This is a genomic window from Anaerococcus sp. NML200574 (assembly GCF_026131665.1).
Lineage (GTDB): Bacteria > Bacillota > Clostridia > Tissierellales > Peptoniphilaceae > Anaerococcus > Anaerococcus kampingae.
In genome coordinates, this window is the sequence record NZ_JAMXSM010000004.1 from 111551 (window position 1) to 169221 (window position 57671).

A 57671-nucleotide genomic window follows, 5' to 3' on the forward strand; every position below is an offset into this window, starting at 1 on the left:
GATTTGCGTGGGCTGGTATATCTATTCCCCTCTTTTTAAGAGCAAGGATGGCTGTATTTGCTGTTTCATACTTCATTCCATCTTTTTCATAAAAGGAGAATAGGAAGTCAGATACTAAGTCATTATCTATAATTGTATCGACTACTTTTTCTATTGGCATTTCTTTTTGGCTAAAGTAATCTTTAAAGTCTTTATATTTGAAAGTATTTAATTTTATGTTGAAATCTTCTGTATAATTGACTCCATCTTCTTCAAGTATATCTACTAAATCTGATATGAGACTTTGCCTCTTATCAGCATCTACAGCCATTAGCTCATCTTTATATAGCTTTATGGTAAAAGATGGGATTGAGCTTGCTAGAAGCTTGCCATTTCTATCGTAGATATTTCCCCTACTTGCTAATTCATCGACTTCCTTTACCTTCCTATTATCAGATAGGTCTCTATAATAGTCCCCCTTTGAGACCATTACATTAAAAAGCCTAACTCCAATTATTAACATTAGGAGAACAACTATTACTTGAATAAAAATAAGTCTATTCTCTTTTTTATCGCGCATATTATCCTCTAAATCCTATAAGTTGGTATATACATTATTTTCTTTATCAAATAATAATAAATCAGATACACTAGGGAGTTTAGGATTGCTTCTACAAGTATCTCAATTCCTAAATAATCTGTTATTGATAAGATTGACTTGCCAAAGATATAATATATACCATTTACAAGTAAGAAATTAAATAATGTTGCTATTAAGCAAATAATAAAGCCTTTAGTCTTATCCTTTGATACCTTTACTATATGTCCTCCTGCAAACAGACCTATTAGGTAATAAGATAAGGCTCTTACACCTACTAACTGGGTAAATAGAAAATCTTCTATTATACCAACTACTAATCCTCCTGCTCGACCAGTCTTACCTGGCAAGACTTGGGATAGGGCTATTACTGCTGGGATTATAATATTTACATTTGCTCCTAATATATCAATTTTGGCAAATATAGATGTTTGCAAAATGAAGGTTATAAATAAAATCATAAAGCTTTTAAATTTATTCATGAATTTCTCCTTCCTTTTGCTTAGGTTGTTCACTTTTTGGCTTTTCATCTAAATTATAATTGTTTGAACTTTTTAGGACCAAAACCCTATAAAGATGTGAAAAATCAACTGGTGAATTTATTGTAATATTTTTTCTCAAAGAATCTTGTGTCATGGTAACTGTCGCTACCCTTCCTATATAGATTCCATAAGGATATATTCCACCTAAACCACTTGTTAGGAGTATATCTTTTTCTTCTATCTTGCTTTCTATATCTAACATATAGCCTTGAATGGTATTTTTATCAAACCTATCAATTACACCATAATCTCCCGAATTTGCATTTACGAAAGATACGTCATTTTGACTTGAGTTTATTGTTTCTACCCTGGCTGTTGTTTGATAAACTTCTGTTACCTTGCCTACAAGGCCCGTATAAAACTTGCTATCTCCTACAGCTTGAAGAATGATGTCATTTTTTTCAATCCCATCAACCTTGCCCTTATCTATAGTAAAGTGAGTGGTCATGGAATTTACATCTGTATTAATTAGCTTTGCTTTAATATACTTATTGTCTGTTCCCTTTGTGGCCGCTGCTTCATCTTTTAGGAATTCACTTCTATTTATGGCTGTTGCATATCTTGCATTTTCCATAACTAAAGCCCTATTTTCGGCTTCTAATCTTAGGACTTCTGCTCTAGTTTCTTTTGATCCAATTGTTCTTTCAAGCTGATCTATTATAGCAGATGAAATAGAATAAGTCACACTTTCTATTGGTTTTAGGAGAGTGTTAGCTATGTTTGAACCTGTTTTAGATAGCCCATCCACTTGACTTGAAATTAAAATCACTATTAATAAACTAACTATAGTTATTATAAAGGGTGTTTTTTCTTTTTTTACTCTTTTATATGCCATAAAAACCTACTTACGATATTTCAAATATTTTTCTGGATTTTCCAAAATCATACCTGCCCCTAGGATAGCATCTGTGCTTGGGTCTTCTGAGTGGTAAGATTTAAGTCCAATTTTCTTTTCAATGTATTCTGCCATACCTGATAGTTGTGATAGGGAACCTGATAAAGCAAAACCGTTTTTCTTTATGTCTGCCGAAATTTCTGGTGGTGTTTTTTCTAAAACTTCAAATACCATATCACATATCTCATCTGCAAATGGCAATATTGTTGAAACTAGCTCATTTGATTTAATAATCTCAGTTTTAGGCTTAGAATCTGTAAAATCTCTACCATCAACCGACATTTCCATATTGGCATCTTTTACCTTTAGGCTTGCTAGGGCTATTTTTACTTTTTCCGCTGTATTTTTACCTATTTCTAGATTTTTATTATCTCTAAAATATGAAACTATCTTTTCATCTAGGTAGTCTCCACCTTTATTTATGGTTTTTGATGTAACTATTCCATTTAGGGAAATTACAGCTACCTGGCTTGTACCAGCTCCCATATTTATCAGTAGAATCCCCTTAGATTCTTCAGGTGATAGGTTCATACCATACGCACAAGCTAAGGACTCATCTACAAGTATTATATCCCTGCTACCTGCATGGAGAGCTGCATCTTCCACCGCTCTTTTTTGTATATCTGTAATGCCAGAAGGTACCACTATTACAACCTTTGGCTGGATAAAGCTAAAACCTTCATTTACTTTTCCAAAAAAGTAATTAAGCATAGCTTCTGTAAGGTTAAAGTCTGTTATAACCCCGTTTTTGATTGGCTTTACTACCTGTATATTTTTGTGGGTCTTGCCTAGCATGTCTTTAGCCTCTTGGCCTACCGCTTCGACTTTTTGGTAGTTTTCGTCAAGCACTAAGCTTGATGGTTCGTTTATTATTAGACCCTCGCCTTTTTTATAAACTAAAATATTGCTAGTACCAAGGTCTATGGCAAAATCTGTAGCAATCAACTTTAATTTCATAATATTCTCCTATATATAATTATCTCTTTTTAAAGATACATAATCAGTATGACCAATTATAATGTGGTCAAGTACATTTATATCAAGTATTTCTCCAGCATCTATGAGTCTTCTAGTAACCATTATATCAGCCTTAGACGGGTCTGGATTACCTGATGGGTGGTTGTGAACTAATATTATTGACTTAGCACTCTTTTTGATTGCCTTCTTAAAAACTTCTCTAGGATTTACTATTGATGAATTTAAGTCACCTATAGATATTAATTCATTTGCTATAACCATATTTTTATTATTCAATAAAACTATGTAAAAATGTTCCCTATCTTCCATGGCAAGTTTATTTCTAAACATCTGGTAGACATCTTCATTAGATGTGATTTTGTCATATTTCTTGTTTAGATATTCTTCCTTAAGCCTCTTACCAAGCTGAAGGCTTGCTATTACCTTTGTAGCCTTAGCATCCTTTATCCCCTTAATCTTTCTAAGATCAGATACTCCTATTTCTAGAAGGTCTTCTGTTGAGAAAGAATCAAGGATTTCTTCAGCAAGTTCTATTGCGTTTTTCTCACTTGTCCCTGTTTGTAAAATTATGGCCAAAAGCTCTGTATTTGTCAGAGCTCCATAGCCATAGTTTATTAACTTCTCTCTGGGCCTATCAGATTCTTTCATCTGCTTTATAGTTTGTTTCACTTAAGCTTTTCTCCAATATCTAGTTTTTTCATATGCTTTATTATAAAATTGGATGAAAGGCCTACAAAAAATCCGGTGAAGGTACCAACAAATACAAGGAGTGGTAAATAATAAAACATCTTAATATTTTCCATCACTATAACAGATACTATTATCTGTCCAATATTGTGGGCAAAGGCACCTATTTCACTTACACCAATAAAAGAAAATAGCTTATCATGAAATTTAAGGGCAAGAACCATTGCAATTGATGCTAGAATGGCCCCGGCAGCTGAATAAAAGAAAGCAGAAACTGCTCCTGTTATTAAAACCAGCATAAAGGATTTTAGTAAGGATATTGTAAGGCTAGCCTTAAATCCATAAAAATAAAGACTTACTAGTATTATTATATTAGAAAGTCCAAGTTTTGCACCTGGAATAGGAACAGGCATCGGGATTTGTAATTCCACAACTGATATAACTAGGGCGAGGGCTAAGAGAAGAGCCATATTTGTTAACTTTTTGGTATTCATTATCTTACCACCTTATCTATTTTTTCTTCCTTTTGGCTTTTTTTATCGCTTTCTTCTACCTCAAGAAAGAGCCTGTGAGGTAGACAAATTATTGTCTCGCCTTCTTTTGAGATTGCATGCATATGGGTACAAATTTGATCAAGACAATCAGCCTCAACAACCTTAGCCTTGCCATCTTTTATCTCAATCTTATTATAATGGCCGCCATATCTTGCTATATACTCCCCATCCTTTTCTAAAGGAAGTCTTTCTATTATCTTTCCATCTTGTTCTACTACTAATATATCACCGTCATACTTTTGGCTTTCTTTATATATCAAAAAATTAAATCCTAAAGACAGGCACAGAAGTCCAACTATTACGATTATATCACCTTTTTTTATCTTCATATATATATTCCCTCTATTAAAATTTTAATTGTACTCAATTATAATATTATATACTTTTTAGCCTATAAAACTAGGAATTTATATGTAAAATTTAAGATAAAAAAAGAAGCCCAGGGCTTCCGATCTTGATAAAGTATAAGAATGCTTTGTAGTTATATAAATTAATGTTTTCCTATGTAGGAATTAACTTTATCAAAATAGTTGCCGCAGGCTTCGTTTTTATTCATTTATTGTTATACATTTATTTGGACATTTTTCACATGCTGTCTTTAATAGTTCCATATCAAAGTCATTACCGTGAACTTCTTTTGATAGGAAGTTATCCATTGCAAATGCTTCAGGGTAGGTTTTTGCACAAATTGTACAACCTATACATGAATTAGAGCAGTTTGCTCTTGCATCTTTGCCCTTGTCATGAGATGAACATAGGACTACTTGTTTTTGTGAAAATGGTATAAGCTCGATTATATTTTTTGGACATACGTCTACGCACTTGCCACAAGCTACACATTTTTCTCTATCAACTAAGGCTACTCCATCTACTATATGTATTGCATCAAATGGGCAGGTTTTTTCACAAGTGCCACATCCTATACATCCATAGTTACAAGCTTTTTTACCGCCAAATAAAGCAATTTGTGCCCTACAGTCCTCTAGACCTTGGTAAGCAAATTTATCCTTAGCAGCTTCTGTAGTACCATTACATTTTACTATAGCTACCTTTCTATCGTCTGATGCTGTAGCTTCTACACCCATTGCAGCTGCTACTGCTGCTGTAGTGTTTGGTCCGCCTATAGCACAGGCATTTACTTCTGCTTCGCCTTTTGCTATGGCTGCTGCAAGTCCATCACAGCCAGGATAACCGCATGCACCACAGTTAGCACCTGGTAGGGCATCCCTAACTGCTGCTTCTTTGACTGATTTTTCTACGTGGAATTTATCTGAGATAAATCCTAAAGCTATCGCAAATACAAAGCCCATTACGGCTAGTATTGCCATTGGTAATAATAAATTCATCGCTTCCTCCTATGCTAAACCTGCAAAGCCCATGAAGGCTATAGCCATTAGACCTAGGGTTATTAAAGAGAGTGGGGCTCCCTTAAATGACTCAGGAACGTTGTTATATTCTGTCTTTTCTCTTAGGTAAGCTAGGATCATGATTGCTAGCATAAATCCTATTGATGATGCAAAGGCATATACTGTTGCTTCTACTAAGTTATAAGATAAGTCTATTGTTTTGATTGCTACACCAAGAACCACACAGTTGGTTGTGATTAGTGGTAGATAAACACCCAAAGCTCCATAAAGGGCAGGCATTGATTTTTTCATTACTGTTTCTACTGATTGAACTAGAGTTGCTATAACCAAGATAAATACTACTGTTTGTAAGTATTGTACATTAAAGGCCTCTAATATGTAATATTGGATAAACCAAGTTATAATTGTTGCAAGTACTATTACAAATATTACCGCAAAACCCATTCCTCTAGCAGTCTCAACCTTACTTGTAACACCTAGGGTTGGACAAATACCTAAGAATTGTCCAAGTACGTAGTTTGATACAAATATAGTTGCTATTATGATTTTAAATAATTCTACTAGCATGATAACTCCTATTTAGCTTTCTTTCTATTTGTAATCGCATGGAAGGCTGCATAAATCATTCCAAGTACTATAAATGATGATGCTGGTTGAAGCATAAATCCTATAGTGTATTCTTCTGGTATGATTCCTATTCCAAAAAGTGTGCCTGCTCCTAGTAATTCTCTGAAGAAGGCAAGTATTGATATAGCTATAGTATAGCCTATACCTTGGCTGATACCATCTACTATTGATGCGATTGGGCCATTTTGTGATGCAAATCCTTCTGCACGAGCAAGGATGATACAGTTTACTACTATTAGTGGTATAAAGATACCCAAAGACTGATCAAGAGCTGGTGCATAGGCCTTTATTAGCATTTGAACAATAGTTACAAAGCCTGCTATTACTACGATGAAAGAAGGTATCCTTATTTCATCTGATATGAAGTTACGTAATAAGGATATAACTAAGTTACTCATTACAAGTACGAAGGTTACTGACACTCCCATACCTACAGCATTAGTTAAGGTTGAAGATATGGCTAGTACAGAACACATACCAACCATCTGTACAAGGACAGGGTTGTTTTTTATGATTCCATCGGTAAATATTTTACCAAAATTTACCTTTTCTTTTTTATTTTCTTTTGCCATGATAGCTCCTATTCTAATTTAGAGAGAACTTCTCTTGCATCGTTTATACCTCTAAGGATAGTATTAGTAGAAATTGTAGCTCCTGACAAGCCAACTATTTCATTTTCCCCACCTGAGGCTGATGCCTTAACTTCGCTGTCCATATTTACTCCGACCATTCCTTCTTTGAAGAAATCTTCTTCCATCTGTTTACCAAAGCCTGCTGACTCTGAATGGCTTAGTGGAGCAAATCCTGTTATATTATGGTCACTATCAACACCAATTAAGAATTGTATATCGCCGCCGTAACCGCCTGGAGATTGGATTTGGAATACATATCCATCGCCACTTTCTCCTTTTGCCTTGTATACTTCTTGGATGGTGTCTGGCTTATCTGCTACTTCTACTGGCTCATAGGAATCTGCTTTATAAACTATAGCAAGGGATTCTTTTAGCTCTTCTTGTTTACGAGCTTCTATGATTGGAGAAGTCATATTGTTTGTAAAAGCAAGGGCTAGGGCAGTTACTGATGTTATTAATAGTAATTTTATACCTAATTTAATACTCTTATTCATTTTCCCCTCCTTTTTTATCTTTCGCTTTACCAAAAATCCTATCTCTTGTGTATTTTTCAATAACAGGTACTAAGAGGTTCATTAGTAGGATTGAGTAAGAAACACCTTCTGGATATCCACCCCATAGTCTTATAACAGCTGTTAAGAAACCACAACCAAAGGCAAATACTATTTGTCCCTTAGGAGTTATTGGAGCTGTAGTATAATCTGTTGCCATAAAGAAGGCACCTAGGATTAGACCACCTGATAAGATTTGACTTAGTAAATAATTAAGATCAAAACCCTTACCAAATATTGCAAGTAGGACTGTTGTAGTCACTATATATGTAAGTGGGATTCTTATATGAATTACTTTTCTAAATAGTAAGTATCCTGCACCTATAAGTAGGGCTATAGCACTAATCTCACCAATACATCCTGGAATGTGTCCGATAAATAAATCCATTAGGCTGTAAGCTTTTGGATCTGATAATGGTGTTGCTTGAGAAACCATTGATACATCGCTTATAGTTTTTAGAGTTGCAACTCTTTCTGTTGGCACAAAGTTTGTCATTGTATCTGACCAAGAAGCCATTAGAAAGGCTCTTGCTGCAAGAGCTGGGTTTACAATGTTTTGGCCAATTCCGCCGTAGAACATCTTTGCAACGATTATAGCAAACATTGAACCTATCACTATTTGCCAAACTGGTAAGGTAAATGGCACATTGTAGGCTAATAAAATACCTGTTACAACTGCTGATAAATCTTTGATTGTATTTTTTCTTTTTGTTAATTTATTAAAGGCTGCTTCTGATAGAACACAGGCTATTACTGATGCTAGTATTAAAACTAGGGCCCTGTAACCAAAGTAGTAAATTCCGACAGCTCCTGCAGGAATAAGTGCAATAATAACATCAAGCATGTCATTTGCTACTGTCCTTTTACTTCTAAGGTGTGGAGAAGCAGTTACTAATAATTGTTTATTATTTTCCATAATTCCCCCTATTTTCCTGCCTGTCTTATTTGTCTCTTAGCAAATTTGATAGCTTCTACTAAAGGTCTTCTTGCAGGACACACAAATGAGCATGAACCGCATTCTATACAATCAAGAGCGCCCTCTTGGTCTGCTTTTTCAAATCTACCGTCTAGAGCGTGTTTGTGGATGTAGTTTGGTAGCAAGAATACTGGACATACGCTTACACATCTTCCACATCTTATACAAGGATCTGCTTCTTCGATGAAGGCTTCCTTGCTATCTAAAACTAGGATACAGTTAGTAGCTTTTTCCACTGGTTTTGTGAGGTCTGGTTGAGCTATACCACACATTGGTCCACCATTTATAACCTTAGCTACATCATCTGAACCGCCAGCTTCTTCTAGAAGCTCACCAAAGCTTACACCAAGTCTTACCTTCATGTTTGTTGGGTTTTTGACTGATGAGCCTGTAACAGTTAGGATTCTTTCATATAGAGGTTTACCCATGAAAAGCGCTTCATAAATTGCATTTACAGTAGAAATATTTGATACAATTGCTCCTACATCCATTGGAAGTCCACCTGATGGTACTTCCCTATCTAGGATTGCATTTATAAGTCTTTTTTCATCACCTTGTGGATATTTGGTCTTAAGCTTTACTACTTCAATAGTGCCTTCGAATTTGTTAGATTTCGCAAATTCTTCTAGGGCCTTTGTCATTGTTTCGTAAGCCTTTGGTTTATTATCTTCTATGGCTATAAAACCTTTTTTGGCATCCACTGCCTTAAGTAGTTGAATTAAACCCTTTATTATATGTAGGGGATAATTTTTCATTATGTAGTCATCACAGGTGATAAAAGGTTCACACTCTGCACCATTTACAATTACAGTATCTACTGGTTTGTTTGGTGAATATTTAATGTGGGCAGGAAAGGCTGCTCCACCCATACCAACTATTCCAGCTTCCTTAATCTTTGCTACGATCTCTTCCTTGCTTAAGTTTACGTTTTCAGATTCAAGGTAAGTTTTTTCTTGATCAAAGCCTTCAGTGTCAATTATTACTGCCTTGGTATTTTTACCTGAGGCTGATTGTATGTCGACTATGTCTTTTACAATGCCTGCCACTGAGGAATGTATGTTTGCTGAGAAGTTACCAACTGCACTAGCAATCAAATCTCCTACAGCAACTTCATCTTTCTTATTGACAATGCACTTACTAGGTGCGCCTATGTGTTGAGTTAGTGGAATTGTTACAAGCTTTGGAATAGCAGCTGTTTTAAGGCTGCTATTTTCTGTTAGCTCTTTATATTCCGCCATCTGAACACCATGAGCAAATGTCATAGTATTAGTTGCCATCTTTCTCTCCTTTTATTATTTTTTCTCTATACTTCTATTATAGAATAAAATCGAAAATTTCTCAATATTTATCTTACATTTGAGATAATATCTTCTAAAAATGTCATAAAGTTATCAAAGGCTAGCTGTTTTAGATTTGCAAGTCTCTCCTTGCTAGGCAAGCCATTTTTGTAAAACTTCTTGTAGACATCATAGTTTGCATCTATTTTTGTTACATATTGCCTTGTTTCTTCAAATGGTATATCTAAAGGATTTGGATTTGTCGCATCCACTATCCCTTCATTAATCCACTTATCGACATTACCCACCCCACCATTGTAGGCTGCTAGGGCCAAGTCTCTGTTGTTGTAATACCTATAAAGATAATCATAATAGGCAAGACCTAGGTCAAGATTATACTCAACTTCTGAAAGCTTTTCTGGGTGAAATTCCTTATTTGTAAGCTCAGCCGCATGGGAAGCAGTTTGATCAAGAAGTTGCATCAAGCCCTTAGCATCTTGGTGACTTTGCGCATCCTTGTTAAAGTCTGATTCTACCTTTATGATTGATGCTGTTAGAAGTGGGTCTACATTGTATTTTTCTGAATATTCATAGATTTCATCTTGATAATTAATCCTTGTCCTAGATGTCTGATAGGCTATTATGCCATATATTATGACAAATAGAAGCAAGATTGCAAGTAGGATAAAACCTATAAATTTACCTATAGCTTTGAGTGCTTTCATAAAATATTTTCCGTCCTTAAAATTTCTATTATTTTTGCCCTGAGCTCCTCTATAGAACCATCATTGTCTATGATTATTTTACCATCATCCTTAGCATTGATAGATTTTTCTTGAGTGGCTATTTTGCTTTTGGCATAAAGTTCGTTTATCCCATCACGCTCAGTCAACCTTTTAATCTGGATTTCCTCACTTGCCCTTACAAATAAGATAAGGTCAGGGTCAAATTTAGCTTCCATTTGATAAAAAAGAGGTATTTCTACAAAGACATTTTTTTCATCAAGACTTCCTATCTGCCTTTCAATCTCTGCCATAATATTGGGATGGGTAAGCTTATTTAGCCTTGCCATAAGGTCAGGACTCCTAAAAATCATTTTAGCTAGCTTATTTTTATCAAGGTCCTCATTTTCAAAAGCCTTCCTAAAAAATGGATCTTTTTTGATGGCCTCATAATTTGCTTGACCTTTTTCTAATAGCTTTTTATTTACCTGGTCGCTGTCAATAACCACAAAGCCCAATTCCCTAATTATGGAGCTTAGAGCTGACTTTCCCGATCCAATTGTCCCTGTTATTACAATCTTATTTGGACTCATACATACTATCTCCAAAACCTATGTCTACCACAAGCTTTACCTTAAGCTCTGCCGCATCTTCCATGCACTTTTGTAGGATTTCCTTAGCCCTATCCTTATCTTCTAGAGAAGATTCTATAATTATTTCATCGTGGATTTGTAAAATTATCCTTGCATCGAGGCCTTCATCTAAGAGGGTCTGGTGAGTATTTATCATGGCAATTTTGATTATATCTGCCGCAGTGCCTTGGATTGGGGTATTTAGGGCAATCCTTTCACCAAAGCTTCTGACATTAAAGTTTCTTGACGAAATCTCTGGTATATAGCGTCTTCTGTGGAAGAGGGTTTCTATATAGCCTTGATCCTTGGCAAGTTTTACGACATTATCCATATAGGCCTTAATTTGAGGATATGAAGCCTTATATGAATCTATATAATCTTTGGCTTGTTTTCTAGGTATATTTAGGTTTTGAGATAGGCCATAATCGCTTATGCCATAGATTATTCCAAAATTTACTGCCTTTGCTTCAGACCTTTGAAGCTTTGTAACCTTATCAAGGGGTGTATTAAAGACCTCAGATGCGGTCTGGGTGTGGATGTCTATGTTGTGGTTGAAGGCATCTTGCATATTTTTATCATCTGCTAGGCTTGCCAAAATTCTTAGCTCAATTTGTGAATAGTCGGCATCTATTAAAATATTGCCTTCAGCTGCCTTAAAGGCCTTTCTAATGGCCCTTCCTTCGTCAGTTTTAATTGGCAAGTTTTGTAGGTTTGGCTCTTGGCTTGATAATCTACCGGTTGAAGCAATATTTTGCCTAAAGGTTGATCTGATTCTTCCATCTTCATCTATAGCATTTTCTAGGCCTTCGATGTAGGTTGAGCGAAGCTTGTAGGTTTCCCTGTATTTTTCAATCTTTTCAATGATTGGGTGCTTGTCCCTAAGTTTTTCTAGGACTGATTGGTCTGTCGAAAATCCAGTCTTGGTCTTCTTGATAACTGGCAAGTCCAAATCTTTAAAGAGAACTTCTCCAAGCTGCTTGGTGGAGTTTATATTAAACTCGCTTCCTGCGTAGTCATATATGTCTTTGGTTAGGTCTTCTATTTGACTATCAAGTCCTTCTTTTAACTCTTCTAAGACTTCGCTATCTGTAGCAAAGCCAACTATTTCCATAGCTGCAAGGACTCCAGCAAGTTTCTTTTCTATATTGTCATATAGATCTAACATCTGGTATTCTTTGAGATTTTCTAAAAGCTTATCTTTAGAATATTCTATTGCATAGATTATAGATGCCAGGTAGGAATTGAGCTTATCAGACTCAATATCTTCATATTTTTTCTTCTTAGCTCCCTTGCCCAAAAGAGCCTCTTCGTTATCAACCTCAAAATTCGCATAGGACTGGCTTAGTACCTTTAAATCATAAGAGGACCTTGATGGGTCAATTAGATAGTGCATAAGCATCAAATCATCGTAAGGAGCCTTAAGCTTTATGCCTATCTTATCAAGAAGAACTATTTCTTCCTTGATATCAAAACTAGTCTTTCTAATGGATTCATCTGCAAAAATTTCCTTGAAGTTTTTAGTGAATTCATCGTCAGGCTTAATTATAAAGACCTTAGAGTTCTTAGTTTTAATAGCCAGGCTAAAGATTTCTGAATGGATATAATTATCTCCATTATATAAGGATTTGAAGAAAAATTCCTTATCTTCCTTTATAGATCCAATTAAATCTTTAAAATCATCTGTGATTTCATATTTAAATTCAATTTTAGGGGAATTCTTGCCATCAGAATCAAGCTCATCTAAAAACTTATTGAAATTAAGTTTAGCAAACTTCTCCCTAAGGCTTTCCTTGTCAATCTCTCCAAGGGCTAGGTCATCATAGTCAAATTCTACAGGAGCATCTGTGACAATTGTCCCAATTTTCTTGGATAAGTAGGCCATAGCTTCGCCATTTTCGATATTTTCCTTAGTCTTCTTGCCTGTGATATCGTCAATATTTTCATATAGGCCTTCTATAGATCCATATTTTTGGATATATTGGAGGGCACGCTTTTCGCCAATCCCATCCACTCCTGGGATATTATCAGACTTATCACCCATAAGTCCCTTAACATCTATAAGTTGCTTAGGGCTAATGCCATATTCTTCCTTGATTTTTTCGACATTATATTCAACAGTATCTGAAACACCCTTCCTGGTCAAATAGACAATTATTCCATCATCTACTAGTTGGAGGTAGTCCCTATCTCCTGTTATAAGGACTGCTTCATCTCCAGCTTCCTTGGCCATTTTTGCATAGGTTCCAACTATATCATCAGCCTCAAAACCATCTAGGTCTGTATATTTGACTCCCATAGATTCAAGGACATCCTTAAGTATTCCAAACTGGTAGGAAAGCTCGTTTGGAGTCTTATCCCTATTTGCCTTATAATCCTTAAATTCTTCATTTCTAAAAGTTCCACCCGACCTATCAAAGGCAACCAGGACATAGTCAGGCTTATATTTATCAAAGGCGTTCTTATACATGGTCAAAAATCCATAAACACCATTTGTCATAACTCCGTCATTGTTGGTCAAATTTGGAAGAGCAAAAAAGGCCCTATAGATCAAAGATGAACCATCAATTAACATTACAGTTTTTTTCATTATATCTCCTTAACAAAAAATATTTCTATTTTCTGCAACAAATCTTATCTCTACCTTATAGTATAACGTATTTTGGCAAATTTTTAAAGAAAAAAGGAAACATTCTCACAAATGCTTCCCTTTTTAATTAAATCTCATCATATTTCTTTTTTAACTTATCCATGTAGTCAAGGTCGATCCACTCCTCGCTATATCCACATCTAGTGCAAATATACCTAGCAACAGGAACTGCTGACTTAATTGTAAGACCTGTCATAATATTATTTCCAGCCCCATAAGCCCCAGCAGATCCCGGCACAAATAAAATATCACTAGCCCCACACTTTGGGCACTTTCTCGTATTTTTCATAAATTCTCCTTTTTTACATAACAGGGTCAATATAACCAAGCTCCATTGCCTTGTTATAGGCTTCTATAGCATTATTTACTCCTAACTTATCATAAATATTAGCCAGGTGATTGTAAAGAGTTCTCTCGCTGATAAAAAGTTTTTGGGCAATTTTCTTTTTATCAGCACCTTTTACCAGCTCCTTTAAAACTTCTATTTCTCTTTGGGTAAGAGGCTCAATAATCAAAGTCTTCCTAGATGGGCTTTTGCCTTGGTAAACATTTTTAAGTCTTACTAGCATTTCCTCAATTTCGATAGACTTATTTATAAAATCCTTTACTCCCAAGTCAAAAGCCATATCCTTGTAATTGTCTAAGTCATAAGATGTTAAGACTATTATATTTTGTTTGGGATTTTCAGCTAGCAAATCTTTAATTAAATCAAGGCCTGTCTTATCATCTTTTAAATTTATGTCAATTAAGAAAATATCATAGGGATCTTTTTCTGTCATTTTTAAAAACTCTTGGACTTTTGATACATAAGTACATGAAATTTCTTCTTGCTCTTCTAAAAGCATCTTAAGAGACTGACCAAATAATTTATGGTCATCAAGCAAAATAATTTTCATTTCCTTCCACCTCCAAGGAAACTTTAGTTGTAAGTATATCTTTATTTAAGCTATAAGAAATATTTCCTGAATTTGAATCTATCAAAAGTTTAAGAAGCAATACCCCTCTTTTGGATTCCTTAATTTTATTAAAATCAGAAAGGTTTGCACCATCACTTTCCATTTCTATATAAAGATAATTTTCTTTTTTATAAAGTTTGTAAGATAAATACTTGGCATCGGAATGCTTATATACATTATTTATAAGTTCCTTTGATATTATTGCAATCAACCTAATTAATCTTTTATCTTCTGTTAGATCCCTATCGATATATTTGCTAATTTCAATATTTTTATCTGGATATAGACTTCCTACATTATCAAATATAGCTAATAGAGATGTTTCCAAATTCGCTTTTTCAAATAAAGAAGATTGGTAGAATTTCATTATATTTCGTGCTTTTTTCTCAAGTTCCCTTAGAATGTTTTTAGTATATTCTATATCTGGATTTTTTGAAGACAAATAATTTTTACTTGCAAATATATCTTGGATAATATCATCATGGATTATTCTTGCAAATTCATCTCTTTCACTAGCCATATAATCTGAAAGATAATAAAGTTTGAAAGTTTTATCATATGCTAATTCTTTTTCCTTTAAAAATAGGATAAAGAAAAATTCTGTAATAAGGAAAATTATCTGGGTAAAAATATTAATCATTACAGTTCCTATATCAAATAAATAAATCACTGCAAAAATAAAAAATACAAGTCCAATAGTAAATATTTGGGTGGATTTTCTTGATATTGGCAAGATATTTATATATTTTATATTCTCCAAGACCAAATATTTTTTAATAAATAGGCTTGTTGAGATTATGCTTATGAGGGCGAATAGAAACTTATAAGGCAAATCATTTATTAAAATCAAACTTAAGGGTAATAATGATGTGAAAATTACCAAAATAGAAAATCTCTGAGGTATTTTTTTATTTGTAATTTCTGTATATATAAGTCCATACAAGGTGAAAAATAAAATAAGTGAAACTGCATTTAAAATCGGGCCCTCTTTTGCTAACAAATTGTTTTTAAAAAGAAGACCCCAAAATAAAATTATCATTAAATGGATGCTTACAATTTTTTCTAATTTCTTATACATATCTCAATAGTAGCTGACTACAATCCTTTCTTTATTTGTATTTATACCCAAAAATACGCTTAATGATCCTAAAATCAAAAGCTTAGTAAGTAAATAAAACGCCAAGGAATTTGTAAAATTATATACTAGGATCGATAGAGTCATGACTAATAAAGATAGTCCTATCAAGCGAATTTGGAGAGAATTTACTTTATTCATGTTTCTAGTATTAAGAATTACAAAAACTATTATTAGAGTGTAAAGAAAACTTGATAAAAGCAAATTTAAAATAATAATTAAGCTAATTTCAAGTTTTATTAAATTTAATATTAAGCTTGGAAGGACTATAATTAATGTCCCTAAATAGATACTAAACAAATATTTAATTAGAATTTTTTTAATAGAAAGTCCATTCGCAAGTAAAAATTCAAGCTTTTTGCTAATCTTATCTGATACCAAGGTGTTTTTAGCGAGTTCTACTCCAAACATTAGGACAAGTATTAAAATCCCATCAATTTTAACTATATTCATGACCTTATTTATTTCATAACTTCCTCCATCGCTAAAAAACAAAGCCATAAAGGAGCAGATTAGTGCCATAAGAGACATTAATAAAGCATTTTTGTCTAAAAGTTTTCTTAAATCGTTAATGACTAACTTCATGACCATGACCCTTCTTTATTAATTACAGATTCATTGTTCATTTTAGACAAATCTTTTATAGAAAAAACTGCAAAGATTAAGGCTAATCCTATATTTATTCCCAAAATGATATAAATAAGGTTTAGGTTATATTTTTCTATTAATGATAGAATTTTTCCTGAAAATGTGCCTATCATGTAAATTAAAATTGTTGTTCCAAAGAAAACTATATTTTTAAAAAACTTAAAGTTTTTTTGAGATAAAGATATAAGGTTAAAAAATAGTATTTCAAAATATGTCATTCCTATCATTGTCACAAATATCCCCACAATCCACTTAAATTCAATTTTAAAGTCTACTATGACATAAGTTAGGAAAAATAATAAAAATGGAACAATAGAAGATAGTCTCCACATTTCTATTGCATAGGCTTTAATCACATCTTTTATATTAATTCCTGACCCTAGGATAAATTCAATACGTTTATTTAGTTTATCCTTGACTGTAAGATTTACAACCATAGAATTAGACATAAGAATTTCAATTCCAAGCATTAGTACATATAGCATTAATATAATATAATCATTTCCTCTTGAATCAAAGGTCCCATTATATAGTAAAAAAATAAAGCCTAAGGAAATCAAAGTAAATAACAATAAATTTAAAATAAAATCTTTATCTTTAGTTATATAGTATCGACAAGCCCTATTAATATTCATCTTATCATTCATTTCCTACCTTCCTCTATAAATAAATCTTCTAAGCTCTCTCCCTTAATTTCTCCGATATTCTTTGTAAAAAGTAACTCTCCTGATTTTATCATAGAAACCTTATCAGCGACCTTTTCAATTTCAGAAAGATCATGACTTGTAAGAACTATGGTCTTTGCTTCTCTTTTTAATAATTTTATGAGTTTTCTTATCTCAACTCTTGATATTGGATCAACCCCACTAGTTACTTCATCTAAAAATATTATCTCTCTATTCATCATTACAATTATTAACAAAGATAATTTTCTCTTCATACCCTTAGAATATGTAGAAACATTTCTACAAAGATCATTTGTAAGATCTAACAAGTCAGAATATTTTTGATAATAATCTAAACCATAGCCGAAATATAAACCGTATAATTTAATGTTTTCAAGTCCTGTCTTATCTTCATATAAGTAGTCATTTTCAAGTAACATTGCATGACTTCCCTTAAGTCTAACTTGACCACCATATTCTTCATAAAGACCAGTAAGTATCCTAAGTAAAGAAGTCTTACCAGAGCCATTAGGACCAACTAGAGCATGGACCGTATTTTCTTCAATTTCTAAAGAAAAATTATTAAAAAGCTTCTTATTTTCGAAGTTCTTACTCATATTCTTCACTTCTATCATATTCATAAAATCACCTCTTTATTATATTCTAAATAATTAGAGTAAATATTACATGAGTAAAAACTGCAAAGTTTTTTTGGTAAAACCTTATTTATAGACAATAAAAAAATCTATTGAAACTTGTTAGTAACAATAGATTCCTAAATTAATATAAAGTTTATTATTTAAATCACTTATAAAACATAATGGTGCCGGTGGTGGGACTCGAACCCACACGCCCGGTTGGACAACAGATTTTGAGTCTATCTCGTCTGCCAGTTCCGACACACCGGCCTAAATGCTTACTAATTTATTATATCACATTTTAGGCCCAATGTAAATTATATTTTTCTTTTATTTGCTTATATTTTTGACTTTCGTATATTTTTATGGCTAGGATTCCTATACCTATGCCTATTAGTGCTCCTGCTAGGACGTCTGTTGGGAAATGGACGTATAGATAGAGTCTTGAGAAGGCTATTAGGACTGCTAGGATATTTGTGTAGGTTTTTAGGAGTCTTGACTTATTTAGAAGGCTTATTATTGTCGCAAAGGTGAAGGCGTAGGATGTGTGACCTGATGGGAAGGAATTGTCTGATAGCTTGTGGACTAAGAGATCACTAAAGCCTGTCACTTCGTAGGGTCTTGGCCTTGCTACGATATTTTTAACTAAGATATTAACTATTAAAAGATTTAGGATAAAGGCAAGGATCATTATCTTGCCTTGTTTTTTTAAATCCCTTGCTGCCAAAAATATTATTATAAAGCTTATCCAAATAAGTGATAAATTTCCCAAAGATGAGACGGTGACCATAAATTTGTCTATGGGATTGTTTCTCAAACCCTGGATTAAATTTAGGATTCCTATTTCAAAATTTTCCATCATTCTACTCCTGTGTTTGCCGTCTCTAGGGTCATGTCGTAGGCTTGTTTTATCCTTGCTCTTTGGTTCTCATTTACATAATCGTAGTATTTTCCACCATCTAAGAAGTCTTCTGCTAGGTAGGTCTGTACGTTTCTTCCAAAATCATCATAGGTCGTTCCTACCCAAAGTGGGTGGAAGCTTAGGTCTGAGATTTTTTTATCACCGCTATTTAGATCCTTTTGAAGTTCTATTTCTAGAGCTAGGGCTTGTTCTACCCTGATGTCTTTGTTATTTTCCAGGCTTTGGAAGGAGATAAAATTACCTAGAGCGTAGGCTATTAGGCCTTCTCTGCCATCTTCTGCCTTGTAAAGCTCAACTGGCTCTACTACGTGTGGGTGGTTGCCTATTACTAAATCTGCTCCCCATTCTATCATGTTTCTGCCTAGCTTTATCTGAGTATCTACAGGATATGAATGATATTCCACTCCCCAGTGTGGATAGACTATTACAAAGTCGGCTCCCTGGGCCTTGGCCTTTTTGATATCTTCTTTTACCTGGGTCTCGTCTGTTAGGTAGTTTAAATTTTCTACTTCTTCCCTTGGTACTATAAGATTTTCCCTACCATTACAACCATAGGTGTAGGCAAGGATGGCAATTCTTATACCATTTATCTTCTTAGTTAGGATTTTTTCTGACTCATCCCTCATGCTTCCCACATAAGAAAGACCTGCATCTTCTACAGCATCCATGGTTGAAAATACTCCCTCAAGTTCTGTATCCATGGAATGATTGTTGGCAGTTGTAACTACATCAAAGCCAGCATCTTTAATAGCTGTAAGGAAGGATTCTGGTGAATTAAATCTAGGAAAGCCTGCATAAGGCTGGTTCGGATTTGTTGTTGTCTCGTAATTTCCTATTGCTAGGTCTGAATCTTTAATAAAATCAGATACATATTCAAAAGACTTAGAAAAATCATAAGATCCACCACCTCTGTTATAGGCATATTGGATTTGGGCAAGGTGGGCCATTATGTCACCCACCGCCTTGATTTTCACCTTTTTAATATCTTCTTGTTTTTTCTTTGAGCTTTTATCTTTCTCTACCTCTGATTTTTCAGCACTTTTTGAAGCGCCTATTTCTTTTTGAGCTAGCTTTTGTGCCTCTTCTTCTCTTTTCTGATTCTCTTCTACCTTTTCTAGGTTATTTATTAAATCAGCTATATTAGAGTTCTTATCTTCATTTGAATCGTTTTTTGATCCGCATCCTACAAAAACTACCAGGCTTAATAATGTTAAAATAAATGATAAATATTTCTTCTTCATAAACTCTCCTTATATACACTATACTATTTATTACTAGTATTAATCACTTATTATTTGTTGATGAAAGTTATTCTAATTACAATATAATTATAGGGTAGAATAAAGGAGTTTTTATGAGTTTTAGTGATTATTTTGATATGGAGAAAGAAATTATAGATGAAAGTTGTCTTATTTTAAGAATTCCCTTCAAGGAGGATTACTTAAATAATATAGGCGCAATCCATGGTGGGGTTATAATGACTCTTGCTGATAATGCCTCAGGGGATTTAGCCAATTCTTTTGGTATGGTGGCCCCTACTCTTTCAATGACCACTCACTTTTTAAGACCGATTATTGAAAGCAAGTATATTTATGCTAAGGCAGAAATTCTTAAAAAGGGCAAGAGGATTATAACTGTAGATTGTACAGTTTATGGAGATGATGAAAAAATTGTAGCCACGACTAGGACTGAATTTGCTGTGACTAAAAAGAGATAAAAAGGCTAGGCCAATGATAAAGTCTTATCAAAAGGCCTGGCCTTTAATTATACACTGCAATTTTTCCTTTTGCTGAATCTAAAACGCTTATGTCTGTATCAAATATTTCTGTTAAAACATCTGCTTTCATTATTTCATCAACGCTTCCGGATAAGACTAGCTTGCCATCCTTCATGGCTAGTATCCTATCTGAATAGGCTGCTGCAAAGTTTATATCGTGGATTACCAATAAGATTGTCCTGTTAAACTCATCGCAGGCTTTTCTTAGGTATTTCATCATTGATACACTTCTTGCAATATCCAAATTATTTAAAGGTTCATCTAGTAAGACATACTTGGTATCTTGAGCTAAAACCATAGCTACGTAGGCCCTTTGCCTTTGACCGCCTGATAGCTCATCAAGATACCTGTGTTCTAGGCCTTTTAGGTCTAAGAAATCTATATATTGATCGATTATCTCCATATCTTTAACGGTAAGCCTACCCTTTGAATATGGATACCTCCCAAAGGAGATTAGCTGACGTACGGTAAGTTTAGCTGTGAAGTGATTTTCTTGCCTTAGGATGGATAAAATCTTGGCAAGCTCGCCGCTATGACAAGTACAAACATCCATGCCGCCAATATTTATACTTCCTAGGTCCATGTCAAGGAGCCTTCCTATCATAAGAAGAGTTGTAGACTTACCAGCTCCATTTGGGCCTATTATAGAATTTAGGCCGCCTTCTTTTATCTTAAAATTAATAGGACCTATCTTAGTCTCACTTCCATATATTTTTTCTACATTTTTTACTTCAATCATTCGCTCCTCCTTCTAAAGATTACTAACAAGAAGAATAATCCACCTACTAGCTCTATAAGTATTGATACCACTCCATTTGCATTGAAAATATGATTCATTACAAAATATGCAAGAGTGATTATAAAATAGGCAAAGACCAGGGCCATAACTAACAAATATTTATGGTTATAGGACTTGCAAAACTCATAGGTTAAACTTACCACCAAAAAGCCAAAGAAATTCATTGGCCCAATTAGGGCTGTTGACACACTCATGAGGATTGATACTACTATCAAGGCTAGTATTGTTGACTTTTTATAATCAAGGCCTAAATTAGTTGAAACCGCCTCTCCTAGGCTTAAAACATCAAGCTTCTTAGCATTGGCAAAAATTATAAAAGCTACAATAAATACGATTATAGCTGAAACTAAAAAATATGATGAATCAGCATTATTTACGGAAGCAAAGAGCTTAGCTTGAAGAACATCAAACTCAGATGGGCTTAAGAGCCTTCTCATAAAAGCTGAAATAGACCTTAGGCCTTGGCCTAAAATAATTCCTACTAAGAGCAGAAAGTCAATATTTCTCTTAGAGCTTAAGATGCTTGAAAATAAGGCCACACTCACTATTACCATTATAAGTATCTGACTTATGTAGTAGGTCATACCTGTCATGGCTGTAAAAGCTGTAACTCCTAAAAAGTACATAGTAGAAGTATTTATTGTTGAGTAAATAGCCTCAAAGCCAAGAAGTGATGGAGTTATGATTTTATTATTGGTAACAGATTGAAAAATCAAGGTCGCTAAAGCTTGGCAAGTTGCTGCTATAAGCATAGCAATTATTGAATTTTGTCTTCTTTTTACAACTGGCAAAAATGATGGAGAATCAATTGGCACCGGGTTATTGTAAGTTAGCAGTCCATAAATGTTCAAAAGTGTAAGGCAAATTAAAAAAGCTAAGATAAGGAAATATCTTGTTTTATCCTTGCTTTGTCTAAAAGATATTTGATTCATATTTAACTACCAACTTTCTTTCTAAACAAGAGGATTAAAAATGAAATAGAACCCAAACTTCCCAGGATAAGGGAAACTGGTACTTCAAATGGTGCGATTATTGTCCTAGATATGAGATCTGCTATGATTATAACAAGCATGGAAATCAGGGCAATATATGGCAAATTCTCCCTAAGATTATCTCCCCTATAAATTGATACCAAGTTTGGAATTATTATCCCAAGGAAGGGAACATTTCCAACTACACTTGCCACAAGACCAGTAGCTAGGGATATTAAAACATTTCCAACAAGGATTATCCTCTTATAATTAAGGCCTAGATTGGTTGATACTGCCTCTCCAAGGCCTGCTAGGGTTAACTTGTCAGCATAAATGTAAATAATAACCGATATTATTATAATAAGGTATAAGTATTCATATCTACCCTTTTGCATTGGTGCAAAAGATCCAGCAAACCAGACTTCAAGAGATTGCATCATATCAAATTCTAGAGCTACAAAGGTTGAAATTGCAGATACAACCGCCCCCATCATAATGCCTATTATCGGAACGAACAATGACGATTTGAACTTAATATTTCTTAAAAGGAGAAAGAATACCATCGATCCGATAAAGGCAAATATGATTGAAAAGCTTGTTCTTATAAAAAGACTAGCTGAAGGGACTAAAATATAGGCAAGGATAAGGCCAAGGCCCGCCCACTCTATAGTGCCTGTTGTAGTTGGCTCTACTAGCTTGTTTTGACTTATAAGCTGCATAACTACTCCTGCCATACTCATGGCAAGGCCTGTTAGCATAAGGCTAAGGGTCCTTGGTATCCTTGTTATAAATATCATCTTCCACCCTTCAGGGTTTTCCCTAATATTATAGGCCCCTGTAAAAATGGATAAAATTGCCAGTCCAAAAACCAAAAGTAAGAGAAAAATTAAATTCTTATCTATTAATTTTTTATGACTAGTTTTTTGACTTTTCATACTTATTTAGAAAATAATTCCTTAAGGCCTTCAAATATTTTTATGAAAGTTTGAGGAGATTCGTTTGTGTAGGTATCAGCAGGTGCATAGTATACCTTAGAATTTTTAATAGCATCTGTTGATTTTAAAGCCTCGCTTCCTTCTATAACATCCTTAGCAGGGGTTGATTCTTCACCTTCCTTAGTAACAGCAGCATCCCTATCTAGGACTAAGAGGTAAGCTGGGTTAGACTGAGCGATAGCCTCTACAGATATGTCATCTCCCTTGTGGTCTGTTGATGAATTTTCTACTTCTATAGCAGGTTTTAGGCCGAGAATTTCATATAGTGGACCCCAAACCCTACCAAAACCTGGAGCAGAGTATCCGATTTCTCCACCACTTACTACTACAGACATTACAGTGCCTTCCTTGTAGGCTTCCTTAGCTTCTGCTATAGATTTGTCTAGTTTTTCTATAAGGGCCTTTGCTTCATCTTCCTTATCAAATATTTTACCAAGGGATTCTAGAGAATCTTTAAGTCCATTAACTAAATTTTCGCCAGGATTTGCCGCCTTATCACTCACATCCCAGTTTAGATCGATAACATCAGCATTTGGGCAAAGCTTTTTAAGCTCTTCTGTATATTTACCAAATCTTTGGCCAACTATAATTAAATCTGGGTCAGCTGCAGCAATTACTTCAAGATTTGGCTCTTTGTGGTTTCCAATATCTTGGATTTCATCGTTTTTAACAAAGCCACTTGTAGCTGGCATAATTGGTTTTGGAGCAGCTACTGGTGTAATTCCCCATTCTTCAAGTGTTTCAAATGTTCTATTGTCAAGAGCTACTACCTTTTTAGGGTTTTTCTTTACTTCGACTTCGCCAGTCAAATCTTTTATTTTAACTGTAGCAGAATCTGAAGCTGTATCTTTAGCTTCTTCTTTGTTCTCATCCTTAGCAGCTTCTTCTGGCTGAGCTTGTTGTTCAGTTTGAGCTGCTTCTTCCTTTGGAGCTTCTTTCTCAGCTCCATTTCCACATGCCGAAAGGCTAATTGATGCTAATAGCATCGCAATAAGTAATTTGTTTTTCATTATATCTCCTTATGAAATTGATTATTGATATCATAATCTTAGCATAAGAAAATTTTAAAGTCAAATATATTTTGAAAATGATTCTTATTCGCATTATAAAATAGCTTTTATAATCTAAAATTATTAGTATAGTCATCTTAGGATTTATTATGAGAAAGATTTTATTTATTATTAACTCAAAGGCAGGTAAAACTGAATTTGACATAAAAAAAGAAGATATAGAAAATACCTTTAGGAGGGTCAAAAGGCTATCAGAAATTGAGGTTGTTAACACAAGATACAAGAACCACACCAAATATCTAATAGATGCCTTTGATAGCCTTGATTATGAGGAGAAAGTTGTCATAATTTGCGGTGGGGATGGGTCTCTTAATGAGCTAGTAAATGTAGCCTATGGCAAGAATATAGCTATCGGCCTTATTCCAATGGGTACTGGCAATGATTTTGCAAAAAATTTTGATTATGATTCCTTTAAGCTCACTGACCTCTTAGATTTTAGGATTAAGCCAATAGATTTGATTAAAGTGAATGACTTTTATTCCATAAATGTAACAAGCATTGGCTTTGATACCCAGGTTTTGGAAAAAGCTTATGAATATTTGGACAAGAAGCCAAAACTAGGAAAGAAAGCCTACCTAAAAGCTACACTTGCAAGTCTTATAGATCTAAACTACGAGAACTTAAGCTTTAAATTAAAATTAAAAGACGGTTCACATTTTGAAATATCTGGTGAGTATTTAATTTCTGCCCTATGCAATGGATCCTATTATGGTTCAGGTTTTAACCCTGCTCCTGAGGCTAAAATAGATGATGGTTACTTAAACCTTATCTTAGCTGATAAAATACCACTTCCAAAGCTTCCTAGCATGATTTTAAAGTATAAAAAAGGTCGCCACCAAGCTAGTAAATATCTCAGGGAAATTGAGGTTACAAAAGGTAAAATCATTTCTCCTAAGGAATTTATTGCCAATGCCGATGGCGAAATTTTTAGGGCCAAGGAAATTGACTTTGAAGTCCTACCAAAGGCCATTAATTGGGTTTATTTTAATTAAAAAAGCTTATCATCTCAAATTGAGATTGATAAGCTTTTTATTATTTAGCCTTTTTGCTTCTTAAAATATATATAAGTATAAGAATTATAAAGCCAAGACCTAAAAGCCAATACAAATTAGGCTCAAAACTAGATTTTGTTTTGAAATCTTCTGGCAGGCTTGATTCTTTGGAAAGTATTACCGTTCCCCCATTATCTCTTGAAGGAATTTTTAAGGTCACTTTATTTCCGCTTAGCTTAACTTTTTTCTGATTGTAAAGGTCGTATAAGTTTTCATCAGATTTTAGGTCAAAGCTAATAGTTTTTTCCTCATCACTAGTATTTAAGCCGATAATTAACTCACTATCTCCTAGGCTCCTAGCAAAAACAGATACAGTATCATCCATGTATAGGCTTTTCCTATCGCCTCTTGCAAAAATTTCTGGATAAGCCTTCCTTATTGCAATTAATTTCTGATAGTGATCTAGGATTGGGTTATTTTCTGTCTTTGACCAGTCAAAATCATACCTATTTTCGCTAAATACTCCCTTGTCAAAATTGTCCTTTTTGCCTGATTGGCCAATTTCTTCACCATAATATATGACAGGTTGGCCCTTGGCTGTAAGTTGTAAGGATGAAGCTACTAAAAATTTGCCTACATCCCCACCTAGTCTTACTTTTAAAAACCCATCTTCATCGTGGGATGATAAGAATTGGCCCATTTGCCTATCTTGGCTTATCTCTGAATTTCTTTTTGCAAGTCTATTTTCTGTTTCAGAAATTTTGCCACGGACAAAATCTTTTGATAGGTCTTTAAATTCAAAGTCTAAGAGGGAATCCATCATACTTGGGTCTAGATAGCCTCCATCCTTTAAAATAGAAGCCCCAAAATTTTCCCCTATCATTTTTATATCTGGCTTAGCTTTACGAGCCTCAGTCTTGAAGTCTTTCATGGTATCTTTATCAACATGCTTAACTGTATCGACCCTAAAATAGTCGATTCCATTTCCCTTAGCGGTCTTTATATTTTTAAGCCAATCTACTTGCCAGGCAATTATCTTATCTCTAACGCTCTTATCTTCTGTTTTAAAATCTGGCAGACCAGCAAGTTCTGTTTCTATATCACCAGCCCCGCTTTTTTCCCTGTGCATACCAGTAAATGGCCCTTGGTTTTTAGTTCCATAACCTGAATGATTGATTACTACATCTACCATTAGCTTTATACCATTATCATGGAGGGCATCGATTAAGTTTTTAAAATCATCTTCACTACCCAAATGTGGGTCAAGCTTGGTAAAATCTTCTGCCCAATAGCCGTGGTAAGCAAATTGCTTGCCACCCCTATCTGCCATCATGTTTGAATCGATATTTTTTACAATCGGTGTGATCCACAAGGTCGTAATTCCAAGATCTTTTAGATAGGGAATTTTTTCTATTATTCCTTTAAAATCACCACCATGATAGGCTTCTAAGTGCTCTTTATCAAAGGACCCTTCTACATTAGCTGGATTGTTATTAGATTCATCTCCATCAAAAAACCTATCGGTCATTATCATATAGATAATTTCTTCATCCCAGTCTGAATTTTTCTTATTTTCTTCTGCAAAAGACTTAGGTGCTAATATTAAAATTAAGGCTAAAAATATACTCAATAGCCTAAAAAATATTTTTTTCACTGCCCCTCCTAGAATGAAATATGATATCTTATTGCAATGAAGCATAGGATAATTGCAAGTGGAACATATAAAAATCTTCCAAGATTGTACCAAATATTTCCATATTTATTTGGATAATTTTTGTTTACTTCTGCCAAAAGTTCATCTTTTTTGATTACCCAAAACCATGTTATGGCTCCAATTATCCCGCTTATTGGCAGGATGTATATTGTTATGACATCCATCCATGGACCCCATTTGCTTATTGGATGGAGGAAGATTCCTCCTAAGTAGATTATTACTATCAAAGCAATTAGGACTAGGTTTCTCTTTAATTTTGGAAAGGAGAAGACAATCGCCTCTGCCACTGTTTCTATCATTGACTGGATAGAAGAAATTCCTGCAAAGACTATAGCCACAAATAAAATTAAGGCAAAGATTCTGCCAAGAGGCATCTGTCTTAGGGCTTCAGGTAATACTATAAATAAAAGCTTTGGACCTGCTTCTGGTGAAAGTCCATAGGCAAAGGATGCTGGTATCATAACAAAAGCACTTAGCATAGCAGCTAGGGTATCAAAAGCTGATGTAGTTGTTGATGCTTTTACTACATCTTCCCTATCTGGAAGATATGATCCATAAACAACCATTACAGTTCCAACAAGGGATAGGGAAAAGAAAGCTTGACCCATTGCTGCCACCCAGGTTTTAACTTCAAAAAGCTTTGCCTTATCCAAAGTAAATATAAACTTATAACCATCGCTTGCCCCATCAAGGAAGGCCACCCTAAGAACCAAAACTAAAAATAAAACAAAGAATAATGGCATCATCAACTTGTTAGTCTTCTCTATTCCCTTTGTCTCATAAGCTAGAGTGAAATAAACCATTATTAATAGAATCAAGTGGACACCTACAAGTCTAAAGTCACTTGTAGATATGCTTTCAAACCAGGCCTGGCTATCTGTAGCGAAAAGATTGCCGCTAATTGTATCTATAAGGGCCTTTAGGACATAGGTTATTACTACCGCATAACCTACTGCAAGGAGGGTTACACCAATCATTGGTAACCATCTGATGATTTTACCAAAGCCTTCCATATTTCTTTCCTTGAAGGCTTCTTTGTAAACAACCATTGGCCCTGACTTATATTTTCTTCCTATAGCATTTTCTGCTGCGAGGCCTACCCTACCAAATAAAAATATGAATATCAAATAAGGTATTAAAAATGCTAGGCCACCATTTGCTCCAAGTTGATAGGGAAAGGCCCAAACATTGGCAAGGCCTACAGCAGAGCCCACGCAGGCCATGACAAAGCCCCAGGAATTTGTAAATTCGTTTCTTTTTTCCATAATCACTCCATAATTTTTAAAAAAAGTGCCGACAAAGCGGCACCTTTCATATTAATATATTTTTGCTCCAGCTGGTATTGATGGGTCAAGCATTATAAGATTTAATAATTCCTCGCCATCGTATTCACATACTGCTGATAAAAGCATACCACAAGACTCCTCACCCATCATTTTTCTAGGTGGAAGGTTGGTTATAGCAAGTAGGGTCTTGCCTACTAATTCTTCTGCGCTATAGTTATTTTTAATTCCTGATAGGGATTACCCTATCTTCACCCGTTCCATCATTTAGGGTGAATTTTAGAAGTTTTTTAGACTTTGGAACTTCTTCACAAGACTTAACCTTTACAACCCTAAAGTCTGATTTAGAAAATGTTTCAAAATCAACATCTTCTTCAAATAATGGCTCAACTTTTACCTTTGATAGGTCAAGTTTAATCTTAGGAGCTTCTTGGCTTGTTTTATTTTCTGACTTTTCAAGACCAAGTGGCTTCATTGTTGGGAAAATCCCCTCTACCTTAGATAATTGTCTAAATCTCTATAAAAGTCTATTTTATGGTACTTCTCCATTTACGACAATTTGCTAACTCTCTATAAGTGCCTATAGATTTCTAGCAAATTGTCGTAAATTTGTCGTAAGCTGTCGTAAATTCTAAAATATAAATTTCATTGCTTTTTCAAATTCTCCCATCTGTTCTATCTTAAAGTCCTCTGTAGCATCTACATATATATCCATTGTTGTACTAATATCAGAATGACCTAGAATAGACTGCATTGCTTTTGTATTTATATTTTGTTCATTAAGCCTTGTAGTAAAGGTGTGTCTGAAAATGTGATTGCTTAAATGTGGAACTAATAGAATATCATTAGAGTTCGATTTATTTTTATCCATTATACTTAAATTACAATCTCTAACAATTCTTCTTAAAGCTTTATTAAGTGTTCCATTATTGTGAACCTTTCCGAATCTATTTAAAAATACAAAGTCTTTAAATCCATCGATTGAATCACAACATTCGATTCCAAAAGTTTTTTGTAACTCTCTTTCCATAAGAAAAGCATCTTTTACTTTTTGAACCATAGGAATACTTCGCTTACCTGATTCTGTCTTCGGTGTATTAATAGCATATCTATTGTTTAATCCTTTACCTTTACTATAATATACCAAAGTCCTATTTACATTTATAAGACCATTATCAAAATCTAGATCGTCCCATTGCAATCCTGTGACTTCTCCAACTCTCATGCCTGTCCAAAGCATAACAATGAATATTGGATACCATTTTTTATATTCATCACTATTAGATAAATATTCTTCAAATAGCACCTGTTCTTCTATTGTCATGGCTTTATTCTTCGGAGATTCATTTCGATAAGCTACTTTCAGTTCCTTTAAAGCATTGTCAGACGGATTAAACCTTATATATTCGTCATCCACTGCTAATTCTAAAACCTGATGTAAGACAGTATGAACACAATCTATGGTAGAAACCATCAATCCCTGATCTTCCTTTAATCTGTTATAAAAACTTCTAACATCAGATCTTTTAATATCAGATAGTTTAATGCGACCAAAAGTCGGTTCTACAAATTGTTGATACATATAGATGTAATTTTTAAAGGTATTATCCTTTAAACCTCTTTTTACCTTTGTCCATAGCTTAAAAGTATCATTTACAGACAAGCTACTTCCTTCGTTGTTGATTCCATCTATAGTATTGCGTAAAATATCTAATTCTTTTTCTCTTAATTCTTTTAGAGTTTTCGCATAGATAGATTTTCTACGACCTATTTTGTCTTGCCACTTAAATTCATAAGTGCCATTTGACCTTTGATATTCACCGTCTTTTAAAACAACCCCTTTACTATCTTTGCGTCTTTTTACCATAAAAATTCTCCTTTTTTGATAAAAGACACGCTATAATTATTATACCGCATTAAGCGTGTTTTATATATAGTTTTAGATTAAATAGAGAACTGTCTATTTAAATATTCTTCCATTAACTTTTTCTTAATAAGACGCTTACTACCATTAAATAATACAAAATCGCAATCATCTTCATCCGTTAATTGTCTAACTTTATCTTGACCAATATTAAAATATTCAGATGCTTCTTTTAATGTTAGAAATGCTTTCTCAGAAACACGAACACCTTTTATATTTTCGTTAATCATAAATCCTCCAAATAATATATTTAAAATATTTATTTTAATATTTTTAAAGTTTTTTGACATTGACAAGTGCCTTGGATTAGCAACATAGGAATCTCACCTCCGCCTCTGTTCAGGATGAGCCGGCTTCAACCTTAGAAGTATCATTATCCTCATTTTCTCCATAGCGAATAGGGTATCCCTCCCTATATTCAAACTCTTACTTATCGCTCCCTTTCTTCTTCCCTTGCTTTTAGCTTAGCAGTACTTGTTTTGCCGAATTATTCGGCAGAAAGATCTTGGCGGATAGGTTATTACGCTCCAAAAATGATTAATGTCTTGTCTTGGTCTATTCAATTGTTAAGGTTCAAAGATTGTTTAGATTTCTTTTAAAATAGAGAGAGGACAAAATTCCCCTCACTTTATAAAGGAAAATTTGCCCTCTTTGGTAACCAGAAATTATATTTCTTCTATAAATTTCTTTAGTTTTTCTAAAATCTTATCTCGTCTTTTTATTAAAGCAGGATGAGATATATTTTGAGCCTTTGCTACTGCACGAAGTGTTTCATCATTGAAATATAATCTTTCAATTATTTCCCGTTCATCTTTATTTAACTTTGACATTGCATTTCTTAGTGCTTCAATCATCATTTGTGTAGCTACAACTTTTTCAACATCAACATTTTTATCTTCTAGATTATCTTCGAAATTCCCATCATGATTTAGGGACGAAAAAAAGAGCAAGTGGTTTTTCTTGTCCACCTGCTCTAAATACTTTTCGTGTTCTCTTTCTTGCCAGTAGACTTTGTATATCTGTTCGCTTACTTTGATTTTTTGCCCACCAACATAAAGGTAATATTCTTTTGTCATTTATGTTTCCTCCATTCTTTTTTTGTCTTTATGTTTTCAGACAAAAAAAGGAGGACTCCTGCTCTTGGGCATGGTTAGTCCTCTAAAATGAACGAAACTATTTTTAATATAGATTCTTTTTGGATTTGCTATATTATTTTTAACAGATATATTATATAAATATCGTCTTTCGATGTTTAAGTCTATTTTCTCCTTGTTTTAATATATGATAAGTTGAAATATTACATTTGCTCAATAAATTCAAATATTTTTTCTTCATTATTAAATAAGACAAACCTATCATAATTATTTTTATCTAGAGTTAAAGCAGAATTACAACACTTAAAAAGAAATTCCAAATCATGAGTTATAATAACTATTGAAATCTTTTTAGAATACTCATTTATAAGCTTAGCCATGATTTCCATATTCTTATAATCAAGTCCTGATGTTGGTTCATCTAATATGATTACTCGTCTATTTGATAGAAAAGCAGTAATTACAGCTAGCCTTTGTTTCTGACCTCCTGATAATTTTTGAGGATGTGATGTTCTTTTATCCCAGAGATTTATTTCCTTTAAAAGTTTTTTTATTTCTTCTTTATCAGATGATATAGACAGGAGTTCATTTTCAACTGTATCTAAAAATATTTGTGAATCTACATCCTGCTGAACTAGGTAAGAATTTTTTAGTCTTTCTTTTTCTCGTACACCTATACTTGTATCTTGATTTTTTCCAACAAGTCCAGTTATTATTCTTGATAGAGATGTCTTACCCGATCCATTTTTCCCAAGTATTCCTAAAACTTCTCCCTTCTTTAAATCAAAAGAAATGTTTTCTAAAATGCTTTTCTTACCAACACTTACATATATATTATTAAAAAATTCTACAGAATCTTTTTCAAAAAAATTTCTTTCAGTTTTTAAGTTTCTTTCTTCTAAAGTCCTAAGTCCTAATTCTTTGGCTAGATTATTATTAAAATTTTCTCTTGTAAAAATTTCATTGATTGTTGCACCTTTCATAAACACAATTCTATCAAATAAGTTTTTTAGATAATAAAGTCTATGCTCGGCTAATATTATGGTTTTACCCATAGATTTTAATTCTTTTAAAATCTCTTTAAAGCTTTCAATAGAATCATAATCTAGAGAAGAGGATGGTTCATCAAAAAATAAAATTTTACTATCTTGAATAAGAGCTGAAGCAATAGCTACTCTCTGTCTTTCTCCTCCTGATAGTGAAAAAATAGATTTATCAAGCAGTTTTTCTATTTTAAGCAATTTACTTATAGACTCTATCTTTTCTATAATCAAATCTCTTTTAATTCCCAAGTTTTCTGCCCCTAAGGCAATTTCATCATAAACATTTGTACAAAAAAACTGATCTTTGGGATTTTGAAAAACAATGGATACAATTTTTGAAAGTTCTCCTTTTTTATATTCATTTATATCTCTTCCTAAAATTTCAACCTCTCCATCTAATTTTCCTTCATAAAAGCTTGGAAAAAGACCCGTAATTATTCTTATTAGTGTGCTCTTCCCACAACCAGAATTGCCTGTTAATACAATAAACTCTCCATCTTTGATATTAAATTTAATATTTTTTAAATTCTCATTTTCTCCATAAGAAAAAGATTTAATATTAACACTAATCACATTTTCCATAAACTTGCTCCTAGCATAAAAACTGTGCTAATCCACATAAAATAATCAAATTTTGAAAATTGCAAATTATATATGGATGTTTTTTTACAATCTATTTCAATCCCCTTTAAAATAATTGAACAGGTTAATACATCGCTTATTTCAAGACATTTATAAAGTAAAGGCACAAAATAAAGCTCAAAAGTCTTTATTGGGTGAAATATACTAGTCTTAAATCCTCTTATCTTTTGTCCATCTTTTATTTCTTGGAGTCTTATTTTTATTTCAGGTATAAACCTAAAGAATAAAGCAATAGGAAGTCCAAAGCTTGTAGGCATTCCTCTATTAGTAAAAGAAGCTACAATAAAAGATGCCGAATATAGACTCATGACTCTTGCCATAATAAATATAGGAGCGTAAAGAAATATAATTCTAAGCATGAGATATATCGAGCCAATAAAGACACCACCCAAATAATTTTCTAAAATCCTTATTAAAATAAAAATTACAATCAAAAATAAAGTAAATTTAAAACTTAACTTTAGTGAATAAATGGATAATGATAATAAGCTTAATAGTAGACATGTAATATAAAAAGCTTCATCTCCTATTGTGAGTATTATAGAAAAGATTATAATTAGCCCAATTATAGTAATTGGGCTAATTACTTCCTTTTTCTCTTTTTTACTTTTAACCAAGAACACTTTTTTTATTCCTACCAGCAAAAAACTTATTATAGATATATGATCCAAATTTTGCACCAATGATTGATGCAATTATGGAAATAACAAAACAAATTCCAATATTTGCAGGTGTGTAAAAGTTTCTTAAAAAGTCAAAGTAGTCCGCTCCCATCATTTCAAGCATCGCCTTAGATTTTGAAAAGAAAAACACAATTATCATAGGATGAAGTGAATATACAAACATACCCGCTCCAAAAGCAAGACCAACCTTACTATTGCCTCTATCATAATTTTCACTACTTCCCACTACAAGTTCAGCTAATATTCCAGCAATGGTATTTATAATTATAATAGGCCACATCCCCATAAGAGTGTAGAATAGTCCTATCAAAAAGAAATATAAAAATGCGGTCCCCCTCACCTTTACACTCCTTGCCAAAATTACAAATACTGGTGCTACTACAATCGTAGCAAAGGCACAAGACAAATATAAACTAGGCATTACACCTAAAGCTCCTGTAGCATAACCAAGTCCCATTGTTAACACAAATCCTATAACTGAAAAAACAGCAATTTTTACAATATTTTTTAAATTCATCTTCTCCTCCTTATTTAATTTTCCAATTTTCAGCTTTTTCTCTGATTTTAATGAAATCAGAATATATACCTTCTTCTTTAATTAATTCATCATGTTCACCTTTTTGAACAATTTGACCCTTTTCTAAGACGATGATTTGATCAGCGTTTTTTATGGTATTTAATTTATGGGCTATCATAATCACCGTCTTCTCTTTCATTAATGAGTTAATCGCAATTTGTAATTTGTCCTCATTTTCTGGATCAACATTTGCAGTTGCCTCATCTAAAATTATAATTGGTGCATCTTTAATAATTGCTCTTGCTATTGATATTCTTTGTTTCTCACCTCCCGAAAGATTAGCACCCCCTTCTCCTATTACTGTGTCATATCCCTTTGGCAAAGCCATAATAAAATCATGACACGCAGCTTTTTTTGCAGCATTTATGACTTCCTCATGACTTGCATTAGGATTTCCAAATTTTATATTGTTTTCAATAGTATCATTAAATAGATATACTGATTGAAAGACTATGGAGATATTATCCATCAATTCTTCTAAACTAATATCTTTTATATTTACTCCACCTATTGTAATATCTCCACTATCTACATCCCAAAATCTAGCAATGAGCTTTGATAGGGTTGTTTTCCCAGCTCCTGATGGTCCTATAAATGCCACAGTAGTTTTTTCAGGAATTTTAAAAGATACCTTATCGATTATTTTTTTATTTCCATAGGAAAAAGAAACATTATTAAATTCAATATTTCTTTTACTTGTTAACTTTAGACCAGACTTCGATTTCATCTCACTAAGCGACATAATATCATCAACTTTATCAATATAACTTGCTACTATTCTTAGCTCTGACATTGAAGATCCTGCCTCCTGAATCTGAGAAAATATCATATAAGACATAATCAATGTCATCAAAGAGTTTGTTAAATTCATAGTTTGATCAAAATAAAATCTAATAGCCAAATACATCAATATAAATGATGCAATATTTAAAATTAGAGAAGAAAAAATTGTAAAAGGAGTAAATCTTCTCTCTACTTCTAAATTAGTTTTTTTACTCTCAAAAATAGCATCTCTTGTGTTTTTATCTCCCTTACCTGTTAAATTAAATGATTTAATAACAGGCATGGCTTGTATATGTTCTAAAACTCTATCAGATAAATTAATTTGGGCATTGGCTCTTTTGGGAGCAACTTTAGCTGAAACTTTTTGCATTCTATCACTAACATAAAGGTATATTAATGTTGCTATTGCAACTACAATCCCAATTCTAATATCAAAAATAAAAACCATGATAGTAAAAACAAAGGCTGTTAAAAATCCAGTAAGCATGGTTATGAGAATTGAAGGAACAGTGTTTTCTGTTTCGCTTAGCCCTGTTGTTAATATCCCTGAAATATTTTCCATTTTTGAATTATTTAGTAAACCCATTGGAATTTTTTTCAACTTATCTGTCATTTTAATTCTTGCATTTGCAACCATAAAATAACCTGCATGAGTTTGTCTTAACTGTGCGTAATAATTTGTTATCATTCGTCCAAATATAGATGCAAGAATAATAGCAAAAGACATTAAGGATGTTCTTAATTTTTCTCCATTATTTACAATACTTAACAAAATAAAATAAACGGCTCCCATTTGCAAAACATAAAAGAATGCATGAATTACTGATATAACTAAAGATTTATTTAAGTTTGACTTCTCCTTAGCTGAAAACCTCCAAATTTTACTTAAGGTTTCTAACATATTAATCCTCCTTTCCTATACTTGTTTTCCAAAGCTTCTTATAAGTCTCTGAAGAATTTAGAAGATCTTCATGCTTACCAGAGTCTTCAATTTTTCCATTATTTACTACAAAAATCTTATCCGAATCTTTTATTGTATATAATCTGTGTGCAATCACGATTACAGTTTTATTTTTAATTAATTCATTTAAAGAATTTTGAATTAAATATTCATTTTCTGGATCCATATAGGCCGTTGCTTCATCAAATATAACTATAGGGGCGTTTTTTAGCATTGCTCTAGCTATAACGATTCGCTGCCTTTCGCCTCCAGAAAGACTTTCTCCCTGTTTTCCAACCCTAGTTTCATATGCATTTTCCAAATGAGATATAAATTCATGACAGCCAGCTTTTTTTGATATCTCCTCAACTTCTTTATCGCTCGCCTTAGGGTCACCCATTCTTATATTTTCCCTTATAGTATCATCAAATAAAAAGTTGTCTTGGGACACAAAAGAAACCTGATCATAAAGTTCTTCTAAAGGAATGTTTTCATAAGGAATATCGCCCATCTTAATCACACCCTTCTTTACATCCCAAAATCCTGCAATTAATTTTGCAATAGTAGATTTTCCACCACCTGACAAACCTACAAAAGCATTTTTAGTTCCTTCTTTTATTTGTAAGGAAATATCTGATAAAATTTCTTGACCATCTTCGTACTCGAAACTCACATTATTAAGCTCTATATCATGATTTTTAATAACAATTTTTTCTTCACTGTGAATTTGCTCAGTCGCATTAAGAACAGACTCCACATTTTCTACTAAAGTGCCTACTTGAGCTCCTATAGTTGTAAATCTCATCATAGTATTTAGTAATCCTTGTAAGGAAAAGGATAAAATTATGGAAAGTAGATATCCTGTTAAGGATAAAGATCCATTCTTATAAAAGATATATCCCAATGGAAGTATAGCTAGAAGAGTAGTTGGGGTGATTGCTTTTGACATTGACATTCCAAATTGAGTTTTTGTCATCCAGTCATAATAATATTTAGCATTAGCATAAACTTTGTCGGTGATTTTTTTATAAGTTTTATCCGTCTGATTATATGACCTTATCACTTCTAACCCATTTACGTATTCTACAAGAGAAGAATTCATTTCTCCTCCGATTTTCATCGCACCAGCAAAATTATCTCCATAAGATTTAAAAACACTTGCCATAAAAAACATACCTATTGGAAATGATACGAGGGATAAGAGTCCCATTCTCCAGTCTACAAACAAAAGATATAAAAATACAAAAACAGGACCTAGTAAATTTGCTGTCATTTCAGGGAACATGTGAGCAAGTGGACTCTCCATACTTTCTACCTGATCAACTATTTTTTGCTTAAAAGCTCCACTTGGAGTTTCGCTTATTGTTCCAAGAGAAAGTTTAGGAAGTTTCTCTATCATTTTTATCCTAATATCAGCAAGTATAGAAAAAGTAGCCTTGTGGGAAATAGATAGAGACCATGCATATAATAAAGTTTTTAAAGCATAACCTAGTAGTCCAGTTAAACACCATAAGATATAGTAATTTTTATCAGTATCATTTGATATAAGTCCTTCAGCAATTTTTCCTCCACTTATAAAGGGAAGTATTCCAAAAATAACTCCAAGACTTGCGAGTAGCACTGACAGATTTAAACTTGACCTATGATTGTTCGCCAATTTCATTAGTTTTTTAAATTGATTTTCTTTTTTCAAAAATTCCACCTCCATAAAAAGATAACTTAGTTATCATATTTTTAAAAAAATTAAGGATTATAATCCCCTAATCTTTTTCCAACCATCATTAAAAAATCCCGCTATAATCTTTGCATTATGAACTGCTTCTTCCTTACTATTAGAATGTACTACTAATTCTGATAGTGCATAAATGTAAGCATGGTTTATAAGATGTAGTCCCTCATCAGTAATAACGCTCATATATCCATTCTTATAAATTAGATTTAAAATTTTTTTATGATTTTCATCTTCAAATCCTATAATTTCATCAATAAAGTTCTCGTATTTTGTACCATATGAAGAAAAAATCAAAAGCTCAAAAATATCTTTATTATCATAAAAGAAAGATACGGACTTTACAGATGCTTCTTCTTTCATTTTCAGTATTTCTAATAACTTATTTTTACTTAACTCTTCATCAGATTCATAAGTTTTAAGACTTTTGTCTTCATAATTTTTATAAATATCAAGAATCTGACTTGCAAAAGGTTCTACCAAATTTGTAAACAAATTTTCCTTATCATCAAAATGACGGTAAAAAGCTCCTGTAGTTACCCCAGCTTCTTTGCAAATCTTTCTTAAGTTAGATTTCTCATAACCATCTTTTAAAAAGTTTTTTATACCACTTTCTAAAATTTTGCTATGAGTAGCATCATACCCACTTAAACTCAACACTCATTCACCTTCTTCCTACTACAAAACCTAACCATGATAACTTAGTTATCATTATATATACTCATCTTCTTTTTGTCAATACGAACAGTAGAAAATCATACTTAAGTATGATATAATTATTAATAATTAAATATACGCTTAACGCTTATAACTTTAATAGCAAGCACAGTAAGTGAGTACCCACTTACGAAAAATTGATGAAGCAGAACCTTTATGGACTGCTTCTTTTTTTATCAATTTTACCTTGTTAGGGAGAACCCTAAGACCCCAATAATTTATGATAAGGAGATATACTATGGATAATAGAAAAAGAAATAATCAACTAAAAATATATTTAACAGATGAAGAGAAAGAAATCTTTGAAAAGAAAATGAAACTTGCTAATTGTAAAACTATGTCCCACTTTCTTAGAAAATGCGTATTAGAAAAAGAGATTTATGTAGTAGATTTAGAACCATTTAGAAACCTACAATGACTACTTTCGAATGCAACAAATAACATAAACCAGATTGCAAAAGCTACTAATACAACTGGTGTAATTTACAAGAATGAAATTGAATCGATGAATAAACAGATAGAAAAATTATCAAGAGAAATATGGCAGATTCATTCCCTACTTCTTAATAAATCAAAAGAAAGTTCTGGTGATTAGTATGGCAATTACAAAAATACATCCTATAAAATCAACTCTAAATTTGGCAATAGATTATATAACTAAGAGTGAAAAAACTGATGAAAAAGTCTTGGTATCTTCATTTAAATGTCATCCATCTACTGCCCATATTCAGTTTATGAAAACACGAGAAGATAACGATACTAAGGGTACAGTTTTGGCTAGACATTTAATTCAATCTTTTCTACCAGGAGAGGTTGATCCTATAAAAGCTCATGAAATTGGAATGGAATTATGTAAGAAAATTTTAAAAGAAGATTATGAATTTGTTCTTGCAACTCATATTGATAGAGGGCATATCCATAATCATATCATTTTTAATAATGTTAATTACAAGACTGGTAAATGCTACCAATCTAACAAAAAAAACTTACCATAAAATTAGGTATCAAAGTGACGAATTATGTAAAGAAAATAAGCTTTCAGTCATTGATGAATATTATGAAGCTTACAAAAGAAAATATAAAACTGCGGGTAAATCGTGGTACGAATATGACCAAAACAAGAAAGGAAATTCTTGGAAATCTAAACTACAATTTGATATAGATAGAATGATTAATAAATCTAAATCTTGGGAAGAGTTTTTAGATAATATGAAATCTATTGATTATGAAATTAAATTTGGTAAACACATTGCTTTTCGTCATAAAGATAAGCAAAGATTTACAAGATCGAAGACTATCGGAGAAGATTATACCGAAGAAAAAATTAAAGAAAGAATAGATTTAGCTATTAAAAACAAAGCTAATACTATTAAAAAACGTGTAGGAAATGTTATTGATATATCTACTACTAAAAAAGCTCAATCCTCTAAAGGTTACGAAGTCTGGGCAAGAAAACATAATATCAAAACAATGGCTGATTCAATAATTAAACTTAGAGACCAAGGAATTAATTCAATTACACAGCTCGATGATCTAATCAAAAAATCTGCTGATGATAGACAAGACTTGTTAGATAAAATAAAGAAAATTGAAACTGAGATGAAGAGTTTATCCCAAGATATGGAAAACATAAATACTATAAATAAGTATCGTGAAATCTATAAATACCACAAGAAAAATCCTGAAGATAAGCAATTTGCAGATGAATATTATAGTGAACTTTCCGTCTATAAAATAGCCGCAAAGGAAATCTTGAAGAACTATAAAAAACTACCCAATACAAAAGAAATATTAACGAGACTCGATAAACTACAAGAAAAAAAGAACACCCTTATGCAAGAGTATTCTTTGAATAAAGAACAATTTTCTGACCTTGTTCAGTATAGGAAAAACTATGAAAATTATTATGGGAAGGAAGTGGAAAGAACTTAATAAAACCTTCGAATATTTTCTATAAAGGTCTCTTGGAGTTGGTTAAATAAACGCCGTCTGTCAAGTTTCCTCTATATATTTCTTCCGCTAAATAAGATAGTAGTTCTTTTTGTGAATCCTTGTCGTCAGGAAAAATTATTTTATTTTCTTCATTAATATCAATTTTTAAGTTTAATTTTTTTGCAGACTTAATGATTTCATCTACAGAATTATTCTCAAGAACTCCAGAATCTAATATATATGCAATTTTTCTTCTAGTCCAGTTATTACAAGACTCAGCTACAGAATCTATATCATCTATAGAGAAGCACTCGTTAGAGCAAAATTTTTTTATATCATCGGTTGTTGCTTCTCTATAATATTTGTTTAGGTTAAATATTTGATTCGCCCAATAATACGATTTAAAATATAGATTACCATATTCGTAGTATGCGTCTATACAATCAGTTATAACAATACCTGGTTTATTTTCACATGAAAATGTATGTTTATTAAAAAAAAGTGTAAAATTATGGCTCTTCAGTATTTGTCTGTTAGGCAACCTTTGAAAGATTATTTTTTCGCAATCATCATAATCTGAAATAGGCACAAAGATAGCTTTAAGATCTAGCTCATTATCGGAGTTAACAGAAACTTGAGTCACTCCCAGAGGATTATTTATAGCTTCCGTTATTTCATTTGGCAGATCAAAATTTTTTATTACTAAACTCTCATCATTCTCAGGCTTATATGAACCATCAAATTCAATTGTGTTATCTTTGTACCCTTCTATACTTTTAGTAAGTGAATTTTTGATACTTGCATCGTCTTCTCTTTGGGTCTCTATCATTTTTACAGATGTTGAATCTCTACCTGCATTTTCCAAAACATAAATCAATATTCTACCTCCATTAATATATCTTCGAAAATACGTATTACTTTTCTAACGTCATTGCTTTTTCTAATATTTCTCTTGCTTAATAAAGTGAAATCTTTTCCTTGTTCCGTGCTAATTTTATATGAGTTATATCCTACTATCCTAAGTATTGGATTGTTTGTTGTTTTATTTCCTAATACCAATAAAATAGCTGCAATACCCATTAAAATCCAAGAATAATTATCTATTTCTTTTCTTAATAAATTTTTTATAAATGGAGAAAAATACGATAAAAAGCTTGCTATATACCAATTGTTTCCCTCATCATCAACATTAGTTACATTAACTTTAAATACTTGTAAATTATTTCTTAAATATTTAATAAATATTATTTGTGATATCGCTAATATAATGGATATCAATAAACATATCAATCCGACTATTGATTCCTTAGACATCAACGTGGACACTCCAATCGCAAGTATATAAGGAATAATAATTGATGAGTTGAAAAATACATGAGAAAACTTATTTAACATAAATACCTCTACTAATTAAACTTTAACAACTTTCTATTATCAAAAGCACAATCCATAACATCCACAAAATAAATCGAATGCTTTATATTTTCTAGTAGTCGCCTTTTGCTTCCTCATTTCTATATTCAATAATATCTCCAATATCACATTGAAAATACTCACAAATCTTTCCCAATGTTTCCAAACTTACATTTTCGTCTCTTCCCATTTTTGCTATTGTCTTGGGTGTTGTTGCTATTGCACATTGTAAGTCTGTCTTTTTCATATTTTTATCTATTAATAACTTCCATAATTTATTATATGAAAATCCCATATCATTCTCCAATTCTATATTTTACCTTTCTAAATGTATAGATTAACTACCTAATTATAGCATATAACACAGATTCCTTTCAATTATATGATTTACTGCGTTAAAACGAGCAAAAAAAGGCTGTGAGTTTAATACTCACAGCCTTTTTCTTATATACTCTTGAAAGTATTATCTGAGTTTTCATTTATTGTTTTAAGACCGCTTTTTATTGCAAGTAAGACACCTGCAATTATAAAGACAAATACTATTAATATAGGAGTATAGTTCATATTTATTAGCAGTTCTTTTATTCCAAAGCCTAATTCATAGTTACTCCTATAGGCTCTTAATACAATGCCTATAGAAAACATAAAGATATATGCTAAGAAAATATTTTTAAACAATATTTTTACTTCAGCAAATACCATCTTTTCCACTTGTTTTTCTGTCATTCCAGTAGTTGATAGAAGTTTAAAATCATTGGCTCTCGCTTTAAGGTTGCCTTTAAAACTATTATAGGCATTGGAAAGAGCGATGGTTATAAGAATTATTTGTATGCCAAGATTTAATAGTTTTTCATTTCTCGTTTGTTCTTTATCCATAGCCGCTCTTAAAATTTCTGTAGAAGTGCCATGATCTGATTTTGGAACATAGGTCGAAATCACTTTTTCGGCATCTTCAAATACTTTTTCTTTATTTTTATCGGCTTTGATTTTTACAAAATAATAATATACAGGATCAGCTTCATCTATTCCGTACTCATCTATAAAATTTCTTAGACTACTTTCGCTTGTGTAAATAGCTATTTCATTTGACTTATATGCCTCTAATCCATAAGGCATCTCTTCTATAGATTCGTCAATTCTTATTTTCATAGCCTTTGCCTTTTCATTATATTTTAAAGTAATATCTCCAGATTCCTTATCAGAAATTTTTATATAATCTCTAAAGGTATAAGGTGTATTATTATCTTTAGATACTTTATTCACTAAAACATAAGTCGCATTTGTAATATTATTTACTTCTAAAAGGTTTTTAAAATCTTTTTCTGTTAGTGCATAGATACTAGCATAAAGTTTATCACCGGATTTTTTACCACTATCTAGAGAATTTTTTAAATCTTTAGAAATAAAGTCCTCATTTTCACCAGTATAAAATTTTGTATCTACTCTTTGATAGATGTGTAATTGTTCTATACCTTTAACTTTTTCCATATCATTCACAAAATTTTTATTCAAAAATTCATCTGTATAAATACTAGAGTTAAAATTGTAAGGACTTTTATATGAATTATATTTTTCATTCAAAGTTCTATATGACTGGCTAACTAAAACTGTGGTAAGTACAAAGGCTGATAGAGCCATTGAAATTACAATAATTCGATAGGTTGAACGATAGGACCTATAATAATCTTTTGCTAAAGTCTTTTCTATAGGTCCATTTATTTTTGACTTACCAAACTTAATATTTTTTTCTGTAATGCCATTTAATCCCTCAATAACCTTTATCTTTGAGCTTTTCTTTGCAGGAATCAATGCTGAAAAATAAACTATTAATAAGGATAACAGAATAATTATTAAAATAGATCCAATACTTGGTATTACTAAATTAAAGTCTGGAGATTTTAGACTTTCGCCTAAAATATTTGACATTTTTTTGTAAGAGATAGAATTGTTAAACCACAACAAATATAGGAGTAGATTTGCAAAAGCCCAAGATAAGACTGTCCCTAAAGCTATTGGCAAGATTGAAAGTTTAGATGCCTTCTTTCGAATCATTTGTCTAACTTGCTTTTTAGTCATCCCAGTACTTTTTAAAAGAGCAATTTCTTTTAAATCTCTATTATTCCATACATTAAAAGCACCATATATAATAAAGGCAAAAAGTACGCAGAGAAAGAAAGCCATCCCATATTTTTCTATAGCTAAATTGATTACGCTTTTAGGTGGAATAATTCCTTTAGGATAAACCATACTGTGCTCTAAAATATCTTTGTTGTAAAATACTCTTCCAATATCTAAGGCTTGTTTCTCATCAATATTCATTTCAGACAAAATTTTTCGAGTTTTTGTGTAGGTATCCCTTATGCTTTTATACCAAATCCATGCTTCTATTCCAGTATTGTTGTCAAATAGATAATCCTTTTTATTACTATCTGCTAAACCTATAAACATAGTATCTTCAAAAGAATATCCATAATCATCGTAAACACCAACTATGGTATATGTCTTTTTATTTTCAATTATCTCAGAACCTAAATCATACTCCTTATTTTTTAATAAAAATCTCTCTGGCACTAAAAGTTCATTTGAATTTTCCGGTTTTCTACCATTTTTGATTTCATAGCCGAGAAGACTTTCAGAATCTCCATTTTCATATATAACCGCATTTAAGTCTGTATTAATAATTTTATTGAAAGAAACTTTTTCTATATCTGTATCGTTTTTTAATTTATCATAAAAACTTTCGTCAATTTCAGCTATATCTACATGATAATCTCCAATAGTTTTCTTTACATATTCATACTGTTCAGTGTTCATTGAGTCGAAAACAAAAATAACAGTTCCTAGTAAAATCACTGCCAAAAGTATGGAAATTTTAATGGCTAGGGTGTCTTTTTTATTATTTTTAACAGCTCCACTGGCAAGATCGTTAATAATTTTCATAAGACTCATCTCCCAAGAAACTTAACCTACCATCAATCATCTTATAAACTTTATCACATGCATTCGCAACCTTTTCATCGTGGGTGATAATCATAATCGTAGAGTTCAATCTCTTATTTACTAGTCTAAAAAGTCCTGTGATTTCTTCAGAATTTTTTCTATCAAGATTTCCTGTCGGCTCATCTGCTAAGATTATGGCAGGTCTTGTAATCAAACTTCTGGCAATGGCAACTCTTTGTTGCTCGCCACCTGATAATTGTTTTGGATACCTATCAAGCTTTCCTTCTATTCCTAGTATAGATAAAATTTCCTTTAAATATTCTTCATCTACCTTTTTATTGTCTAACAAAAGAGGAAGCAAAATATTTTTTCGAACGTTGATGTTTGGAATCAAATTAAAAAATTGATATACAACGCCTATATTCCTTCTACGAAAGATTGTCATCTCATCGTTGTTAAACTTGGTAATATTTTTATCTTGAATAAAAATATTACCACTTGTTGGTTTATCAACTCCTGCTAATAGGTGAAGCAAGGTAGACTTTCCTGACCCGCTATCTCCAATAATGGCGACAAGATCTCCTTTATCCATTTCAAAATTCACATTTGATAGAGCGTGTACTTCTACTCCGCTATTGTAAGTTTTTGTTAAATCTACTGTTTTTACAATATTCATATTTAGTCCTCCTTATCTTCCTTATATGATATTAGACTTAAGTGACTGGAAAGTGACTAGAAAAAAAGACTGTGCTTTATTTACACAGCCATAATTAAATCAGTTATAAAATCTTAGTTCGAAGGCATTTGATTTTTTCCCCTTATGATATAAAAGCTCTCCATTTTGCCTTTCCATGACAGATTTTGCCATAGGAAGTCCAATTCCATAACCTTTTGAATTTGGATCCATCTTGTAAAAACGTTTAAAAACTTTTTCTAACATTTCACGATCCAAACCTTTAGAAAAATCTTCCACAAAAATACTTTTATATAGATTTGTTTCTTTAAGTTGAATTTCTATCTGTCTACCTTCTGTAGCTTCTAGACCATTCTTCATAACATTGAAAAGTGCCTCATAAGTCCATTTCTTATCGCATATAAGATCAAAATCATTTCCATAAAGGGGAATTTCAATAGGATCATTGATAAAATAGTCCTTCAAGTTTCGTATGCTATCATCAATTAAATCTCGAGCCGAAACTCTGTCTCTTGTCATTTCAATTGTGCCAGAATCAATGGCAGCAAGTTTTAATAAAATATCGGATAGATTGTAAAGTCTAAGGAGATTGTCCCTAAGTCTAGATATATATTCTTTTACCGATTCATCTTCTTCGTCTTCTAATAAGTCAAGTAATAATAGAGATCCAGTTAGAGGAGTTTTTATTTGATGGGCAATATCTTCCGTATATTCCCTTAAAATTTCTTTATTTTTCTCAGCATTTTCAGCAATCCTCTTGTTTTCTAAAATAATTTTAATAATCTCATCTCTTAATTTTCCAAATTCATCATCTATAATTTCATAATTATCCGAGTTTAAATCCAATGAATGGAGAAGGTTAAATATATTATTAATCTTATCTTCTAGCTCTATTTCTTTTTTCTTTTCAAATTTTCTAATAATTAGAAACAGAATTATATTTATTAGTAGAAAGCCTAAAAGTGTTAGAATATCAAATCTTGGGTTTAGATAGACTACAAATAAAGACATCAATAAATTTAGGACTATGATAAGTAAAATTCTTTTATTTTTTCTCATTGTCCCACCTATAACCTATTCCTCTAACTGTTTTTATATGCTCTCCATACACGCCAAGTTTATTTCTAAGTCTTTTTACAGTTACAGTTAGAGTGTTATCGTTTACTTCATAAAAATCATAACCCCATACATAATCTAAAATTTTCTCCCTTAATAGATTTATATTTTGGTTTTCTAAAAGCATTTCCAATACAGCAAACTCTTTTAAGTTAAGGTCTAGATCTATTCCATCTATTGAAGCTTGTTTTGAAATGAAATCTAAAGATAAATTCTCAAAAGTCAGTTCGTCAACCTTTTTTATTTTTCTGCTAAATATATTGTCTATTCTCGCCTTTAAAACAGGGAGAGAAAAAGGTTTTGTAATGTAATCATCTGCTCCTTGAGAAAGACCTTTAATAACATACTCATCTTCGTCTTTTACAGTAAGCATTATTACAGGAAGGTTAGAAAATTCTCTCAGCCAATTTAAAAAATTAAAGCCTGATCCATCTGGGAGATTAGCATCAAGAAGAATTAAATCAAAATCATTAAAATTAAGATTCTCTGTCTGAGAAAGATTGTTATAAATAATAGTTTCAATATTATGCTTGTTTAAGTAAGTTTTAACAGCAAAAGCAATTGTGCTGTCATCTTCAATCATTAATATTTTCAATTCTATACTCCAGTACTTCTGAGATATCACATTTAAAATAACTACAAATTCTACCAAGTATTTCCATACTCACATTTTCATCTCGTCCCATTTTAGCTATGGTTCGTGGACTTGTATTTATCGCTTTTTGTAAGTCTAATTTATTCATCTTTTCATCTATTAATTTTTTCCATAATTTATCATAGGAAAACCCCATAACCTTCTCCAATTCTATATTTTACCTTTCTAAATGTATAGATTAACTACCTAATTATAGCATATAACACAGATTCCTTTCAATTATATGATTTACTGCATTAAACTGAGCAAAAAAATAAAGGCAGTCCGAAGACTGCCGATATTTATCTCTCTGCACCTTTGTTATGGTCTTTCTTAGTTGACTTAGTTTTGTCATCTGTCTTAAATCTTTTTATTTGCCCTAATATGGACTTTTTATCTTTATCTTGACTCTTTACTTGTTCTTTTGCTTTTAAGAGCTTAGAAGACAAAATACGGACATTTTTATGTTCCTTTCCATTGTTATCAATGCTTGTTTTTACTTGTCCGAAGATTTTAACAAAATCTCCTTGTTTTAAGTTCTTTAAATCTTTTGTCTTATCTCCATAGGCTGAACAATTTGTATATACCTTATTTCCATCGTCATCTTTTGAAACAATTGAAAAGTTGCTTACCTTGAACTTTTCTCCATTAGCATTTTCTCTTTCAAGATTTTCTACTTTTCCAGATATATTACCCACGAGATTTATAAGGTCATCTTTTTCTTCAAGTTCATTGGTATTTTCAACAATCTTACCTTGTTCTTTCATATCATCAATCATATAGTCAAAGTCATCACTTAGTAGACCTGTTGTGTCGTTGTTCATATATAAAACATAGACTTCTTCAAGTGCCTTTTCATCATTAACACCTTTTTCTATGCTCACAAGTGCTTTTATAAAATCCTTGTACTGGCATTGCATTAGCTGCTGGTAAATCTATCAAAAAAATAAATATCGTCCATAGAAAAAATCTGATTCTGTTATCATTATTATTTTGAAGTCAAATCTTTGTAAAAATATATATTTATTTTTATCTGTTTATATCGGTAAATTATCTATGTACAATTTATTAACATCATTACTCATTAAATATCCTTATTCTATTATTTTAAACTACAACTATAAAGACCCCTTAAATTCGTTTATCGAATCTAGGGGTCTATTCTTAGAATTTTGCAATTTTGCTTAATATCTAAGAAATGGAAATAGATGAACTTCGGTGAGACTTCTGACTCAATACAGTATTCCCTGGTCTTCTTAATACAACTTCTCTAATAGTTGGATTAAATCTCATGTTATCTCTCCTTTCTTCAAATTTATATTAAAGAAAAACTTTAATATCCTAAATTAAAATATATCTACGTCATAATATAATCTGCATGAATTAAAAAGCATTTCAAATATTACAAACCATAAGATATTTAAAATAATAAGTATAATAATCCAAATTAATTTTCTACTAACTAATAGGTCATATGGTATATAGCTCATTGCAAATATTGGTATTAAAAACGTAAAAATTTTACCTACTTCATCAGGAAAAACTTTTCTTGGTTTTTCCGCAAATTCTAATAAATTCACCACTAAGGATCCTATAGAATCTGTTCTAATTCTAAGCATTTTGAAATTGTAGATACTTAAAAATATATATTTTAAACATATAGCTGATAAAAACATAGATATATAGTAAATAAAAATATATATTGTTAAAAGATTATTTATATATACAAGTTTTATATTTATTATAAATAGTAAAGGACTTATCAATATTGCTGGTACATTTAGATTAAATAATTCAATAACCTTAATAATCTCTAACGGAGCAAGTAAATCGTAAATTATATCTCCATTTTCTAAGGAATTAGCGTAAGTAGATACTCCTTCTGAAAAAAATATCGCAAAAATATTATTTGACAACGTATATGTTGATACATACAATAAAACTTTATCTTTAGTCATTCCGAAGTATAAATTATTTTCATTTAGCAATATAGAATACGTAAAAAACACAGAAAAATATAACGATATATCAGCTATAAACCAGGATAATAAATTAGTCTTATACTTTAAGCTTTTTTTAAAATTAAAAATTATATACTCTTTTATCATTCTATAGTTCCTTCATATTTTGTTAAGCCATATTCCCAAATAATTCTATTAAAAATAAAAAATATAAATATCCATATTAATCCCATTATTAAAACATTTTTATAATCAAACTTCGTCATTCCCAAAGCCAAACTTGGGTAATAGCTAAGATAAGCAAATGGAAGTTTTTTCAAAACCACAAAAACACATTCAGGCAAAATATCTAAGGGAAATAAAGATCCAGTAAATACTGCCATAGTTAAACTTTTAATAGCACTTATACCCCACACTTCTACAAAGTTAAAAGATAAACAACCTATAAAAAATGATATTAAAAAACCTAATATTAAGGCTATGCTTATAAAAACTATAGACGGTATAATTGCACTTATTTTTATAGAACCAGACCTAAATACAATTATGGGTAATACTAAAAAAAATAAAGGCAGTGCTTTGGCTAACTTTACAGATAGGTCTGACAAAAAATAAATATAACTTGTTTTCATTGGTTGAATCTGTTTATATATAAATTTACCGGATTTTACATCAGCTTCCATATTAAATTCTAAATTAGATATCACAATCTTTAATATAATGTTAGATAGGATAACGTATAGGATCAAATCATAGCCTAAAGAAATATTTCTATAATCGACCATTGATTTGGAGAATAAATAGTTTATCAATATGGGTAAAACTAATAAAGTAAAATACTCTGTGACTAGGTTTATTTTGTACTTAAAGTTAATTATCAAATTCAGCTTTATATTCAGCCTTAAATATTTTAATATTCTCATCCAATAATTCTCTCAATCATATCTGCAAATTCTAAATTTTTAATATTAATATCATATACATCATATGATTTTATTATATATTTTAATATATCTTCTCTCTCTTTGTCGTCAGTATATAAAATTAGCCTATCATTTTTTTTATCATTTCTAATATTTCTATTATTTAAATCATTCCTAATCTCTTTATTACTAGATCTAGACTTAAAAGAAATTTGAATATAATCATCAAACTTCTTAGCTATATCTCTTGTATTACCGTAGTATATACTTATTCCTTTATTTATTACGAGTATTCTTGTACAAATGTTTTCAATATCTTCCATATCGTGACTGGTTAATATTATAGAAGCCTTATACTTCTTAACATAATTAATCAAAAAATTTCTTATTGATTTTTGACTTTTATAATCCAGGCCTATTGTTGGTTCATCAAGAAAACATATAATTGGTAAATTTAGAAAAGTAAGTATAAACTCAGCCTTGCACCTTTCTCCTAATGATAAATTACGTGTTGATTTATTAAGTTTTTCCTCGCTCAAATTTAACATATTAGCTAAACTTTTAATTCTTTCATTTATAGTTACCTTGTTAAGATTATACATAGTGCCATACAAGTAAGCATATTCCTTTAGGGAGGTATCAGGATTTAATCTATTTTTTCCTCCCATAAAAATACCAACAGACATCCTATAATTAAGGCATCTTTTATAAGGATCTGATCCCATAATGCTTACTGTTCCTTTGTCCCTTTTGATAATACCAGAAACCATCTTCACGATGGTGGATTTTCCTGAACCATTAGGGCCTACTATTGCTAAAATTTCAGATTCTTTAACCTCAAATGAAACATCCCTAACGGCCTCTTTAGTATGTTTATCTTTAAATATTAGCTTACGAGATGTGTAGTAGGTATACTTTTTGCTTATGTCTTTAACCTTGATGTTGCAGGCATTTCTCACAATCCTTACCCCTTCATTCTTCCATACATATAGGTTTCAATACACCACCTAAATGTTTTTTGTAAATTCCATCACAATATTCATTTAAATTACATCTTTTACATTCATAATTATCTAAATCTGCTTCAAAAGTTATTTCATCAATAGATTCAATTTCATTAATATTTTTATCGAATTTTTGTTTATATTTCGTATTATAAATATCTCCATTAAAATCTACCATGAAATTGTTGTTTTTTATTATACTACTAGACTTATCAACGGTCCTGTCAAAATGTTGATATTTGTTATCAGAATCCAATATTCTATCTACATATTTCAGTAAATAGACAGATTCAATTGGCATTGAAATATTAAATTTGTTTTTCCCTAATTTTATAAACTTATACGCTTCATTTATAAATTTTAAAATATAAGTATTGTTATACAAGTGATTAGCTTTTCCTAAATTAAGTAGTGAACTGATACAAAAATGGTCTACTCCAAGATTAATATAATAATCATATATTCTTTCAATACTATCAATATTTTCATCAACTACAACTAAATTTACTCTTACTGTTATTCCTGCAGATATTAATTTTTCTATATTATTATTTACCTTATCCCAATCATTTCTACCACTTATTTTTCTATGAAGTATTGAATTATCAGCATAAACAGAAATTTGTATGTTATCATAATATTCAAATTTTTGTTTTAAAAAAATAATATCTTTATCATCTAATAATGAACCATTTGTTAAAATTGTTACGAAAGAATTTTCTTTATTTTTTATACCCTCTACTAATTCATAAATTTTATTTTTCTCTAAAAAAGGTTCCCCACCACTAACTATATAAAAAGAATTATCTAATAATAAAATAGATTCATCATATTCTAATTGATTCGTTTTATTGTTTTTCTTTGAAATATCCATTAGACAAAATATGCATTCTCCATTACATTTTTCAGATAAAATCAGTTCTATTATTCTTGAATGCTGACTTTTCTCATAAAGCATTATTAAATTATTCCTTGAAATCTCTTTATTGCTTAATTCACATTTATTTGATAATATTTCCTTTATCATTTTATAAAGTAATATTAACACACACTCGCTAAAGTATTTTTCATTATTGTTACAAATTTCTTCAAATGAACACTTGTTACAAATATAATTTGTATCTTTTCTACCATGATCATAGGATTCTCTAAATGCCTCTAATACTCTCTTTTCACTTAAAGATACTAATTGAGTGTTTCCCCATCCGCAATTAACTCCATTTCTCTCAACATTTATATTACAAATATATTTTGATAAATAGTCATCAAATTTATATTTTTTATTTTCTCTCGAGAACACTTTTTCAAATAACAAAATTTCTGGAGGCAGGCTAAATGTTACAATTTTATTATACCTATCGTTACTTATAAGATTAATTAGAGAAGTAAAAACATCGACAAATTCACCTAAATCATCTTTTCTATTTCCTCTACCATAGGGCAAAATATAATTGACATGAATATCATTTATACCTAGTTCGATAATATAATCAATTACTTCATCAATATTTTGATAATTATACTTACTTATAGTAACATTAACTTTAATGTCAATCTTATAATTTTTAATGATATAATTAATATTCTGAGTAATTAGTTGTAAATCAGTGCCTTGTCTTAAAAAATTAATTGTATCGTTCTTTATTGAATCAATACTAGTCTGAATAATACAATTGCCTCTTTTTTCCATTTCATTAAATACTTTGAAATGGCTACTGTTAAATCTATAATTTAAATTTGTAAGTAAAATAACTGATGATTCCTTAAATAATTCCATTATATCCAAGCATAAACTAGGAAATAGCATAGGTTCCCCACCACTTAATGATATAAGTGCTGGATATTCATATATAGATTCATCCAAAATTTTATCTTTTATCTTATAATAATTATCATTTAATTTAATTCCTGATTTAGAGTCGGTAAGGCAATACATACACTTACAATTACAAGAAGAACTAACAGTAAAATTTATTTGTAAGGGCTTTACACTTTTATTACCTTCATTTTCATATAGACATATCAATTGATTAAGTAATGAATTATATTTTTTATCGTCTTGTATTCTCAGATAATCTATTAATTTAGTAAAATCATCCATCATAATCAGTACCTACACATCTAGGGTCTTTATTACCGAAACAATTATACCTATCATAAATTAATCCCATACAACCTCCATTACATAAATCAACACAACTACAGGTCTGACATTCAGACGGAATTATAGGTAAATTCTTTCTGAACATTCTTAATTTCTTTAATAGTGTTTGAATGTCACTATATAATAAATTATCCAACTTATAATTTTGAAAAAAAGAACAAGGCACTACGTCACCATTAGATAAAATATGTATATTAAATCTACATGCATCGCAACTATAAGCAAAGTCTCCTGCTCTTTCCAATTTTACATTTTTTACATTACTAATCGGTAGGTGCGATTGACATATGTGACCATCAATTCCACCATAATATTCAATCCCCTTTGTTTTGCATAAATTTCTTACTAAATGATTCTGTTCTCTCACAATATTATAATCTGGAATAATACTATCTGATTCAACACCTCCTATAGGAATATAAGGGGTAGCAGCTATATATTTAGAACCTTTAATAATACAATCTTTAACGATTTCGGTTATAAAAGATTGATTTTGTTTAGTTGGAGTGATATTAACTATCAGGTTTTTATACAACTTAGTCAAAACTTCTAAATTTTTATAAATAATTGCATTCTCATTACTATAATACCTTTGCCTGAGATTTATAAATATTGGTTCATCAATGCTAAATTGGATCACATCATATATCGGATCGAGTATATCTAAACATTGATATAAAGACCTAATATTCAATCCATTAGTTATAATCCTTATAAAGAACTCGTTTTCTTTGGCCATTTTAATTATATCAACAAAAATAGGTGAGCAAGTTGGTTCACCACCAGACAAAGTAATTTCTTCAATTCCAATCATTTTAAGTTTTTTCAATATTTTTTTAATATTAGATTTATTTTCAAGAAGATTTGCCCTTAAGTTTTTCTGATAGCAATGTATACATGATAAATTACAACTTGATGTTATATCTAAAGATGCAGATATTAATTTTACATCATAATCAATATATAAACCTTTTCTAAAAAGAATATAGTTATCAATAATCATATTTGGGTACCTATACAAAGTTGACTACATGTTGAATTATCTTTACATATTTTGCACTTTGCAAAAATATTATTCTTCTTATTCCTGAATACCTTGGATTCTGAGGACTCCCAAATATCGAGTATCGTATTATTCTTTATACTTCCTAAAGGTTCTGATATATTCTCATAAAAAACACATGGATATAAGCTTAAATCAGTAGCTATACATACTTTCCCAGTTAAAGCTGTGCATCGATTGTGGATAGTACTTCCTTTATTGTAACAAGATGTTTTATAAGATGTATAATTCAAATTATTAAAAACCTTAAAATCATATGTTTTTCTCTCAATTTCATTCATTAGATTTGCGAGTTGGTTATCTTTCGCCTGAAATCTATAATTTGAAACACCTATCACCTTATTTAAAGTTATGCTACTAATACCTAAGTTATTATTAATAAAGTTTAAAAAGTCATAAATTCCACTAATATTATACTTAGTCACTACCGTATTTATCCTTGGTTTTATACCTTTTTTATTTAACAGTTTTATTGATTTAATTACATCAACAGACGATACCTTCCTATTAATAAAATTATAACAACCTAAACCATCTAAACTTATTTGAATCTCATCGTTACTTTTTTTAAATTTTTTATAGAAATCATCTGTTAAATATTGAAGATAAATACCATTTGTAATAATATCAACATTAATATTTCTATCTCTTATTTGAGTGTATATTTCTTCAAAATATGGGTGTAACAAAGGTTCGCCACCTTCAAGTATAAGTAAAGTATGTCGATCCTTAATTTCGTCTAATATTTTTAATAAAACATTATAATCAAAAAAACTTATATTTGTATTTAATTTTTTCTTGTAACAATATATACAATCAGAATTACAAACGTTTGTTAACTCCACGTATATCTCTACTGGATATGAAAGATACTTTATGTTTTCACAATATAATTCATTTTTATAAGCACACAGAAATATATCATCTATATCATTAATCTTCATATGTTAATATTCCAAATTCATACAACTCTTTAATAATTAAGTTTAAAGCATCCGTGTTTTCTTTATGCGATGACTTTTCATAAATTGAGTCTATTTCTTTAATTATTTTGTTTTTATCAAAACCAGATTTTATTAAATCTAAGACAAAGTAGGTATCTTCATTTATTGAAAACATTTTACTAGTTTTCCCTACAAAAACATAATACTTGATTTCATTATCAATTTCTTCTTTTCTTAACACAATACTTTTATCTATTTGCATCGGTTCTCCTTCTATGTTGTAAATAACGTTTTCACACATATTTTACTCAAACTTTTTTTTATTTCAACTAAAACCATACAACTTCTTTAATTCAAATACATAAATATTGTGTAAATTTACTAGTACAATATCTTCTGTCACTCTCTAATATACAATTTAGAAGTTGGGATCCAATCCTCCTTGATATTGATGAGGATTCGCCTATTAATCTCACAGCTGAATCTTCATTAGTAAATATTCTAATTAATTTCTCTCAACTTCTAACTTTGTTATTTACTCATTCTAAGCAATTTTTTGATTTAAGCCTACTATGAATTACGACAGTATTTAATCATATAAGGAGTCTTCAAATATATAATCAAGTGTTTTTCTTTAGCGATTTTGATAGGATGTTTCTTAGAAAATGTACCTGACATCTTTGCCATATTACATTTACGAATGTTTCCTTTACTGCTTTTACTAGACCTTTGTTAGCATCTGATATTACCATTTTAAATCCAGATAGCCCTCTAGATTTTAAATATTCAAAGAAGTTTGGCCATGAATATTCACTTTTACTAAAACTTAAATCTAAGCCTATGATTTCTCTATTTCCTTTTTCAGTTATTCCTAATGCGATATGACAAGCTTTTGATACTACTCGTTTTTTTCCCTTACTTTACATCTACAATTACATAAGGATATTTTATCGTGCTTAAGTCGCTCTTCCACTACCTACTTGTTCAATTAAGCCTCTATATCTTTGTTCTTTTAATACTCTCTCGATAGTACTCTTTGAAAAATCTGGATAGAATATAACAACATCAGATTTAGATAAAACTTCTAAGGAATTTTCAAACACCTTAAAAACCCTTTCTGCAGATGTCAAAGATTTTTTTCCAATCATCTTAAATCTTTCATCACATTCACTATATGCCTTGTAAATTACAGATAAGCTATATTTTATTAATGAAACTCATCATTAGTTCCAGAATGCCAATTTTCACTTGAAGCTTGTAGCTGTCCTTAAACTCATATTCTATTCCTCAACACTAAAATTATCTTCAAAACTAATGATATCATTAGGAGTGCAAGATAGAGCCTTACTAAATTCTTAAATGTAATTGGTTTATCCTTGCCCATTTGTGCCATAATATTTGTTGTTAGTCCTGCCATGGCTATTACATCCGTTTTCTTTAGTCCTTTTTTTTGCTAACTGTATCCATAATGGTTTATAGTTTAGTGCCATAAGTGCGGCATTTTTATCTAAAAATTTTCTTATCTCGACTCTTGAGATTGGGTCTACCCCACTAGTTACCTCATCTAAAAATATTATCTCTCTATTCATCATTACAATAATTAACAAAGATAATTTTCTCTTCATACCCTTAGAATATGTCGAAACATTTCTACCCAGATCATTTGTAATTTCTAACAAGTCAGAATATTTTTGAGAAGAATCTAAACCATAACCGAAATACAAACCGTATAATTTAATATTTTCTAGTTTTCTAGCCCAGTTTTATTTTCATACAAATAGTCATTTTCAAGTAACATTGCATGATTTCCCTTAATCTTAATTTCTCCACCATCTTCTTCATAAAGACCAGTGAGTATCCTAAGAAGAGAAGTCTTACCAGCGCCATTAGGACCCACAAGAGCGTGGACCGTATTTTCTTCAATTTCTAGAGAAAAATTATTAAAAAGCTTCTTGTTTTTAAAATTTTTACTCATGTTTTTACTTAATAACATTCATTTATAAACCTCCTATCAATAAGACTTATTTTCTTATGTATTTATCTTAGAGCATTTAAAACTTATTTACAAGAGTAAATACTGCAAATTTACAAAAAAATAAAGGCAGTCCGAAGACTGCCGATATTTATCTTTCTGCACCTTTGCTATGGTCTTTCTTATTTGACTTAGTTTTGTCATCTGTCTTAAAGCTTTTTATTTGCTTTAATATGGACTTTTTATCCTTATCTTGACTCTTTACCTGCTCTTTTGCTTTTAAGAGCTTAGAAGAAAAAATACGGACATTTTTATGTTCCTTTCCGTTGTTGTCAATACTCGTTTTTACTTGTCCGAAGATTTTAACAAAATCTCCTTGTTTTAGGTTCTCTAAATCTTTTGTCTTATCTCCATAGGCTGAGCAATTAGTATAAACTTTATTCCCATCGTCATCTTTTGAAACAATTGAAAAATTACTTACTTTGAACTTTTCTCCATTAGCATTTTCTCTTTCAAGATTTTCTACTTTTCCAGCTATATTACCCACGAG

Annotated in this window: 60 protein-coding genes, 1 tRNA gene and 5 pseudogenes (2 of these 66 running past the window's edge); 4 read left to right on the forward strand and 62 right to left on the reverse strand. The window is 31.3% G+C overall.

Annotation, left to right across the window (positions count from 1 at the left end):
* The 25 genes from NH286_RS03460 to NH286_RS03580 form a co-directional block, all read right to left on the reverse strand.
* Positions 1–559: the beginning of a penicillin-binding transpeptidase domain-containing protein gene (locus tag NH286_RS03460; RefSeq protein ID WP_265236883.1), read on the reverse strand. The gene continues 2798 nt to the left of window position 1, outside the view; 559 of the gene's 3357 nt are visible here — the first part of the coding sequence; the start codon lies at positions 557–559; its stop codon lies off the left edge, out of view.
* A gap of 8 nt (positions 560–567) precedes the next feature.
* Complete coding sequence (gene mreD / locus NH286_RS03465) at positions 568–1059, reverse strand: rod shape-determining protein MreD (RefSeq protein WP_265213922.1); 492 nt, start codon at positions 1057–1059, stop codon at positions 568–570.
* Positions 1052–1954 carry a rod shape-determining protein MreC gene (gene mreC, locus NH286_RS03470; RefSeq protein ID WP_265236885.1) on the reverse strand — a complete coding sequence of 301 codons (903 nt, stop codon included), beginning with the start codon at positions 1952–1954 and terminating at the stop codon, positions 1052–1054. The genes mreD and mreC overlap by 8 nt, the downstream gene beginning before the upstream one ends.
* Before the next feature lie 6 nt (positions 1955–1960).
* Entirely contained in the window at positions 1961–2971 is a 1011-nt protein-coding gene (locus NH286_RS03475; RefSeq protein WP_106460038.1) for a rod shape-determining protein, read from the reverse strand.
* 9 nt (positions 2972–2980) lie between these two features.
* A complete protein-coding gene (radC, locus tag NH286_RS03480) occupies positions 2981–3661 on the reverse strand; it encodes a RadC family protein (RefSeq protein WP_265236887.1) in 681 nt (226 codons plus the stop codon).
* Positions 3658–4173 (reverse strand): Gx transporter family protein, encoded by a 516-nt coding sequence (locus NH286_RS03485; RefSeq protein WP_265236889.1) that lies wholly within the window; start codon positions 4171–4173, stop codon positions 3658–3660. The genes radC and NH286_RS03485 overlap by 4 nt, the downstream gene beginning before the upstream one ends.
* A complete protein-coding gene (locus NH286_RS03490; RefSeq protein WP_265236891.1) occupies positions 4173–4562 on the reverse strand; it encodes a NusG domain II-containing protein in 390 nt (129 codons plus the stop codon). The genes NH286_RS03485 and NH286_RS03490 overlap by 1 nt, the downstream gene beginning before the upstream one ends.
* 219 nt (positions 4563–4781) lie before the next feature.
* Complete coding sequence (locus tag NH286_RS03495; protein WP_265236893.1) at positions 4782–5579, reverse strand: RnfABCDGE type electron transport complex subunit B; 798 nt, start codon at positions 5577–5579, stop codon at positions 4782–4784.
* 9 nt (positions 5580–5588) lie between these two features.
* A complete protein-coding gene (locus tag NH286_RS03500; RefSeq protein WP_106460033.1) occupies positions 5589–6167 on the reverse strand; it encodes an electron transport complex protein RnfA in 579 nt (192 codons plus the stop codon).
* A gap of 8 nt (positions 6168–6175) precedes the next feature.
* Positions 6176–6799, reverse strand: a complete 624-nt coding sequence (gene rsxE, locus NH286_RS03505; RefSeq protein WP_265213930.1) for an electron transport complex subunit RsxE — start codon at positions 6797–6799, stop codon at positions 6176–6178.
* Positions 6800–6807: 8 nt separating this feature from the next.
* A complete protein-coding gene (locus NH286_RS03510) occupies positions 6808–7353 on the reverse strand; it encodes an FMN-binding protein (RefSeq protein WP_106460031.1) in 546 nt (181 codons plus the stop codon).
* Positions 7346–8326, reverse strand: coding sequence for an RnfABCDGE type electron transport complex subunit D (locus tag NH286_RS03515; protein ID WP_265236895.1), 981 nt, complete (start codon positions 8324–8326; stop codon positions 7346–7348). Before NH286_RS03515 ends, NH286_RS03510 begins: the two co-directional genes overlap by 8 nt.
* 8 nt (positions 8327–8334) lie before the next feature.
* On the reverse strand, positions 8335–9663 hold the full coding sequence (gene rsxC / locus NH286_RS03520) for an electron transport complex subunit RsxC (RefSeq protein ID WP_265213936.1): 1329 nt from the start codon (positions 9661–9663) through the stop codon (positions 8335–8337).
* Between the two features lie 68 nt (positions 9664–9731).
* Positions 9732–10388 (reverse strand): lytic transglycosylase domain-containing protein, encoded by a 657-nt coding sequence (locus tag NH286_RS03525; protein ID WP_106460028.1) that lies wholly within the window; start codon positions 10386–10388, stop codon positions 9732–9734.
* Positions 10385–10978, reverse strand: a complete 594-nt coding sequence (gene coaE / locus NH286_RS03530) for a dephospho-CoA kinase (RefSeq protein WP_265236897.1) — start codon at positions 10976–10978, stop codon at positions 10385–10387. The genes NH286_RS03525 and coaE overlap by 4 nt, the downstream gene beginning before the upstream one ends.
* Complete coding sequence (polA, locus tag NH286_RS03535; protein ID WP_265236899.1) at positions 10965–13604, reverse strand: DNA polymerase I; 2640 nt, start codon at positions 13602–13604, stop codon at positions 10965–10967. Before polA ends, coaE begins: the two co-directional genes overlap by 14 nt.
* A 127-nt stretch (positions 13605–13731) precedes the next feature.
* Complete coding sequence (locus NH286_RS03540) at positions 13732–13953, reverse strand: hypothetical protein (protein ID WP_265236901.1); 222 nt, start codon at positions 13951–13953, stop codon at positions 13732–13734.
* A gap of 13 nt (positions 13954–13966) precedes the next feature.
* The gene (locus NH286_RS03545) at positions 13967–14560 is read right to left on the reverse strand and encodes a response regulator (RefSeq protein ID WP_265236903.1); all 594 of its coding nucleotides are present in this window, start codon (positions 14558–14560) and stop codon (positions 13967–13969) included.
* Positions 14541–15698, reverse strand: a complete 1158-nt coding sequence (locus tag NH286_RS03550) for a histidine kinase (protein ID WP_265236907.1) — start codon at positions 15696–15698, stop codon at positions 14541–14543. Before NH286_RS03550 ends, NH286_RS03545 begins: the two co-directional genes overlap by 20 nt.
* A 3-nt stretch (positions 15699–15701) precedes the next feature.
* Positions 15702–16340, reverse strand: coding sequence for a hypothetical protein (locus NH286_RS03555; protein ID WP_265236909.1), 639 nt, complete (start codon positions 16338–16340; stop codon positions 15702–15704).
* Positions 16337–17050, reverse strand: a complete 714-nt coding sequence (locus NH286_RS03560; protein ID WP_265236911.1) for a beta-carotene 15,15'-monooxygenase — start codon at positions 17048–17050, stop codon at positions 16337–16339. Before NH286_RS03560 ends, NH286_RS03555 begins: the two co-directional genes overlap by 4 nt.
* Positions 17047–17709 carry an ABC transporter ATP-binding protein gene (locus NH286_RS03565; protein ID WP_265236913.1) on the reverse strand — a complete coding sequence of 221 codons (663 nt, stop codon included), beginning with the start codon at positions 17707–17709 and terminating at the stop codon, positions 17047–17049. Before NH286_RS03565 ends, NH286_RS03560 begins: the two co-directional genes overlap by 4 nt.
* Positions 17710–17889: 180 nt before the next feature.
* Positions 17890–17976 (reverse strand) — tRNA-Leu (locus NH286_RS03570).
* A 31-nt stretch (positions 17977–18007) separates the two neighbouring features.
* Entirely contained in the window at positions 18008–18565 is a 558-nt protein-coding gene (locus NH286_RS03575) for a phosphatase PAP2 family protein (RefSeq protein ID WP_265236915.1), read from the reverse strand.
* Entirely contained in the window at positions 18565–19869 is a 1305-nt protein-coding gene (locus NH286_RS03580; protein WP_265236917.1) for a CapA family protein, read from the reverse strand. The genes NH286_RS03575 and NH286_RS03580 overlap by 1 nt, the downstream gene beginning before the upstream one ends.
* A 113-nt stretch (positions 19870–19982) precedes the next feature.
* On the opposite strand from NH286_RS03580, the gene NH286_RS03585 reads away from it, so the two are divergent.
* Entirely contained in the window at positions 19983–20345 is a 363-nt protein-coding gene (locus NH286_RS03585; protein ID WP_265236919.1) for a PaaI family thioesterase, read from the forward strand.
* 43 nt (positions 20346–20388) lie between these two features.
* On the opposite strand, the gene NH286_RS03590 is transcribed toward NH286_RS03585, so the two are convergent.
* From NH286_RS03590 to NH286_RS03605, 4 genes are read right to left on the reverse strand one after another with little or no spacing between them, the layout of a single operon-like run.
* Entirely contained in the window at positions 20389–21144 is a 756-nt protein-coding gene (locus NH286_RS03590) for an ABC transporter ATP-binding protein (RefSeq protein ID WP_265236921.1), read from the reverse strand.
* Positions 21141–22136 carry an iron chelate uptake ABC transporter family permease subunit gene (locus NH286_RS03595; protein WP_265236923.1) on the reverse strand — a complete coding sequence of 332 codons (996 nt, stop codon included), beginning with the start codon at positions 22134–22136 and terminating at the stop codon, positions 21141–21143. The genes NH286_RS03590 and NH286_RS03595 overlap by 4 nt, the downstream gene beginning before the upstream one ends.
* 2 nt (positions 22137–22138) lie before the next feature.
* A complete protein-coding gene (locus tag NH286_RS03600) occupies positions 22139–23110 on the reverse strand; it encodes an ABC transporter permease (protein WP_106460010.1) in 972 nt (323 codons plus the stop codon).
* Between the two features lie 2 nt (positions 23111–23112).
* Positions 23113–24180: a siderophore ABC transporter substrate-binding protein gene (locus NH286_RS03605; protein WP_106460009.1), complete on the reverse strand. Its 1068-nt coding sequence runs from the start codon at positions 24178–24180 to the stop codon at positions 23113–23115.
* 149 nt (positions 24181–24329) lie between these two features.
* Here NH286_RS03605 and NH286_RS03610 point away from each other — a divergent pair, with 149 nt between their 5' ends.
* Entirely contained in the window at positions 24330–25232 is a 903-nt protein-coding gene (locus NH286_RS03610; RefSeq protein ID WP_265236926.1) for a diacylglycerol/lipid kinase family protein, read from the forward strand.
* A 40-nt stretch (positions 25233–25272) separates the two neighbouring features.
* On the opposite strand, the gene NH286_RS03615 is transcribed toward NH286_RS03610, so the two are convergent.
* The 12 genes and pseudogenes from NH286_RS03615 to NH286_RS03670 all read right to left on the reverse strand — a co-directional run bounded on the left by NH286_RS03615 (position 25273) and on the right by NH286_RS03670 (position 38301).
* Entirely contained in the window at positions 25273–26886 is a 1614-nt protein-coding gene (locus NH286_RS03615; protein WP_265236928.1) for an alpha-amylase family glycosyl hydrolase, read from the reverse strand.
* An 8-nt stretch (positions 26887–26894) separates the two neighbouring features.
* On the reverse strand, positions 26895–28211 hold the full coding sequence (locus NH286_RS03620) for a sodium-dependent transporter (RefSeq protein WP_265236930.1): 1317 nt from the start codon (positions 28209–28211) through the stop codon (positions 26895–26897).
* A gap of 51 nt (positions 28212–28262) precedes the next feature.
* Positions 28263–28716: pseudogene (locus NH286_RS03625) on the reverse strand (lysine--tRNA ligase); the annotation flags it as partial.
* Between the two features lie 144 nt (positions 28717–28860).
* The gene (locus NH286_RS03630) at positions 28861–30096 is read right to left on the reverse strand and encodes a site-specific integrase (RefSeq protein WP_265236932.1); all 1236 of its coding nucleotides are present in this window, start codon (positions 30094–30096) and stop codon (positions 28861–28863) included.
* 77 nt (positions 30097–30173) lie between these two features.
* A complete protein-coding gene (locus NH286_RS03635) occupies positions 30174–30383 on the reverse strand; it encodes an excisionase (RefSeq protein WP_006700838.1) in 210 nt (69 codons plus the stop codon).
* Between the two features lie 435 nt (positions 30384–30818).
* Positions 30819–31229 (reverse strand): sigma-70 family RNA polymerase sigma factor, encoded by a 411-nt coding sequence (locus NH286_RS03640; RefSeq protein ID WP_005956580.1) that lies wholly within the window; start codon positions 31227–31229, stop codon positions 30819–30821.
* Positions 31230–31450: 221 nt separating this feature from the next.
* On the reverse strand, positions 31451–32872 hold the full coding sequence (locus NH286_RS03645) for an ABC transporter ATP-binding protein (protein WP_035112626.1): 1422 nt from the start codon (positions 32870–32872) through the stop codon (positions 31451–31453).
* A complete protein-coding gene (locus NH286_RS03650) occupies positions 32860–33555 on the reverse strand; it encodes an energy-coupling factor transporter transmembrane component T family protein (RefSeq protein WP_180371952.1) in 696 nt (231 codons plus the stop codon). Before NH286_RS03650 ends, NH286_RS03645 begins: the two co-directional genes overlap by 13 nt.
* Positions 33542–34132 carry an MptD family putative ECF transporter S component gene (locus tag NH286_RS03655; RefSeq protein ID WP_019118518.1) on the reverse strand — a complete coding sequence of 197 codons (591 nt, stop codon included), beginning with the start codon at positions 34130–34132 and terminating at the stop codon, positions 33542–33544. The genes NH286_RS03650 and NH286_RS03655 overlap by 14 nt, the downstream gene beginning before the upstream one ends.
* A 10-nt stretch (positions 34133–34142) precedes the next feature.
* A complete protein-coding gene (locus NH286_RS03660; protein WP_265236943.1) occupies positions 34143–35876 on the reverse strand; it encodes an ABC transporter ATP-binding protein in 1734 nt (577 codons plus the stop codon).
* Between the two features lies 1 nt (position 35877).
* On the reverse strand, positions 35878–37608 hold the full coding sequence (locus NH286_RS03665; protein WP_035112627.1) for an ABC transporter ATP-binding protein: 1731 nt from the start codon (positions 37606–37608) through the stop codon (positions 35878–35880).
* A gap of 57 nt (positions 37609–37665) precedes the next feature.
* Complete coding sequence (locus NH286_RS03670) at positions 37666–38301, reverse strand: TetR/AcrR family transcriptional regulator (protein ID WP_265236990.1); 636 nt, start codon at positions 38299–38301, stop codon at positions 37666–37668.
* 298 nt (positions 38302–38599) lie between these two features.
* Between NH286_RS03670 and NH286_RS03675 the strand changes: the two are divergent.
* Both NH286_RS03675 and NH286_RS03680 read left to right on the forward strand, forming a co-directional pair.
* Positions 38600–38956: pseudogene (locus NH286_RS03675) on the forward strand (plasmid mobilization protein).
* 1 nt (position 38957) lies between these two features.
* Positions 38958–40293, forward strand: a pseudogene (locus NH286_RS03680) (relaxase/mobilization nuclease domain-containing protein).
* Between the two features lie 19 nt (positions 40294–40312).
* On the opposite strand, the gene NH286_RS03685 reads toward NH286_RS03680, so the two are convergent.
* The 21 genes and pseudogenes from NH286_RS03685 to NH286_RS03780 all read right to left on the reverse strand — a co-directional run.
* Positions 40313–41170 (reverse strand): Kiwa anti-phage protein KwaB-like domain-containing protein, encoded by an 858-nt coding sequence (locus tag NH286_RS03685; protein WP_209814451.1) that lies wholly within the window; start codon positions 41168–41170, stop codon positions 40313–40315.
* Positions 41167–41688: a hypothetical protein gene (locus tag NH286_RS03690; RefSeq protein WP_209814453.1), complete on the reverse strand. Its 522-nt coding sequence runs from the start codon at positions 41686–41688 to the stop codon at positions 41167–41169. The genes NH286_RS03685 and NH286_RS03690 overlap by 4 nt, the downstream gene beginning before the upstream one ends.
* A gap of 91 nt (positions 41689–41779) precedes the next feature.
* Positions 41780–42001, reverse strand: a complete 222-nt coding sequence (locus NH286_RS03695; protein WP_209814455.1) for a helix-turn-helix domain-containing protein — start codon at positions 41999–42001, stop codon at positions 41780–41782.
* A gap of 149 nt (positions 42002–42150) precedes the next feature.
* Positions 42151–44646 (reverse strand): FtsX-like permease family protein, encoded by a 2496-nt coding sequence (locus NH286_RS03700; protein WP_265236953.1) that lies wholly within the window; start codon positions 44644–44646, stop codon positions 42151–42153.
* The gene (locus tag NH286_RS03705) at positions 44633–45322 is read right to left on the reverse strand and encodes an ABC transporter ATP-binding protein (RefSeq protein WP_265236955.1); all 690 of its coding nucleotides are present in this window, start codon (positions 45320–45322) and stop codon (positions 44633–44635) included. The genes NH286_RS03700 and NH286_RS03705 overlap by 14 nt, the downstream gene beginning before the upstream one ends.
* Before the next feature lie 99 nt (positions 45323–45421).
* On the reverse strand, positions 45422–46399 hold the full coding sequence (locus NH286_RS03710; protein WP_265236957.1) for a sensor histidine kinase: 978 nt from the start codon (positions 46397–46399) through the stop codon (positions 45422–45424).
* Positions 46386–47051, reverse strand: coding sequence for a response regulator transcription factor (locus NH286_RS03715; protein ID WP_265236959.1), 666 nt, complete (start codon positions 47049–47051; stop codon positions 46386–46388). Before NH286_RS03715 ends, NH286_RS03710 begins: the two co-directional genes overlap by 14 nt.
* Positions 47032–47247: a helix-turn-helix domain-containing protein gene (locus tag NH286_RS03720; protein ID WP_265236961.1), complete on the reverse strand. Its 216-nt coding sequence runs from the start codon at positions 47245–47247 to the stop codon at positions 47032–47034. The genes NH286_RS03715 and NH286_RS03720 overlap by 20 nt, the downstream gene beginning before the upstream one ends.
* 145 nt (positions 47248–47392) lie before the next feature.
* Positions 47393–48010 carry a DNA-binding protein gene (locus NH286_RS03725; RefSeq protein WP_265236962.1) on the reverse strand — a complete coding sequence of 206 codons (618 nt, stop codon included), beginning with the start codon at positions 48008–48010 and terminating at the stop codon, positions 47393–47395.
* A 426-nt stretch (positions 48011–48436) separates the two neighbouring features.
* Complete coding sequence (locus NH286_RS03730) at positions 48437–49198, reverse strand: ABC transporter permease (RefSeq protein WP_265236964.1); 762 nt, start codon at positions 49196–49198, stop codon at positions 48437–48439.
* A complete protein-coding gene (locus NH286_RS03735; protein ID WP_321160844.1) occupies positions 49195–49974 on the reverse strand; it encodes an ABC-2 family transporter protein in 780 nt (259 codons plus the stop codon). Before NH286_RS03735 ends, NH286_RS03730 begins: the two co-directional genes overlap by 4 nt.
* Positions 49971–50933, reverse strand: a complete 963-nt coding sequence (locus NH286_RS03740) for an ATP-binding cassette domain-containing protein (protein ID WP_265236966.1) — start codon at positions 50931–50933, stop codon at positions 49971–49973. The genes NH286_RS03735 and NH286_RS03740 overlap by 4 nt, the downstream gene beginning before the upstream one ends.
* A 13-nt stretch (positions 50934–50946) precedes the next feature.
* Entirely contained in the window at positions 50947–53082 is a 2136-nt protein-coding gene (locus NH286_RS03745; RefSeq protein WP_265236969.1) for a radical SAM protein, read from the reverse strand.
* Positions 53072–54145 (reverse strand): radical SAM/SPASM domain-containing protein, encoded by a 1074-nt coding sequence (locus tag NH286_RS03750; protein WP_265236971.1) that lies wholly within the window; start codon positions 54143–54145, stop codon positions 53072–53074. The genes NH286_RS03745 and NH286_RS03750 overlap by 11 nt, the downstream gene beginning before the upstream one ends.
* A complete protein-coding gene (locus NH286_RS03755) occupies positions 54142–55149 on the reverse strand; it encodes a radical SAM protein (protein ID WP_265236973.1) in 1008 nt (335 codons plus the stop codon). Before NH286_RS03755 ends, NH286_RS03750 begins: the two co-directional genes overlap by 4 nt.
* A complete protein-coding gene (locus tag NH286_RS03760) occupies positions 55139–55411 on the reverse strand; it encodes a hypothetical protein (RefSeq protein WP_265236975.1) in 273 nt (90 codons plus the stop codon). The genes NH286_RS03755 and NH286_RS03760 overlap by 11 nt, the downstream gene beginning before the upstream one ends.
* A 358-nt stretch (positions 55412–55769) precedes the next feature.
* Positions 55770–56048, reverse strand: a pseudogene (locus NH286_RS10700) (transposase); the annotation flags it as partial.
* 57 nt (positions 56049–56105) lie between these two features.
* Positions 56106–56297: a hypothetical protein gene (locus NH286_RS03765; RefSeq protein ID WP_265236977.1), complete on the reverse strand. Its 192-nt coding sequence runs from the start codon at positions 56295–56297 to the stop codon at positions 56106–56108.
* 132 nt (positions 56298–56429) lie between these two features.
* Positions 56430–56639: pseudogene (locus NH286_RS03770) on the reverse strand (helix-turn-helix domain-containing protein).
* A 254-nt stretch (positions 56640–56893) separates the two neighbouring features.
* Complete coding sequence (locus NH286_RS10655) at positions 56894–57142, reverse strand: ATP-binding cassette domain-containing protein (protein ID WP_321160845.1); 249 nt, start codon at positions 57140–57142, stop codon at positions 56894–56896.
* A 130-nt stretch (positions 57143–57272) separates the two neighbouring features.
* Positions 57273–57671: the 3' portion of a DNA-binding protein gene (locus tag NH286_RS03780; protein ID WP_265236979.1), read on the reverse strand. Its footprint extends 258 nt past the window's final position; only the last 399 of its 657 coding nucleotides appear in the window; its start codon lies off the right edge, out of view; its stop codon occupies positions 57273–57275.

What these genes read in the sequence shown, in the direction of transcription:
- mreD (WP_265213922.1), bottom strand. Translation starts at nt 1,059, where the DNA reads ATGAATAAATTTAAAAGCTTTATGATTTTATTTATAACCTTCATTTTG.
- mreC (WP_265236885.1), bottom strand. Translation starts at nt 1,954, where the DNA reads ATGGCATATAAAAGAGTAAAAAAAGAAAAAACACCCTTTATAATAACT.
- NH286_RS03475 (WP_106460038.1), bottom strand. Translation starts at nt 2,971, where the DNA reads ATGAAATTAAAGTTGATTGCTACAGATTTTGCCATAGACCTTGGTACT.
- NH286_RS03485 (WP_265236889.1), bottom strand. Translation starts at nt 4,173, where the DNA reads ATGAATACCAAAAAGTTAACAAATATGGCTCTTCTCTTAGCCCTCGCC.
- NH286_RS03490 (WP_265236891.1), bottom strand. Translation starts at nt 4,562, where the DNA reads ATGAAGATAAAAAAAGGTGATATAATCGTAATAGTTGGACTTCTGTGC.
- NH286_RS03495 (WP_265236893.1), bottom strand. Translation starts at nt 5,579, where the DNA reads ATGAATTTATTATTACCAATGGCAATACTAGCCGTAATGGGCTTTGTA.
- NH286_RS03500 (WP_106460033.1), bottom strand. Translation starts at nt 6,167, where the DNA reads ATGCTAGTAGAATTATTTAAAATCATAATAGCAACTATATTTGTATCA.
- rsxE (WP_265213930.1), bottom strand. Translation starts at nt 6,799, where the DNA reads ATGGCAAAAGAAAATAAAAAAGAAAAGGTAAATTTTGGTAAAATATTT.
- NH286_RS03510 (WP_106460031.1), bottom strand. Translation starts at nt 7,353, where the DNA reads ATGAATAAGAGTATTAAATTAGGTATAAAATTACTATTAATAACATCA.
- NH286_RS03515 (WP_265236895.1), bottom strand. Translation starts at nt 8,326, where the DNA reads ATGGAAAATAATAAACAATTATTAGTAACTGCTTCTCCACACCTTAGA.
- rsxC (WP_265213936.1), bottom strand. Translation starts at nt 9,663, where the DNA reads ATGGCAACTAATACTATGACATTTGCTCATGGTGTTCAGATGGCGGAA.
- NH286_RS03525 (WP_106460028.1), bottom strand. Translation starts at nt 10,388, where the DNA reads ATGAAAGCACTCAAAGCTATAGGTAAATTTATAGGTTTTATCCTACTT.
- coaE (WP_265236897.1), bottom strand. Translation starts at nt 10,978, where the DNA reads ATGAGTCCAAATAAGATTGTAATAACAGGGACAATTGGATCGGGAAAG.
- polA (WP_265236899.1), bottom strand. Translation starts at nt 13,604, where the DNA reads ATGAAAAAAACTGTAATGTTAATTGATGGTTCATCTTTGATCTATAGG.
- NH286_RS03540 (WP_265236901.1), bottom strand. Translation starts at nt 13,953, where the DNA reads ATGAAAAATACGAGAAAGTGCCCAAAGTGTGGGGCTAGTGATATTTTA.
- NH286_RS03545 (WP_265236903.1), bottom strand. Translation starts at nt 14,560, where the DNA reads ATGAAAATTATTTTGCTTGATGACCATAAATTATTTGGTCAGTCTCTT.
- NH286_RS03550 (WP_265236907.1), bottom strand. Translation starts at nt 15,698, where the DNA reads ATGTATAAGAAATTAGAAAAAATTGTAAGCATCCATTTAATGATAATT.
- NH286_RS03555 (WP_265236909.1), bottom strand. Translation starts at nt 16,340, where the DNA reads ATGAAGTTAGTCATTAACGATTTAAGAAAACTTTTAGACAAAAATGCT.
- NH286_RS03560 (WP_265236911.1), bottom strand. Translation starts at nt 17,050, where the DNA reads ATGAATGATAAGATGAATATTAATAGGGCTTGTCGATACTATATAACT.
- NH286_RS03565 (WP_265236913.1), bottom strand. Translation starts at nt 17,709, where the DNA reads ATGAATATGATAGAAGTGAAGAATATGAGTAAGAACTTCGAAAATAAG.
- NH286_RS03575 (WP_265236915.1), bottom strand. Translation starts at nt 18,565, where the DNA reads ATGGAAAATTTTGAAATAGGAATCCTAAATTTAATCCAGGGTTTGAGA.
- NH286_RS03580 (WP_265236917.1), bottom strand. Translation starts at nt 19,869, where the DNA reads ATGAAGAAGAAATATTTATCATTTATTTTAACATTATTAAGCCTGGTA.
- NH286_RS03585 (WP_265236919.1), top strand. Translation starts at nt 19,983, where the DNA reads ATGAGTTTTAGTGATTATTTTGATATGGAGAAAGAAATTATAGATGAA.
- NH286_RS03590 (WP_265236921.1), bottom strand. Translation starts at nt 21,144, where the DNA reads ATGATTGAAGTAAAAAATGTAGAAAAAATATATGGAAGTGAGACTAAG.
- NH286_RS03595 (WP_265236923.1), bottom strand. Translation starts at nt 22,136, where the DNA reads ATGAATCAAATATCTTTTAGACAAAGCAAGGATAAAACAAGATATTTC.
- NH286_RS03600 (WP_106460010.1), bottom strand. Translation starts at nt 23,110, where the DNA reads ATGAAAAGTCAAAAAACTAGTCATAAAAAATTAATAGATAAGAATTTA.
- NH286_RS03605 (WP_106460009.1), bottom strand. Translation starts at nt 24,180, where the DNA reads ATGAAAAACAAATTACTTATTGCGATGCTATTAGCATCAATTAGCCTT.
- NH286_RS03610 (WP_265236926.1), top strand. Translation starts at nt 24,330, where the DNA reads ATGAGAAAGATTTTATTTATTATTAACTCAAAGGCAGGTAAAACTGAA.
- NH286_RS03620 (WP_265236930.1), bottom strand. Translation starts at nt 28,211, where the DNA reads ATGGAAAAAAGAAACGAATTTACAAATTCCTGGGGCTTTGTCATGGCC.
- NH286_RS03630 (WP_265236932.1), bottom strand. Translation starts at nt 30,096, where the DNA reads ATGGTAAAAAGACGCAAAGATAGTAAAGGGGTTGTTTTAAAAGACGGT.
- NH286_RS03635 (WP_006700838.1), bottom strand. Translation starts at nt 30,383, where the DNA reads ATGATTAACGAAAATATAAAAGGTGTTCGTGTTTCTGAGAAAGCATTT.
- NH286_RS03640 (WP_005956580.1), bottom strand. Translation starts at nt 31,229, where the DNA reads ATGACAAAAGAATATTACCTTTATGTTGGTGGGCAAAAAATCAAAGTA.
- NH286_RS03645 (WP_035112626.1), bottom strand. Translation starts at nt 32,872, where the DNA reads ATGGAAAATGTGATTAGTGTTAATATTAAATCTTTTTCTTATGGAGAA.
- NH286_RS03655 (WP_019118518.1), bottom strand. Translation starts at nt 34,132, where the DNA reads ATGAATTTAAAAAATATTGTAAAAATTGCTGTTTTTTCAGTTATAGGA.
- NH286_RS03660 (WP_265236943.1), bottom strand. Translation starts at nt 35,876, where the DNA reads ATGTTAGAAACCTTAAGTAAAATTTGGAGGTTTTCAGCTAAGGAGAAG.
- NH286_RS03690 (WP_209814453.1), bottom strand. Translation starts at nt 41,688, where the DNA reads ATGTTAAATAAGTTTTCTCATGTATTTTTCAACTCATCAATTATTATT.
- NH286_RS03695 (WP_209814455.1), bottom strand. Translation starts at nt 42,001, where the DNA reads ATGGGATTTTCATATAATAAATTATGGAAGTTATTAATAGATAAAAAT.
- NH286_RS03700 (WP_265236953.1), bottom strand. Translation starts at nt 44,646, where the DNA reads ATGAAAATTATTAACGATCTTGCCAGTGGAGCTGTTAAAAATAATAAA.
- NH286_RS03705 (WP_265236955.1), bottom strand. Translation starts at nt 45,322, where the DNA reads ATGAATATTGTAAAAACAGTAGATTTAACAAAAACTTACAATAGCGGA.
- NH286_RS03710 (WP_265236957.1), bottom strand. Translation starts at nt 46,399, where the DNA reads ATGAGAAAAAATAAAAGAATTTTACTTATCATAGTCCTAAATTTATTG.
- NH286_RS03720 (WP_265236961.1), bottom strand. Translation starts at nt 47,247, where the DNA reads ATGGGGTTTTCCTATGATAAATTATGGAAAAAATTAATAGATGAAAAG.
- NH286_RS03725 (WP_265236962.1), bottom strand. Translation starts at nt 48,010, where the DNA reads ATGCAATGCCAGTACAAGGATTTTATAAAAGCACTTGTGAGCATAGAA.
- NH286_RS03730 (WP_265236964.1), bottom strand. Translation starts at nt 49,198, where the DNA reads ATGATAAAAGAGTATATAATTTTTAATTTTAAAAAAAGCTTAAAGTAT.
- NH286_RS03735 (WP_321160844.1), bottom strand. Translation starts at nt 49,974, where the DNA reads ATGAGAATATTAAAATATTTAAGGCTGAATATAAAGCTGAATTTGATA.
- NH286_RS03745 (WP_265236969.1), bottom strand. Translation starts at nt 53,082, where the DNA reads ATGATGGATGATTTTACTAAATTAATAGATTATCTGAGAATACAAGAC.
- NH286_RS03750 (WP_265236971.1), bottom strand. Translation starts at nt 54,145, where the DNA reads ATGATTATTGATAACTATATTCTTTTTAGAAAAGGTTTATATATTGAT.
- NH286_RS03755 (WP_265236973.1), bottom strand. Translation starts at nt 55,149, where the DNA reads ATGAAGATTAATGATATAGATGATATATTTCTGTGTGCTTATAAAAAT.
- NH286_RS03760 (WP_265236975.1), bottom strand. Translation starts at nt 55,411, where the DNA reads ATGCAAATAGATAAAAGTATTGTGTTAAGAAAAGAAGAAATTGATAAT.
- NH286_RS03765 (WP_265236977.1), bottom strand. Translation starts at nt 56,297, where the DNA reads ATGATTGGAAAAAAATCTTTGACATCTGCAGAAAGGGTTTTTAAGGTG.
- NH286_RS10655 (WP_321160845.1), bottom strand. Translation starts at nt 57,142, where the DNA reads ATGTTATTAAGTAAAAACATGAGTAAAAATTTTAAAAACAAGAAGCTT.